At 70.0% G+C, this 57671-nt stretch carries 48 protein-coding genes, 1 tRNA gene and 1 pseudogene (1 of these 50 running past the window's edge); 26 read left to right on the forward strand and 24 right to left on the reverse strand.

All coding sequences use genetic code 11. From position 1 onward, the window contains the following. Positions 1–17 precede the first annotated feature (17 nt). From AB0M39_RS02095 to mscL, 5 genes are all read left to right on the forward strand, one after another. Positions 18–1286: an MFS transporter gene (locus AB0M39_RS02095; RefSeq protein WP_365359107.1), complete on the forward strand. Its 1269-nt coding sequence runs from the start codon at positions 18–20 to the stop codon at positions 1284–1286. A gap of 69 nt (positions 1287–1355) precedes the next feature. Next, entirely contained in the window at positions 1356–1709 is a 354-nt protein-coding gene (locus tag AB0M39_RS02100) for an FmdB family zinc ribbon protein (RefSeq protein WP_365359109.1), read from the forward strand. Between the two features lie 90 nt (positions 1710–1799). Continuing rightward, positions 1800–2642: an S-methyl-5'-thioadenosine phosphorylase gene (locus AB0M39_RS02105; RefSeq protein WP_365359111.1), complete on the forward strand. Its 843-nt coding sequence runs from the start codon at positions 1800–1802 to the stop codon at positions 2640–2642. 475 nt (positions 2643–3117) lie between these two features. Continuing rightward, complete coding sequence (locus AB0M39_RS02110; RefSeq protein ID WP_365359113.1) at positions 3118–3717, forward strand: RcpC/CpaB family pilus assembly protein; 600 nt, start codon at positions 3118–3120, stop codon at positions 3715–3717. Between the two features lie 150 nt (positions 3718–3867). Further along, complete coding sequence (gene mscL, locus AB0M39_RS02115) at positions 3868–4335, forward strand: large conductance mechanosensitive channel protein MscL (protein ID WP_365359115.1); 468 nt, start codon at positions 3868–3870, stop codon at positions 4333–4335. A gap of 160 nt (positions 4336–4495) precedes the next feature. Here mscL and AB0M39_RS02120 read toward each other — a convergent pair whose 3' ends face one another. After that, positions 4496–4702 (reverse strand): hypothetical protein, encoded by a 207-nt coding sequence (locus AB0M39_RS02120; RefSeq protein ID WP_365359117.1) that lies wholly within the window; start codon positions 4700–4702, stop codon positions 4496–4498. A 378-nt stretch (positions 4703–5080) separates the two neighbouring features. Between AB0M39_RS02120 and AB0M39_RS02125 the strand changes: the two genes are divergently transcribed. The 3 genes from AB0M39_RS02125 to AB0M39_RS02135 all read left to right on the forward strand — a co-directional run bounded on the left by AB0M39_RS02125 (position 5081) and on the right by AB0M39_RS02135 (position 8362). Next, positions 5081–6259 (forward strand): low temperature requirement protein A, encoded by a 1179-nt coding sequence (locus AB0M39_RS02125; RefSeq protein ID WP_365359119.1) that lies wholly within the window; start codon positions 5081–5083, stop codon positions 6257–6259. A gap of 91 nt (positions 6260–6350) precedes the next feature. Beyond that, positions 6351–7415 carry a P1 family peptidase gene (locus AB0M39_RS02130; protein WP_365359121.1) on the forward strand — a complete coding sequence of 355 codons (1065 nt, stop codon included), beginning with the start codon at positions 6351–6353 and terminating at the stop codon, positions 7413–7415. A gap of 143 nt (positions 7416–7558) precedes the next feature. After that, complete coding sequence (locus tag AB0M39_RS02135) at positions 7559–8362, forward strand: DUF6227 family protein (protein WP_365359123.1); 804 nt, start codon at positions 7559–7561, stop codon at positions 8360–8362. A gap of 179 nt (positions 8363–8541) precedes the next feature. Here AB0M39_RS02135 and AB0M39_RS02140 read toward each other — a convergent pair whose 3' ends face one another. Then, positions 8542–9150 (reverse strand): HXXEE domain-containing protein, encoded by a 609-nt coding sequence (locus tag AB0M39_RS02140; protein WP_365359125.1) that lies wholly within the window; start codon positions 9148–9150, stop codon positions 8542–8544. Between the two features lie 107 nt (positions 9151–9257). Then, positions 9258–10799 carry an MFS transporter gene (locus tag AB0M39_RS02145; protein ID WP_365359309.1) on the reverse strand — a complete coding sequence of 514 codons (1542 nt, stop codon included), beginning with the start codon at positions 10797–10799 and terminating at the stop codon, positions 9258–9260. A 215-nt stretch (positions 10800–11014) separates the two neighbouring features. Here AB0M39_RS02145 and AB0M39_RS02150 point away from each other — a divergent pair, with 215 nt between their 5' ends. Next, a complete protein-coding gene (locus AB0M39_RS02150) occupies positions 11015–11974 on the forward strand; it encodes a YafY family protein (protein WP_365359127.1) in 960 nt (319 codons plus the stop codon). A gap of 169 nt (positions 11975–12143) precedes the next feature. Here AB0M39_RS02150 and AB0M39_RS02155 read toward each other — a convergent pair whose 3' ends face one another. After that, positions 12144–13148, reverse strand: a complete 1005-nt coding sequence (locus tag AB0M39_RS02155) for a sigma-70 family RNA polymerase sigma factor (RefSeq protein WP_365359129.1) — start codon at positions 13146–13148, stop codon at positions 12144–12146. A gap of 662 nt (positions 13149–13810) precedes the next feature. Between AB0M39_RS02155 and AB0M39_RS02160 the strand changes: the two genes are divergently transcribed. Further along, the gene (locus AB0M39_RS02160) at positions 13811–14857 is read left to right on the forward strand and encodes a questin oxidase family protein (protein ID WP_365359131.1); all 1047 of its coding nucleotides are present in this window, start codon (positions 13811–13813) and stop codon (positions 14855–14857) included. A 96-nt stretch (positions 14858–14953) separates the two neighbouring features. Here AB0M39_RS02160 and AB0M39_RS02165 read toward each other — a convergent pair whose 3' ends face one another. Continuing rightward, the gene (locus AB0M39_RS02165) at positions 14954–15736 is read right to left on the reverse strand and encodes a class III extradiol ring-cleavage dioxygenase (RefSeq protein ID WP_365359133.1); all 783 of its coding nucleotides are present in this window, start codon (positions 15734–15736) and stop codon (positions 14954–14956) included. Positions 15737–15844: 108 nt separating this feature from the next. Here AB0M39_RS02165 and AB0M39_RS02170 point away from each other — a divergent pair, with 108 nt between their 5' ends. Next, positions 15845–16360 (forward strand): MarR family transcriptional regulator, encoded by a 516-nt coding sequence (locus AB0M39_RS02170; RefSeq protein ID WP_365359135.1) that lies wholly within the window; start codon positions 15845–15847, stop codon positions 16358–16360. A 291-nt stretch (positions 16361–16651) separates the two neighbouring features. On the opposite strand, the gene AB0M39_RS02175 is transcribed toward AB0M39_RS02170, so the two are convergent. Both AB0M39_RS02175 and AB0M39_RS02180 read right to left on the reverse strand, forming a co-directional pair. After that, entirely contained in the window at positions 16652–18172 is a 1521-nt protein-coding gene (locus AB0M39_RS02175; RefSeq protein WP_365359137.1) for an MFS transporter, read from the reverse strand. A 213-nt stretch (positions 18173–18385) separates the two neighbouring features. Beyond that, positions 18386–19030: a helix-turn-helix domain-containing protein gene (locus tag AB0M39_RS02180; RefSeq protein WP_365359139.1), complete on the reverse strand. Its 645-nt coding sequence runs from the start codon at positions 19028–19030 to the stop codon at positions 18386–18388. Positions 19031–19362: 332 nt separating this feature from the next. Here AB0M39_RS02180 and AB0M39_RS02185 point away from each other — a divergent pair, with 332 nt between their 5' ends. Continuing rightward, positions 19363–20739, forward strand: coding sequence for a M6 family metalloprotease domain-containing protein (locus AB0M39_RS02185; protein WP_365359141.1), 1377 nt, complete (start codon positions 19363–19365; stop codon positions 20737–20739). Between the two features lie 138 nt (positions 20740–20877). On the opposite strand, the gene AB0M39_RS02190 is transcribed toward AB0M39_RS02185, so the two are convergent. Continuing rightward, entirely contained in the window at positions 20878–22587 is a 1710-nt protein-coding gene (locus AB0M39_RS02190) for a class I adenylate-forming enzyme family protein (protein WP_365359143.1), read from the reverse strand. 77 nt (positions 22588–22664) lie between these two features. Next, complete coding sequence (locus AB0M39_RS02195; RefSeq protein ID WP_365359145.1) at positions 22665–23813, reverse strand: CapA family protein; 1149 nt, start codon at positions 23811–23813, stop codon at positions 22665–22667. A gap of 149 nt (positions 23814–23962) precedes the next feature. Here AB0M39_RS02195 and AB0M39_RS02200 point away from each other — a divergent pair. Both AB0M39_RS02200 and AB0M39_RS02205 read left to right on the forward strand, forming a co-directional pair. Further along, positions 23963–24035: transfer RNA gene (locus tag AB0M39_RS02200), tRNA-Arg, on the forward strand. Positions 24036–24122: 87 nt separating this feature from the next. Further along, the gene (locus AB0M39_RS02205; protein ID WP_365359147.1) at positions 24123–24332 is read left to right on the forward strand and encodes a hypothetical protein; all 210 of its coding nucleotides are present in this window, start codon (positions 24123–24125) and stop codon (positions 24330–24332) included. A gap of 153 nt (positions 24333–24485) precedes the next feature. Here AB0M39_RS02205 and AB0M39_RS02210 read toward each other — a convergent pair whose 3' ends face one another. The 3 genes from AB0M39_RS02210 to AB0M39_RS02220 all read right to left on the reverse strand — a co-directional run bounded on the left by AB0M39_RS02210 (position 24486) and on the right by AB0M39_RS02220 (position 26305). Further along, positions 24486–25061 (reverse strand): AAA family ATPase, encoded by a 576-nt coding sequence (locus tag AB0M39_RS02210; protein ID WP_365359149.1) that lies wholly within the window; start codon positions 25059–25061, stop codon positions 24486–24488. 33 nt (positions 25062–25094) lie between these two features. Continuing rightward, entirely contained in the window at positions 25095–25250 is a 156-nt protein-coding gene (locus AB0M39_RS02215) for a hypothetical protein (RefSeq protein WP_365359151.1), read from the reverse strand. Between the two features lie 671 nt (positions 25251–25921). After that, the gene (locus tag AB0M39_RS02220; RefSeq protein WP_365359153.1) at positions 25922–26305 is read right to left on the reverse strand and encodes a hypothetical protein; all 384 of its coding nucleotides are present in this window, start codon (positions 26303–26305) and stop codon (positions 25922–25924) included. A 165-nt stretch (positions 26306–26470) separates the two neighbouring features. Here AB0M39_RS02220 and AB0M39_RS02225 point away from each other — a divergent pair, with 165 nt between their 5' ends. Beyond that, a complete protein-coding gene (locus AB0M39_RS02225) occupies positions 26471–27394 on the forward strand; it encodes a helix-turn-helix transcriptional regulator (protein WP_365359155.1) in 924 nt (307 codons plus the stop codon). Further along, the gene (locus tag AB0M39_RS02230) at positions 27391–28497 is read left to right on the forward strand and encodes a tyrosine-type recombinase/integrase (protein WP_365359157.1); all 1107 of its coding nucleotides are present in this window, start codon (positions 27391–27393) and stop codon (positions 28495–28497) included. Before AB0M39_RS02225 ends, AB0M39_RS02230 begins: the two co-directional genes overlap by 4 nt. 718 nt (positions 28498–29215) lie before the next feature. Here AB0M39_RS02230 and AB0M39_RS02235 read toward each other — a convergent pair. From AB0M39_RS02235 to AB0M39_RS02245, 3 genes are all read right to left on the reverse strand, one after another. Continuing rightward, positions 29216–29647, reverse strand: a complete 432-nt coding sequence (locus AB0M39_RS02235; RefSeq protein WP_365359159.1) for a tyrosine-type recombinase/integrase — start codon at positions 29645–29647, stop codon at positions 29216–29218. Between the two features lie 203 nt (positions 29648–29850). Beyond that, entirely contained in the window at positions 29851–30072 is a 222-nt protein-coding gene (locus AB0M39_RS02240) for a hypothetical protein (RefSeq protein WP_365359161.1), read from the reverse strand. Next, positions 30069–30515 carry an ATP-binding protein gene (locus AB0M39_RS02245; RefSeq protein WP_365359162.1) on the reverse strand — a complete coding sequence of 149 codons (447 nt, stop codon included), beginning with the start codon at positions 30513–30515 and terminating at the stop codon, positions 30069–30071. The genes AB0M39_RS02240 and AB0M39_RS02245 overlap by 4 nt, the downstream gene beginning before the upstream one ends. Before the next feature lie 241 nt (positions 30516–30756). Here AB0M39_RS02245 and AB0M39_RS02250 point away from each other — a divergent pair, with 241 nt between their 5' ends. The 3 genes and pseudogenes from AB0M39_RS02250 (at position 30757) to AB0M39_RS02260 (ending at position 36543) form a co-directional block, all read left to right on the forward strand. Continuing rightward, entirely contained in the window at positions 30757–32043 is a 1287-nt protein-coding gene (locus AB0M39_RS02250; protein ID WP_365359164.1) for an XRE family transcriptional regulator, read from the forward strand. Further along, a pseudogene (locus tag AB0M39_RS02255) lies at positions 32040–32580 on the forward strand (GNAT family N-acetyltransferase). Before AB0M39_RS02250 ends, AB0M39_RS02255 begins: the two are co-directional and overlap by 4 nt. 813 nt (positions 32581–33393) lie before the next feature. Next, the gene (locus AB0M39_RS02260) at positions 33394–36543 is read left to right on the forward strand and encodes a tetratricopeptide repeat protein (RefSeq protein WP_365359166.1); all 3150 of its coding nucleotides are present in this window, start codon (positions 33394–33396) and stop codon (positions 36541–36543) included. Between the two features lie 104 nt (positions 36544–36647). Here the strand turns inward: AB0M39_RS02260 and AB0M39_RS02265 are convergent, their stop codons facing one another. Beyond that, complete coding sequence (locus AB0M39_RS02265; RefSeq protein WP_365359168.1) at positions 36648–36797, reverse strand: hypothetical protein; 150 nt, start codon at positions 36795–36797, stop codon at positions 36648–36650. A 210-nt stretch (positions 36798–37007) separates the two neighbouring features. Here AB0M39_RS02265 and AB0M39_RS02270 point away from each other — a divergent pair, with 210 nt between their 5' ends. After that, a complete protein-coding gene (locus tag AB0M39_RS02270; RefSeq protein WP_365359170.1) occupies positions 37008–38669 on the forward strand; it encodes a hypothetical protein in 1662 nt (553 codons plus the stop codon). 818 nt (positions 38670–39487) lie between these two features. Here AB0M39_RS02270 and AB0M39_RS02275 read toward each other — a convergent pair. After that, on the reverse strand, positions 39488–39970 hold the full coding sequence (locus AB0M39_RS02275; RefSeq protein ID WP_365359172.1) for a hypothetical protein: 483 nt from the start codon (positions 39968–39970) through the stop codon (positions 39488–39490). Between the two features lie 390 nt (positions 39971–40360). Between AB0M39_RS02275 and AB0M39_RS02280 the strand changes: the two genes are divergently transcribed. Further along, positions 40361–40864, forward strand: coding sequence for a DinB family protein (locus AB0M39_RS02280; RefSeq protein ID WP_365359174.1), 504 nt, complete (start codon positions 40361–40363; stop codon positions 40862–40864). 118 nt (positions 40865–40982) lie between these two features. Here AB0M39_RS02280 and AB0M39_RS02285 read toward each other — a convergent pair whose 3' ends face one another. Further along, positions 40983–42707: a BBE domain-containing protein gene (locus AB0M39_RS02285; RefSeq protein ID WP_365359176.1), complete on the reverse strand. Its 1725-nt coding sequence runs from the start codon at positions 42705–42707 to the stop codon at positions 40983–40985. Between the two features lie 267 nt (positions 42708–42974). On the opposite strand from AB0M39_RS02285, the gene AB0M39_RS02290 reads away from it, so the two are divergent. Then, positions 42975–43268, forward strand: coding sequence for a hypothetical protein (locus tag AB0M39_RS02290; RefSeq protein WP_365359178.1), 294 nt, complete (start codon positions 42975–42977; stop codon positions 43266–43268). 35 nt (positions 43269–43303) lie between these two features. Here the strand turns inward: AB0M39_RS02290 and AB0M39_RS02295 are convergent, their stop codons facing one another. From AB0M39_RS02295 to AB0M39_RS02305, 3 genes are all read right to left on the reverse strand, one after another. After that, positions 43304–44200 (reverse strand): adhesin, encoded by an 897-nt coding sequence (locus AB0M39_RS02295; RefSeq protein ID WP_365359180.1) that lies wholly within the window; start codon positions 44198–44200, stop codon positions 43304–43306. 384 nt (positions 44201–44584) lie between these two features. Further along, positions 44585–46414 carry an MFS transporter gene (locus AB0M39_RS02300; protein WP_365359182.1) on the reverse strand — a complete coding sequence of 610 codons (1830 nt, stop codon included), beginning with the start codon at positions 46412–46414 and terminating at the stop codon, positions 44585–44587. Positions 46415–46592: 178 nt separating this feature from the next. Next, positions 46593–49022, reverse strand: a complete 2430-nt coding sequence (locus AB0M39_RS02305) for a serine hydrolase (RefSeq protein WP_365359184.1) — start codon at positions 49020–49022, stop codon at positions 46593–46595. 475 nt (positions 49023–49497) lie between these two features. Here AB0M39_RS02305 and AB0M39_RS02310 point away from each other — a divergent pair, with 475 nt between their 5' ends. The 3 genes from AB0M39_RS02310 to AB0M39_RS02320 all read left to right on the forward strand — a co-directional run bounded on the left by AB0M39_RS02310 (position 49498) and on the right by AB0M39_RS02320 (position 51905). Then, positions 49498–50229, forward strand: a complete 732-nt coding sequence (locus tag AB0M39_RS02310; protein ID WP_365359186.1) for a GPP34 family phosphoprotein — start codon at positions 49498–49500, stop codon at positions 50227–50229. Between the two features lie 423 nt (positions 50230–50652). Continuing rightward, entirely contained in the window at positions 50653–51510 is an 858-nt protein-coding gene (locus AB0M39_RS02315; protein WP_365359188.1) for a helix-turn-helix transcriptional regulator, read from the forward strand. Positions 51511–51701: 191 nt separating this feature from the next. Continuing rightward, the gene (locus AB0M39_RS02320) at positions 51702–51905 is read left to right on the forward strand and encodes a DUF397 domain-containing protein (RefSeq protein WP_365359190.1); all 204 of its coding nucleotides are present in this window, start codon (positions 51702–51704) and stop codon (positions 51903–51905) included. Between the two features lie 205 nt (positions 51906–52110). On the opposite strand, the gene AB0M39_RS02325 is transcribed toward AB0M39_RS02320, so the two are convergent. Next, the gene (locus AB0M39_RS02325) at positions 52111–52965 is read right to left on the reverse strand and encodes a hypothetical protein (protein ID WP_365359192.1); all 855 of its coding nucleotides are present in this window, start codon (positions 52963–52965) and stop codon (positions 52111–52113) included. A gap of 80 nt (positions 52966–53045) precedes the next feature. Here AB0M39_RS02325 and AB0M39_RS02330 point away from each other — a divergent pair, with 80 nt between their 5' ends. Beyond that, positions 53046–53828 (forward strand): SDR family oxidoreductase, encoded by a 783-nt coding sequence (locus AB0M39_RS02330; protein ID WP_365359194.1) that lies wholly within the window; start codon positions 53046–53048, stop codon positions 53826–53828. Between the two features lie 98 nt (positions 53829–53926). Here the strand turns inward: AB0M39_RS02330 and AB0M39_RS02335 are convergent, their stop codons facing one another. Together AB0M39_RS02335 and AB0M39_RS02340 are read right to left on the reverse strand one after the other, a co-directional pair. Further along, a complete protein-coding gene (locus AB0M39_RS02335) occupies positions 53927–55042 on the reverse strand; it encodes an ADP-ribosylglycohydrolase family protein (protein ID WP_365359196.1) in 1116 nt (371 codons plus the stop codon). A 290-nt stretch (positions 55043–55332) separates the two neighbouring features. Next, a protein-coding gene (locus AB0M39_RS02340) for a tetratricopeptide repeat protein (RefSeq protein ID WP_365359198.1) crosses the window boundary here: on the reverse strand, positions 55333–57671 show its 3' portion. The gene runs 553 nt beyond the window's last position; only the last 2339 of its 2892 coding nucleotides appear in the window; its start codon lies beyond the right edge, outside the window; it ends in the stop codon at positions 55333–55335.

The raw sequence follows: 57671 nt of genomic DNA on the forward strand, positions 1-57671 counted from the left end.
GTAGAAAGGCACGGACCGTGGCATCCACGGTCGCTACCGACAACCGCCCGGGCTACGGGCAGCTGCTCCGCACCCCCGGCGTCTGGACGTTTCTTCTCCCGGGCTTCGCCGCGCGCCAGCCCTTCGCGATGCTGACCATAGGCATCGTCCTGCTCGTCCAGCACACCACCGGCTCCTATGGCAGCGCCGGCGCCGTCGCCGCCTTCACCGGCGTCTCGATGGCGCTCTTCGCCCCGCAGAGCGGCAAGCTCGCGGACCGCTTCGGCCAGCGCGCCGTGCTGTTGCCGGGCGTCCTGGTGCACACCGCCTCCGTCGCTGCCCTGACGGCGCTCGCGCTGGCGGACGCACCGCTATGGGCGCTGTTCGCGGCGGCCGTCCCGACCGGCGCCTCCGTGCCGCAGGTCGGCCCCATGGTCCGCGCCCGCTGGGCGGCCAAGCTCGACGGATCGCCCCTGATGTCGACCGCGGCGGCCTTCGAGTCCGTCACGGACGAGTTCACCTTCGTCGTCGGGCCGGTCCTGGCGACCGCCCTGTGCACCGGCGTGCACCCGGCCGCCGGACTGATCGCGGAGGCGGCGCTGACGCTCGCCGGCGGTCTGCTCTTCGCCGCCCAGCGCGCCACCCAGCCGGCCGTACGCGCCGCCGCGAGCGCTTCCCAGCCGCATGTGTCCGCGCTCAGCGTGCCGGGTGTGCGGGTGCTCGCGATCGCCTTCCTCGGCATCGGCTCGGTCTTCGGCGGAATGCAGGTCTCGCTGACCGCCTTCACCGAGGAGATCGGCAACCCCGGCGCCAACGGCCTCCTGTACGGCGTCTTCGCCGCCGGCAACATGCTCGCCGGCATCGCGTGCGGCGCCATCGCCTGGAAGACCGGGCCCCGGCGCCGGCTGATCCTCGGCTACGCGGCACTGACCCTCGCGGCCTCCACTCTGTGGGCGGTTAACTCCGTGGCGCTGCTCGCCGTCCTCGGCCTGCTGGTCGGCCTGTGCATCGCGCCCGCCCTGATCACCGGCTACACGCTCGTCGAATCGCTGGTGCCGGCCACGGCCCGCACCGAGGCCTTCACCTGGCTGACCGGCGCCGTGGCGCTGGGCCAGGCGGCGGCCGTGACGGTCGCCGGAAGGCTGGCCGACGGACACGGCGCGAGCGCCGGATTCGTGGTGCCGCTCGTCGGCACGGCACTGGCCCTGACGACCATGGTGGCGCTGCGCTCGCGGCTCTCGCCGAAGCCCGCGGGCCGGATCGCGGCGCGTGGCGTGGGTCACCGAGTGCCGGTCACGGTGGACTGATCCCGCGGAATACGTCACTATGGACCGTCGTTAGCACTCATTAAGTAAGAGTGCCAGGAGGAAGACACAGTGCCGACCTACCAGTACCAGTGCACCGAATGCGGCGAGGGCCTCGAGGCGGTGCAGAAGTTCACCGATGACGCTCTGACCGTATGCCCCAGCTGCGATGGACGCCTGAAGAAGGTGTTCTCGGCGGTCGGCATCGTCTTCAAGGGATCCGGCTTCTACCGGAACGACAGCCGCGGCTCGTCGTCGAGCAGCTCGCCTGCCTCGTCGTCGAGCTCGTCCTCGTCGAACGGCTCGGACACGAAGTCCTCGGACTCGAAGCCCGCCGCCTCCTCGACGTCGTCGTCTTCTTCCTCGTCGTCGAGCTCCTCCTCGTCGAGCTCCTCCAGCTCCAGCGGCAGCAGCTCGGCCGCCTGACCTGGCGCTTTTCTGAGACCTTCGCAAGGACCCCGCCGTAGTGCACGGCGGGGTCCTTCGCGTTTTCGGGGTGCGGCTACTGTGATCGCCATGGCGACTGATGCGAACGCAGAGATCGGTGTGATCGGCGGCTCGGGCCTCTACTCCTTCATGAAGGACGTCACCGAGATCCAGGTAGACACCCCCTACGGCAGCCCCAGCGACTCCCTGTTCCTCGGCCAGATCGCCGGGCGACGGGTCGCCTTCCTGCCCCGGCACGGACGCGGCCACCATCTGCCGCCGCACCGCATCAACTACCGCGCCAACCTCTGGGCGCTGCGCTCGGTGGGCGTACGGCAGGTGCTCGGGCCGTGCGCGGTGGGCGGGCTGCGGCCGGAGTACGGCCCGGGGACGCTGCTGGTGCCGGATCAGTTCGTGGACCGCACGAAGTCGCGCGTCCAGACCTTCTACGACGGTCTGCCGCTGCCGGACGGCACACTGCCGAACGTCGTGCACGTCTCGCCGGCGGACCCGTACTGCCCCGCCGGGCGCAAGACGGCGCTCGCGGCAGCGCGCGGACAGGGGTGGGAGCCGGTGGACGGCGGAACCCTGGTGGTCGTCGAGGGACCGCGGTTCTCGACCCGCGCGGAGTCCCGGATGCACGCGGCGCTGGGCTGGTCGGTGGTCGGCATGACCGGGCACCCGGAGGCCGTGCTCGCCCGCGAGCTGGAGCTCTGCTACACGACGATGACCCTCGTCACCGACTTGGACGCAGGGGCCGAGAGCGGTGAGGGCGTCTCCCACGAGGAGGTGCTGAAGGTCTTCGCCTCCAATGTCGACCGGCTGCGCACGGTGCTCTTCGACGCGGTGGCGGAGCTGCCGGCGAACGAGGACCGCGACTGCCTGTGCACGCGGGCGCTGGGCGGCATCGACCCGGGGATTCAGCTGCCGTAGCCGGCGACGTCCTGCAGTCTGCTGTCTGCCGCCCGCTGTCTGGTGTCGGCTGTCTGCTGTCTGCTGTCTATGGATCGCTTGCGGTCTGTAGATCTCTTGGCGTCTATAGATCCCTGGATCTCGTGTCGTCTATGGATCCCTCGCCCCGCGCGGATCCCTCTGCGGGGTGAGGGAGTTATCCACAACGCGAAGGTCGTCCACAGGCCTCGGCGAGATCTTCGCCGAGCGTGGATCGTGAGGAGCGGTCAGTCCAGCTCCACTCCTCTCCTCACGACAGGCGGTGTGCGTCATGTCCCTGCCCTCTTCCTCCCTGCCCTCTTCGCCTGGGCCCTCTTCGTCCGGGCCCCCTTCGTCCCTGCCCCTTTCCGGGTTTCTACTGCCTCCACGCTCGTATTCCGTGCCGCCGCCTCTGTCGCCTCCTCCGGCTTCCTTTCCGTTCGCGTTTCCGGCTTCCCAGGTGCCGGAGCCTGTCGGTGTGCCGGAGTTCGCCCCGCTGCGGGTGCGCGGCGGGGCACACCGGCTGCGTCGGGCGATGCGCCGAAGGCGGCGCGCGCTGGCAGCCGGTCTCGCCATGACCGCGGCTGCCTTGGCGGCGTCCGGCGCGCACGGCGACGACGGCGTACGGGCCGGTGCGCCGGCCACCGACCCGCAACGGGAGCGACCGACGGCTGCCGAGATGGTGTCCGCTCCAGTGCGCATCGCGGACGCGGCGACGGTCAGGCTGCTGCGCCCGGGAGACCGAGTGGATGTGATCGCGACTCCCAACTCCCCTGCGGGGGAGGGTGCGTCGGCGCGCGTGGTGGCGTCTGGCGTCCGCGTGAGCAATGTTCCGCGGAACGTCCCCCGTGCTGACGCGGGAGACGTTCCGCGCGAAGACCCACATAAAGACCCGAGTGAAGGTCCGAGTGACGATCCGCGTGAAGTCCCTTATGAGGTAGCGGAGATGAACGGGGCGTCGCGTGAGGCGTCGGATCCGGAGGGCGGCGCGCTGGTCGTGCTCTCCGTTCCGCGCTCCACGGCCGCGGCGCTTGCCGGCGCTGGAGCGACGTCGCGGCTGGCGGTGACGGTGTGCTGACCACCCCTGTACGCACGGCTCGTGCGGCTCGCACCGACATGCCCTCAAGCCACCTGATCGCGTGTGCGGATTGGACAGTGCGGTTAAGCGCTGACGTAGGTTTCGGAGCGTTTGGCTCCGTGTCCCGCCCCAGCGAAGAGAGGCTCAGTGGTGAGCGAGAAGAAGGTCAGCGTCCTGGAGGGCTTCAAGGCTTTCCTGATGCGCGGCAATGTGATCGACCTGGCCGTGGCCGTAGTGATCGGCGCAGCGTTCACCCAGATCGTGAACTCCGTGGTGAAGGGCGTCATCAACCCGGTCGTCGGCGCCTTCGGGACGAAGGAGCTCGACTCCTACAGCTCCTGTCTGAAGGGCAGCTGCAAGGTGGTGAACGGCGAGGTCGAAGGCATCCAGATCCTCTGGGGCACGGTGCTCAGCGCCACACTCACCTTCCTGATCACCGCTGCGGTCGTCTACTTCCTGATGGTGCTGCCGATGTCGAAGTACCTGGCGCGGAAGGCCGACCGGGAGGCCGCCAAGGAAGGCGCGAAGGAAGTGGTCGAGCTCTCCGAGCTGGAGGTGCTGAAGGAGATCCGCGACGCACTCGTCGCGCAGCGTGGCTCAGGGCGCGACGACCAGTAAGAACGGCTCAGCGCGCGAGCGACAGGCCGACGGCGCCTCGGCGGCGGGCTGACACCCCGCCCGCTGCCGCTCAGCCGTGGTGGGACGCTCAGCCCTGGTGGAGCACTCAGCCGAGGTGCGGCGCTCAGCCGCGGCGCGGCACTCAGGCGTGGTGGGGCACTCAGGCGTGGTGGGGCGGCTTCTCGTCGAGGAAGCGCGCGAGATCCGCCGCACTGTCGCCGCTCGGGGTGGGCCGCTCGCCCCACCCACGGTCCGTATCGTCCGCGGACTGCTGGTCCAGCGGATCGTCGAAGTCGAGCTTCGGTCGTGGCGACTGCTGCCGGGGCTGCTCCGCATCACGCGGTCCGGGGGCGGGGGCGGTGCTCATGCCTCCAGGGTACGGCGACCGGCTGGGGCGCCAGACGTTGCCTGCTCGGGGACGGACTCCGAAGTCGGCTCGGCGGGCCCGGGCGGCGGCCGGACCACCGCTCCCCGGAGACCGCACGCACCCTATGGACGGCATGCACCCTCTGCTCCCCTTACTCCCCCTTCTCCGGGGTGGGTGGGTGATCGCCGCGTCCAGACGGCCCGCTCGGGCGGCCGACGGCGGAAGGCGTCCTCCGGACGGCGGGATGCCTACGCCAGACAGCGTGAGACGGCCGCCCGCATGGTTCCCACCGCCGCTCCCCCGCCCAAGGAAGCCCGCCCCCGTCGCCGCAGTGCGCGTCGCCATGGGCGGGGCAGCGCCCTCTGGTGTCCTGTCCCCATGACGCCCACACCCACAGGGCGGCCCCTGCGCCGCATGACCTCCCGCAGCAGGGACGAAGCACACCGGGCCGTTACACCGCTCGAGCTGTTCTTCGACCTCTGCTTCGTCGTCGCCGTCGCCCAGGCCGGCGTGCAGCTGGTGCACGCCGTCGCCGAGGACCACGCCGCCAGCGGTGTCCTCGACTACGCCATGGTCTTTTTTGCCATCTGGTGGGCCTGGATGAATTTCACCTGGTTCGCCTCGGCGTACGACACCGACGACGTGCCCTACCGCGTCGTGACGCTCGTACAGATCGCGGGTGTGCTGATCCTCGCCGCCGGGGTCGCGCGCGCCTTCCAGGACCATGACTACTTCTACGTATGGCTCGGCTATGTCGTCATGCGCGTCGCACTCATCACCCAGTGGCTGCGCGCCGCCGCGTCGACCGAGGGGCCCGAGCGCGCCACCGCCCTGAGGTACGCCGCCGGGGTAGCGCTGTGCCAGGTCGGCTGGCTGGGGCTGGTGGTCCTGCCCGAGGACCTACGCCCCTGGGTCTTCCTGGTCATGGTGTTCGCCGAGCTGGCCGTCCCACCGCTCGCCGAGCGCTCCATGGCCACCAGCTGGCACGCACACCACATCGCCGAGCGGTACGGCCTGTTCACCATCATCGTGCTCGGCGAGACGATCTTCGCCGCCACCGTCGCCATGCAGTCCGCGCTCGACGAGTCCGACGAGCTCAGGAAGCTGCTGCCCATCGCCGGAGGGGGCCTGCTGATCGTCTTCTCCGCCTGGTGGGTCTACTTCGCCGTCCCCGCCCACGACCGGCTGGTCTCCAACAAGGAGGCCTTCCTCTGGGGTTACGGCCACTACCTGATCTTCGCCTCCGGTGCGGCGATCGGCGCGGGCCTCGAAGTCGCCGTCGAGCAGGCTGCTCACAAGGCCCATATCTCTACGACGGCCGCCTCGGCCGCCGTCACCATCCCCACCGCGCTCTTCCTGCTGACCGTATGGCTGCTGCACGCCCGGCACTTCAAGCACGGCCTTGCCCAGCAGCTCGCGCTCCCCGTGGCGGCCCTCGCGATCCTCGCGTGCACCTTCGCGGGCGCCTGGGCCGTGCTCGCCGCCGGGTGCGTGGCCGCGGCGACGGTGGCGGTCGGAGTGACGCTTGCCAGCCGTTCGCCGGAGACGGCGCGATGAGCAGGTCAACTGCCGTGATACGCATGGCACAGCCACCCCAGCTACCCCAGGCAGCACAGACACCACAGGTGCCACGGACAGGAGAGACACAGTGACGGGCGGTCTTACGGATGTCCCCGGCCTCCGCGTCGGCCATGCGCGCGTGCCGGGCGAGGGCGCGCTGAGCGGCGCCACCGTCGTCCTCGCGCCCGTGGGCGGGGCGGTAGCCGGCGTGGACGTACGGGGAGGCGGCCCGGGCACCCGGGAGACCGACGCGCTCGATCCCCGCAACCTCGTCGAGCGCGTCGAGGCCGTCGTGCTCACCGGCGGCAGCGCGTACGGCCTCGAGTCGGCCGCCGGGGTGATGGCGTGGCTGGAGGAGCAGGGCCGGGGCGTACGGGTCGGCCCCGACCCGTCCCAGGTGGTGCCGGTCGTCCCGGCCGCCTGCGTCTTCGACCTGGGCCGCGGCGGCGACTGGAGGGCCAGGCCGGACGCCTCGACCGGACGCGCCGCGGTCGAGGCCGCGGCCGCCACCGCCGAGGGCGCACCCGTCGAGGAGGGCTCGGTCGGCGCGGGCACGGGCGCGGTCGTGGGACAGCTCAAGGGCGGCGTCGGCACCGCCAGCACGGTCCTGGAGTCCGGGATCACCGTCGCCGCGCTGGTCGTCGCGAACGCGGTGGGCGCTGCGGTCGATCCGCTGACGGGCGTGCTGTACGGGCAGTACATCGAGGGCCGCGTCGCCTACCCCTCCCCCGAGGTCCACGCCGCCGCCGAGCGTCGGCTGGCCGCGGCGCGCGAGAGGAACGGCCCTCCCCCGCTGAACACGACCCTCGCCGTCGTCGCCACCGACGCCGAACTGACGCCCGCCCAGGCCCAGAAGCTCGCGGGCACCGCCCACGACGGCATCGCACGCGCCGTCCGCCCGGTCCATCTCCTCAACGACGGAGACACCGTCTTCGCCCTCGCCACCGGCGCGACCCCGCTCGCCGCCGACGACCGTCTCGCCCTCAACGAGGTGCTGGCCGCCGGCGCCGACACGGTGACCCGCGCGATCGTGCGCGCCCTACTGGCCGCTCAGAGCGTCGAGGGTCCAGGAGGCACGTTCCCTTCGTACCGGGATCTCTACGGCTCGCACCCGGATCCCCACGGTGCCGGACCCGACCGCGACGGCGACTGACCCATGGGCCGGCCGAACCAGCGGGGGCGCGGGAACTTACCGCGCACTCCCTTCGTTTTGCCGAACCCCGGACGCATTGTCAGACCCAAGCGCTACGTTTAGCAATCACCAAGTGACTTGCGGCGACGGCCTGGAGACCCACCTTGAACGATCCGTACGAGACAACCGAGGCGCACCTCGAGCGACTCCTCGGTCGGGCGCTCAACTCCTTCGACCTGCCCGACGCGACGATCGAACGGCTCGACTCGGCGCTGGCTCACGCCAGTTCGCTGCACTCCTCGCACCACACGGCGACGCTGCACCTGGCGACGTACCGGCACGCCTACCTGCTCAGCGACGGCGGCTCGCTGGTGCTGTGGGAGCTGGTGCACAACACCGGGCGGGACAGCGCGGAGCAGCACGAGCTGTACACCGAGGAGTCGGAGGCGCGCCTCGCGGCGTCGCGGCTGCCGGCCGGCTTCCCGGGCTTCGACGGCGCCGACGGCGCCGACGGCGCACCGTGCGGCCTGGTGGGCGGTCTCAACGGCAGACTGGGCAGCGGACCGGACTGCGGCCTGGACACCGGGCTCGAGCTGCTCGCCTCGCTGATGTCCGCTCCCCCGACCCCGCTCCCGCGGATGTACGTCCCAGAGGACTCGGCCGACCACGCCCGCCGTGTGCTGCGCCGCGCCGAGAACGCCGACCGGCCGGGCGAGGGCACCGCGCGCCGGCTGAAGGCGGCCTTCGCGCACCACATCACCCAGGTGTTCGGCCGCCAGTGCCGGGTGGAGGGCAAGGACGCGGGCTTCACGCTCTACGAGCACGCGTTTCTGCTGCTCGACGGCACCGAGACGAGTCTGTGGGAGGTCGAGCACACGGCGACGCCCGACGGCCGCCATATGTGCGAGGTGTACGGCGCGGAGCGCACCGCGCGCGAGGCCATGGAGCACCGCGCACGGGTGCGCTGATCCGCTGCCGCCGGATTGCAGGCGCGCTCCCGTTCGACTCACTCCGGAACGACGGAACGCCGGACGGGAGGCAGACGGGAGGCAGCGGATCGCGGTCACGTGCTGGACGCCGTCCGCGACTCCGCCTGACGATCACGGTCACATACGGGACGTCGCCCCACTCCACCTAACGGTCACGGTCACGTAGTGGACGTCGTCCGACTCCGCCTGAGCAGCCGTCGTGCCACCATGTGCGACCCGACCGTGGCCGCTGCGGCGAGGCCCAGGCCCTGCGCGATGTCGCGCGGTCGTGCGGGGCGCAGCACCCCGGCTCGCCGCAGCCGGCCGCGGGCCCAGAGCGTGAAGGGAACGACCACCAGCGGAGAGGTGGCCGAGCCCGGCGTGTAGCCGCGGACGGCAGCCGCCTGCGCGAGGTGGACCAGGCCGTGCAGCCCGAATCCGTTGAGCGCTCCCTGGTAGAAGGAAGAGCGCCCGCCGGTGCGGTGCCCGTCGGCCGCCGCGGCAGCGACGATCACCGCCATCGCGGCGACGGCCGTGCTGAACTCCCGCCCGTCGATGGACTCCAACCGCCGCCATATCGCCTCCGGCGCCTGCGGAAAACGCTCCCGCAGCTCCCCTACCCGGGTACGCGTCCAGCGCGGCACCGTCACTACTTCCTCGGCGTCGTGCACCGCCCACGCCGCCAGCAGCCCGAAGGTGACGCCGACGCCAACACCGCCGACACCGTCTCCGCCGACACCGCTGCCTCCAGTGCCGGCGCCGTCCTGATCGATCTTGTTTCCGTTCATGAACAGGCAGTCTGTCAGGGCCCGTTGACTGCTCCAGCAGGGGTTGCGCACACAGAAAGGCCCGGCCCGGGGTCGTATCCCCAGGCCGGGCCTCGCGCCCCACAGGATCAGTGGGCGAGTGCGGGCTCCACCTGACCGGTGTCGGTCTGACCCGGGTTCGCCTGCCCCGGCACCTTCACGGAGTCGGGGCTCGCGGCGCCCGGCCCCTCGGAGTCGTCCGAGCCGTCGGAGTCCGCAGAGTCCTCAGCGTTCTCCGCGCCCTCCACGTGCTGCTTGGACCGTGCCGGCAGCGCGAACATCAGCGCGAAGATCGCGACCAGCACCGCGGCCACCCACCACAGCGAGTTCTGGAACGCCTCCGCGAAGGCCGTCCCGACCTCGGTCGGGGTCGTGGTCTGACGGTCGTCGATCGTTCCGAAGAAGACGACCGAGACCAGTCCGAGCCCGAGCGCGTTGCCCATCTGTCCGGTCGTGTTGATCAGCCCGGACGCCGAGCCGGCGTGCTCACGCGGCACCTCCGACAGCACCGCGTCCGTCAGCGGCGCGACGATCAGGCCCATGCCGGCGCCCATGATCACGAGCGGCGGGATCATCTGCCAGGAGTTGATCTCCAGGCCGTACCGTCCGGCCTCCCAGATGTAGAGCAGCAGACCGGCCGCCATCGTCGCAGCGCCCGCCTGCAGCACCTTGCGGCCGAACCGCGGCACCAGCGTCTGCACGGACATCCCGGCCGCCGTCGACACCGCGATCGAGAACGGCACGCCCGTCAGCCCCGCCCGCAGCGGGGTCCAGCCGAGGCCGGTCTGCATGTACATCGTCCACACCAGGAAGAAGATGCCCATCACGATGCCGAAGGTCAGCTGCACAGCGATGCCGGCCGCGAAGCTCTTCACCTTGAACAGCGACAGTTCCACCAGCGGCGAGCCGTCGCGCCGCGTCTTGTACTTCTCGTACGCCAGGAAGAGAGCGAAGACGACCAGGCTGCCGACCATGCACAGGTGACCCCAGAGCGGCCAGCCCAGCTCGCGGCCGCGCGTCAGCGGGTAGATCAGCATGAGCAGGCCGAGCGTGACGAGCGCGACGCCGACCAGGTCGAGGCGGAGCGCCTTCGGGGCGCGGGACTCGGTGATGAACTTCCGGCCCAGGATCAGTCCGGCGATGCCCACCGGGAGGTTGATCAGGAAGATCGGCCGCCACTCGAGGCCGAAGAGGTTCCACTGGGTCAGCAGCGCGCCGAGCAGCGGGCCGGAGACCGCGCCGAGGCCGATGATCGCGCCGAACAGGCCGAAGACCTTGCCACGCTCATGAGCCGGGAACGTGACGTGGATGATCGACAGCACCTGCGGAACCATCAGGGCCGCGGTCGCACCCTGGAGGAGGCGGGAGGCGACCAGCATCTCCTCGTTCGCGGCGAAGCCGCAGAGCGCGGAGGCGAGCGTGAAGCCGGTAATGCCGATCAGGAAGAGGCGCTTGCGCCCATATATGTCACCGAGGCGGCCGCCCGTGATCAGTCCGGCGGCGAAGGCGAGCGCGTATCCGGCGGTGATCCACTGGATCGCGCCGAAGGAGGCTCCGAGGTCCCGTTCGATGCTCGGGATCGCGATGTTGACGATGGTGACGTCGACCAGGTCCATGAACGCGGCCGTCATGACGATGGCGAGCGCGATCCAGCGTCGGCGATCGGCGGCCGCGCCGGCTGCCGTGTCCGCGTTGCCGACGGCGCCCTCACCCGCCCCATCCGTACCCGAACTGGCCTTTTCCGTTACCGCGACCCGTGAAGTCTCTGCACTCGGTGAACTCATAGGAAGAATGTAATCTGGATGTAGGTCAGCTCATGTCCTAGATGACGGGCATCCTGAGAAACATGACGGACACTCCGGCACGACTCCTGAATCTGCTCTCCCTCCTCCAGACTCCGCGCGAGTGGCCGGGCAGCGAGCTCGCCGAGCGCCTCGAAGTGAGCCCGCGCACCATCCGGCGCGACATCGACCGGCTGCGCGACCTCGGCTATCCGGTCGAGGCGACTATGGGCGCGGTGGGCGGGTACCGCCTGGTCGCGGGCGCCGCGATGCCGCCGCTCCTCCTCGACGACGAGGAGGCCGTCGCCATCGCGGTCGGGCTGCGCGCGGGCGCCGGCCACGCGATCGAGGGCATCGAGGAGGCTTCCGTACGAGCCCTGGCCAAGCTGGAGCAGGTACTGCCGTCCCGGCTGCGGCATCGGGTCACCACCCTGCAGGCGGCGACGATCCCGCTCACGCGCGGCGACGGCGCGACGATCGACCCGCAGACCCTCACGGTCATCGCCGCGACGGTCACCGGCCGGGAGCGGCTGCGCTTCGGCTACCGGGCGGGCGACGGCACCGAGACCAAGCGGCAGGTGGAGCCGTACCGGCTGGTCTCGACGGGCCGGCGGTGGTACCTGGTGGCGTACGACGTCGGGCGCGAGGACTGGCGGACGTTCCGGGTCGACCGGGTGTCGGAGCCCTTCGCGACCGGGGCGCGGTTCACGCCGCAGGAACTGCCGGAGGGCGCGGACGGGGCGGAGCTGCTGAGCCGCACGATGTCCCGCCAGCAGGCCGAGCACGACGTCGACGTGACCTTCGCGGCCCCGGCGTCCTTCGTGGCAGCCCGCCTCCCCGACACGCTGGGCGCGCCCACGCCGACGGGCGAGGAGGAGTGCCGGCTCCGCGTGCGCACAGGGGACTCGGTGGAATGGCTGGCGCTGCGACTGGCCCTGGTCGACTGCGAGTTCACGGTGGCGGGTCCGCGGGAGCTCGTGGAGTACGTGACGGACCTGGGCGCGCGCCTGACGCGCTCGGTCTAGCGCCTGAGCGGCGTCGAGCCCCTGCACTCCGTCCCGCGACTGGTCCCGCGACTGAACGAACGCACGACCGCATAGAAGAAGGACCCCGGCGCCAGGGGGGGTGGGCGCCGGGGTCCGCTTATGGGGAGTAAGAAGGGCTAAGGGATAAGAGCGGGGGAGAGCGACCGGCTTACGCCGCCGCGTCGAACCCCGTGTCCCTCGCCATCTTCTTCAGCTCCAGCAGCGCGTGCTTCTCGATCTGACGAATCCGCTCCCTCGTCAGGCCATGCTCCTTGCCGACCTCGGTCAGCGTCCGCTCGCGGCCGTCCTCGATGCCGTACCGCATACGGATGATCGAAGCCGTCCGGTGGTCCAGCTTGCCTATCAGACCGTCCAGCTCCTCACTGCGCAGCAGCGTCATGACCGACTGCTCCGGCGAGACCGCCGAGGTGTCCTCCAGCAGGTCGCCGAACTGCGTCTCGCCCGCGTCGTCCACCGCCATGTTCAGCGAGACCGGGTCGCGAGCCCAGTCCAGCACGTCCGTCACACGCTCAGGCGTCGAGCCCAGCTCGACCGCGATCTCCGCGGCCTCCGGGTCCCGCCCGTTCTCGCGGTTGAACTCGCGCTGGACACGGCGGATCCGGCCGAGCTCCTCCACCAGGTGGACGGGGAGCCGGATCGTGCGGGACTGGTCGGCTATAGAGCGCGTGATCGCCTGGCGGATCCACCACGTGGCGTACGTCGAGAACTTGAAGCCCTTGGCGTAGTCGAACTTCTCGACCGCGCGCACCAGGCCCGCATTGCCCTCCTGGATCAGGTCCAGCAGGGGCAGGCCGCTGCGCGGGTAGCGCCGGGCGACGGCGACCACAAGGCGGAGGTTGGAGCGGATGAAGACGTCCTTGGCGCGCTCGCCCTCGGCAGCCAGCGCTTCGAGCTCCTCGCGCGTCGCGCCGCCGGCGTCGCTCTCCACCTCTTTGTCGAGGACCTGCCGGGCATAGACGCCCGCTTCGATCGTCTGGGACAGCTCGACTTCCTTTGCGGCGTCGAGCAGGGGCGTACGCGCGATCTCATCGAGGTACATGCCGACCAGGTCGCGGTCGGCGATCTCCCCGCCCACGGCGCGAACGCTGCTTGCCCGGACGGTCCCAGTCCCAGTGGAATCGGACTGACGACGGGCGACGGCACGGGTTGCCATGCGAGCTCCCTTGCTGAGTAGGTCGCGACACCCTTCCGGGTGCCCTGCATCCGATGGAAACAACGACTGGAATCCGGACAGAATTCCCATGCCGCCCATCGATTTTCGTGATCATGCAGTACCCTGTCGGCCCCCACCGGTGGGCGAATCCGGTAGAAACAGACAGAGGTGCAGGTCAGGGCGGACACGACGGCCGGTCTCGAAGACTCCGCGCAGCCCCGACATCGCTGCGCACGCGTGACGGCCGTCACACTCGACGCGCCCCCTTGCCCGTCGCCGCACTCCCCACCTGAAGACGGCGTGCGCCGCCTTTAGGTTGCTCGGGATGTCCGTTCTGCCCTGCTTCCCCGTCGGGGGTCAGATATCCCAGTCGTCGTACGCCGACCTCGTAGCCCTGCCGAAGCGCCTCGCAGCCCTGCCGACGTCCTGACCGACGCCCTGGAGGGAGTCCCGGTCGACGTCGTGACTCCCACTCCCGTACGCCTCCCCCGAAATCCCGGCCTCAGACCTCCGACGTCAGGCCGACGTCAGGCCCCGATCTCAGACCCGCCCAAGCCGGTGCTCAGGCCCGCCCTCAGACCCCGGTCCCAGCCCCATAGAGGCTTCAGGACTAGGGCCACAGCCCGTTACGGTGCGCTGGGGCCCCGCCTAGGGTCCAGATCATGGACACCCAAGGCGGCAAGACGACCGGCGCCAGCGGCGCGACCGACACCACCGGCACCCTCGACGAAGCACTGGAGCGACTCCACGCCTCCGGCCCCGAGCGGAACGGCTGGCTGAGCAATCACGCCCCTATGGCGGTCGAGGCCCTCGTACGCCGCGGCCAGGCCCCGACCGTCCACCGCTGGCTCGACTACTACCGCGCCAAGCTCGAAGACATGCCGGACCTCAACACCCCGGTGACGTACGGCAATTGGCGCGAGGCACTCGGCGACCCGAGCCGCATCGCCGACTGGACCGCCTACTTCGCGCGCGAGACCGTCGACCGCCCCTGGCGCGAGGTGCTCGCCGAGTGGTGGCCGCGGCTGGCCCCCGGTATAGCGGCGGGCGCGACGCACCCGGTGATCCGCGTGGGCCATGCCGTACGCACCCTGCTCACCACCGAGGAGACCGCGCCCCGCATCGCCGAGCTCGCGCACGGCCTCGGCTACTGGGCCGCTCGCCATCAGCTGCTGCCGTCGATCCAAACCCTCGATCCGGCGCCGAACGCCGCGGCCGCGCTGGCCGGCGTACCGGCCATCCCCGTGCAGGGCGGCGGTATTCGGGCCCGGTTCGGCCAGCTCAGCGCGTTCCCGCTCTGGGGCGAGGCCCCGGACCCGGACACCGCGCGCGCTCGCCTCACGGAGCTCGTCGCGGCGGCGACCCACCGCTATGCCACGCACGGCCACGGCGAGCCGACCATGCTGGTGCACGCGGCGACCGCGCCCAACGCCGTACTGCGTACGCTGCCGGCGCTCCCGCGCCAGCTATGGGCGCCGAGTCTCTCCGCGGCCTGGGCGGCCAGCGCGGCCGTCACCGCCGCGTACACCCCGGCCGAGCCCACGGCGTACGCGCCGGCGACGGCGAGCGCCGAGGAGATCTTCGAGCGGGCGGCGGCGCACGGCGACGACCACACGATCAAGTTCGCGGACACCGCCTTGGACGTCGGCGACGCGACGGCCCTCGCCGCCGCCGTGCGCTCTATAGAGCTCAACCCCCCGGCGCTCTGACCTCTGCGCCGCCCCTCGCGCTCCCCTTATTAGCTGTGCGCTATCAGCTGTGCGCTGCCCTTGGCTGTTGCGCTGCGCCCAGCCCTTGGGCGGCCTCTAGCCGAACTGCACGGAACGCTTCGCCAGGCCCATCCAGAAGCCGTCGATCACGCTCCGCCCGCTCTCGAGCTCGCCCTGAGACGCTCCCAGGGCGACGAACAGCGGTGCGAAGTGCTCAGTCCGCGGATGAGCCAGGCGCCCCGCCGGCGCCTTGTTCTCGAAGTCCAGCAGCGCGTCCACATCTGCTGCCGCGAGCGCCCGCTGCCCCCAGTCGTCGAACTCTGCCGACCATCCGGGAGTGCCCTGGTGCCGCAGCGCCGCCAGGTTGTGGGTGAAGAACCCGCTGCCGACGATCAGCACACCTTCGTCCCGCAGCGGCGCGAGCCTGCGCCCGATGTCCATCAGCTTCCGCGGGTCGAGGGTGGGCATGGAGATCTGGAGTACGGGAATGTCGGCGGCCGGGTACATCTCGACCAGGGGAACGTACGCACCGTGGTCCAGGCCCCGGTCGGGGATGTCCTGAACCGGGGTCCCGGCCCGGCGGAGCAGTTTCCGTACGGAGTCGGCGAGCTCAGGCGCTCCCGGCGCTCCATAGCGCACGCGGTAGTAGTGCTCGGGGAAGCCCCAGAAGTCGTAGACCAGCGGCGCCGTCTCGATCGCGCCCAGGGCGAGCGGCGCCTCTTCCCAGTGGGCCGAGACCACCAGGACCGCCTTGGGGCGCGGCAGGGACGCGGACCACGCGGCCAGCTCGCCGGGCCAGACGGGGTCGTCGGCGAGCGGCGGCGCGCCATGGGAGAGATACAGGGCGGGCATCCGCTCCGCGGTGGGGGTGGCGTTCATGACGTTGACTCCCGAATCCGACTCCAGGGTACTACTTGAAGTCTCAAGCTACAGGGACCGTAACTCCATATAGTTCAACTTTCAAGGACAGGTCGTAGAGTGGGATGCATGAACACGGCATCCAACGGCGACGGCGCCGCTCCGCCGCGCTGGCTCGACGACGACGAACAGCGGGTCTGGCGCGCGTATCTGCACGCCACCACCCTTTTCGAGGACCATCTCGACCGCCAGCTCCAGCGCGACGCGGGCATGCCGCACATCTACTACGGCCTGCTGGTCCAGCTGTCCCAGGCGCCCCGACGTCGCAAGCGGATGACCGAGCTCGCTATAGATGCCAAGATCACCCGCTCCCGCCTCTCGCACGCCGTCGCGCGGCTGGAGAAGAACGGCTGGGTGCGCCGCGAGGACTGCCCCTCCGACAAGCGCGGACAGAACGCCGTGCTGACGGACGAGGGCTTCAAGGTTCTGGAACGGACCGCTCCCGGCCATGTCGACGCGGTACGCCAGGCGATGTTCGACCGGCTCACCCCGGAGCAGGTCAAGCAGCTCGGCGAGATCATGCAGGTGGTGGCGGAGGGGCTCCAGCCACAGGACTCGGGCGCGGACCTGCCCTGGCTCCGCTGACCCTGCCCTGGCTCCGCTGACCCTGCCCTGGCTGCACTGACCCTGCCCTGGCTGCACTGACCTGCCCTGGCTGCACTGGTCTGCTCTTCTGTGCCGTGCCGGCCTGCTCTTGCTGCGCGGACCTGCCCTGGCTGCGCTGACCTGCCCCTGCGGTGCTGGCCTGCCCTGGCTCCGCCGACCCGTTCGGCTGAGCGTGCGAGAGCCCCGCCCGGTTCGACCGGGCGGGGCTCTGTGCTCACTGACCTCTCAGCGCGTGGCTGGCGCTGTGCGCCGAGGGCGCCTCAGTGCGACTCAGTGCGCCACGACGGGGATCTTCACCTCGTCCTCGACGCCCTCGCCCGAGCCGGCCATAGCGGTCGAATCGGCACCCGGACGCCCGGTGTTGATGAAGGTGAAGGCGATGGCCGCGGCGGCGGCGAGGATGCCGACCGCCCACCAGATGGCGCTCGTGTAGCCGTGCACCATGGCGTCCAGCTGGAGCGCCTTCGGGCTGCTGGCGCCCGCCGCGTTGGAGGCGACGTACGCCGTGGTGGCCGAGGCCGCGATCGTGTTCAGCAGCGCCGTGCCGATCGCGCCGCCGACCTGCTGCGAGGTGTTGACCATCGCGGAGGCGACGCCCGCGTCCTCGGGACGCACGCCGTGCGTGGACAGCGACATGGCCGGCATGAAGGCCGTTCCCATGCCCAGGCCCAGCAGCAGCTGCGCGGGCAGGATCAGACCGACGTACGACGAGCCGACCTCCAGCTGCGTCAGCAGCAGCATGCCGAGCCCGGCGACCAGGAAGCCGGGGCCCATCAGCAGCCGCGGCGGCACGCGGGTCATCAGCCGGGCGCCGATCTGGGTGGAGCCGGTGATCATGCCCACAATCATCGGGAGGAAGGCGAAGCCCGTCTCCACGGGCTTGTAGCCCTTGACGATCTGCAGGTAGTACGTGAGGAAGAGGAAGAGCCCGAACATCGCGATGATGGCGAGGCCCAGCGAGAGGTAGACACCGCCGCGGTTGCGCTCGGTCAGCACGCGCAGGGGCAGCAGGGGCGACTTGACCTTGGCCTCGGTGACGACGAACGCGGCGAGCAGCACCGCGGAGGCGACGAACATGCCCACGGTCAGGCTGTCGGACCAGCCCGCCGACTCGGCGCGCGTGAAGCCGTACACCAGCGCCACCAGGCCCAGGGTGGACAGGATCACGCCGGGGATGTCGAGCGTGGAGCGGTTGCGCGAGCCGGCCGGCTCGCGGATGACGAAGTACGCGCCGACGGCGGCGATGACCGCGAACGGGATGTTGACGAAGAACGTCCAGCGCCAGTTCAGGTACTCGGTGAGGAAGCCGCCGAGGATCAGGCCGACCGCGCCGCCGCCGCCGGCGATCGCGCCATAGATGCCGAAGGCCTTGGCGCGCTCCTTGGCGTCGGTGAACATCACGGCCAGCAGCGAGAGCGCGGCGGGCGCGAGCAGCGCGCCGAAGACGCCCTGGAGGGCGCGCGAGCCGAACATCATCGCCTCGCCGGTGGCCGCTCCGCCGAGGGCGGACGCGGCGGCGAAGCCGAGGAGGCCGACGACGAAGGTGCGCTTACGGCCCCACAGGTCGGCGATGCGGCCTCCGAAGAGCAGCAGACCGCCGAAGGCGAGTGCGTACGCCGTGATGACCCACTGCTTGTTGCCCTCGGAGATACCCAGGTCCAGCTGGGCGGAGGGGAGGGCGATGTTCACGATGGTCGCGTCGAGCACGACCATCAGCTGGGCCAGGGCGATGAAGACCAGCGCTTTCCAGCGACTGGGGTCAGGGAGGGATATGTCGGCTGTTTTCGACATGGGGGTAGCCACCTAAGGGGTGCGGAGAGGTCAAATCGGGCGTGGTGAGCAAGAGTCGTAGGGAAGACCGGCGACGCGCCGGTTCAGCTCAGCGGTGCTGTCGTCGCGGTCGGCGCTGCTGAGAAACGCCGCCGAGAAGTGCCGCTGAGGAATGCCGTTGAGGGATGCCGTTGAGGACGCTGTGCGCGTCGATCGCTTACGGTGTTTCGCGTTTCATGGGTTCCGCAGGTCCTCCATGGTCGCGGCCGCGCCGGGCAGTTCGGAGCGCGCGGGCGCTTCGAGGCCGTCCAGGAACAGCTGCAGATGACGGTGCACGAAGCGGTCGATGTTCGGGCACGCGGTGCCCGGCAGCGGCCGGGTGAGCTGGGAGAGGGCGACGAGCAGGTCTCCGACGGCGACGTCGGCGCGGAGACGGCCCGTTTCCTGGGCGCGTACGAAGAGGTCCTCTACGGCTGCCTCAAGGCGTACGCGCTCCTCGTTCATATCGGGGTAGTCCTTGTCGAACGCGCCGGAGAGCAGCGGGCACAGGGCCCCGATCCGCTCGTCGGCGGCCGCGTGGGTGAAGCGCCGCAGCGCCTCGAAGCCGTCCGCCTCCTCGGCGATGGCCTCGTACGCCCGCTCGGTGGTGCGGGCGAGGACGGAGAGGACGACCTCGTGGATGAGGGCGTCGCGGTCCGGGAAGTGGCGGTAGAGCGTCGCGTTGCCGATGCCGGCGCGGCGGGCGATCTCGTCGAGCGGGACGTCGGGCCCGAACTCCACGAACATCTCCCGCGCGGCCGTGACGATCCGCTCCCGGTTACGCAGGGCGTCTGCCCGCGGCCGCGGGGTGCGGCGCGCGGCGGTGTCGGCGGGGCTCACGGCTCCACTCCCTTTCTTTCTCTCCGGTCCAGGCCCAGGTGCAGGTGGTCCAGGTCTAGGTGGCCTAGGTCTGGCTATAGGCCTAAGTCCAGTCTGTGCCCGTATCCGAATCACAACCGGGGACGGGGTCCCCGTTTCGCGGGGACACGAGTTCAAACGGGGAAAGGATCCCCGGTTATTTCCCGGATCGATTGTGACCTGCATCACATAGTCGGCCGGCGGAATACCCACGGACGGCTCACCCGGCGAGCGTCCGGCCACCGCCCGTCACAGGCTGATCGCATTGAGCGCAGCCAGGGTCCGGCCTGCTGCCGCGGACTCGAAGGCGTCGTATGCAGCAGCCCCATCACCGGATACGCGCGCATAGCGACCACAGCAGCCCTAGCAGTCACAGCAGCCGCGGCAGGCACAGCAGATCCGGGAGAAGCAGCAAGACCAGCAGAAACAGCAGATCCGGCAGGCACCGTCGACTCAGCGGACTCGCCGCCTTCGCCGCCCTCACCCTCGCTGCGCTCAACACCGCGAGCGGCACCCTTCCGGTCCCCAGCAAAGCCTCCGCCGGCCCGGTGGCCGCGCCCGACGAGTCGGGCCTCGGCCCCTGCCGCATCGCCTCCGCGGTCGGAGTGCAGATGTCGGAGGGCATGCCCACTCCGTCCGGCTACTCGCCCTCTATAGGCGAGATACGCGCGCTCAATCTCATGATCGACTTCCCCGACGCGGTCGGCGAGGGGGAGGCGGCGGACCGGCTGGCGGAGTTCTTCCCGCAGACCTCCGACTGGTTCAAGACCAGCTCGTACGGACGGCTCACCTACCACCCCCATTCGCCGGTGACCGACTGGCTGCGGATGCCGCTGCCGTTCGAGGCGTACGAAATAGAGCGCGGCTCTCCCTATGAGCCCGCGTATCGCAAGCTGGTCGAGGACATCGTGACGGTGGCCGACCCGAAGGTGGACTTCAGCGCCTACGACCTGGTCAACATCCTGGTCACGCCGAACGCCGGCCCCTCAGCGCTGGACACCGTGCTGTCGGTGACGTTCTCCGGCAACAGCGAGGCCCCTCTCGCCGACGGCGTCCCCCTGTCGAACACGTCCTTCGTCTACAGCCGTCAGGACGACGGATCGGGGTCGTACGCCGAGACCGGCTACCGCGTCCTGCCGCACGAGAACGGCCATGTCTTCGGCCTTCCCGACCTCTATACCTCCGACGGCGGCGGCGCGGTCGGCCACTGGGACATCATGTCCGAGGACTGGGGGGCCAACAACGACCTGCTGGGCTGGCACAAGTGGAAGCTCGGCTGGCTGGACGGCGCCCAGGTGGGCTGCGCGTCGACGCGCGGGACCACGGAGTACGCGCTGACCCCGCTGGCCACCACGGGCGGCGCCAAGATGGCGATCGTGCCGCTGACCCGTGAGTCGGGCTACGCGGTCGAGGTGCGGACGCGGGCGGGCAACGACGAGGCCGTGTGCGAGCCGGGCGTGCTGATCTACCGCGTGAAGTCCGACGTGGACACCGGACAGGGACCGGTGACGGTCTCGGACAGCGACCGGGACAGCGGGGGCTGCACCCGACGGCCCAATGTGCACGCGGAGCTCTCGGACGCTCCCTACGGGCCGGGCGAGTCGTTCACCGACCGGGCCAACGGCATACGGATCTCGGTGATCGGCGAGACGGACGACGGCGGTTACAAGGTGCGGGTCACCCGCTCCTGAGCGAGTCGCGAGCGAGTAAGCCCGCGCACGTCGTGAGCGCGGGGCATCTGTGTCTCCCGAGCACCGCCCGGGCCTCACCCGATCTTGGCCACCTTCTGGGCCCTTCAGTCGCTCCCGAGCACCGCCCGCCGGGTGCCTTCATGCGCTCCCCAGCACCGCCCGTTCGACGCTCCCGCGCAGCTCGCGCTTGAGGATCTTCCCCGTCGCGTTGCGGGGCATGGGCTCGTCCCGGAGCAGCACATGCGCGGGCACCTTGAAGGCGGCGAGCGCCTTGCCGACATGGGCGCGCAGCTCGTCGACGCAGAGCGCGGCCCCCGGCCGCGGCTGCACCACCGCGGCGACCTCCTCGCCGAGCACTGGATGCGAGACGCCCAGCACGGCGGCGTCCGCGACATCCGGATGGTCGTGCAGCACGGCCTCCACCTCGACGCAGTACACGTTCTCGCCGCCGCGCAGGACCATGTCCTTCAGCCGGTCGACGACGCTGACCCGCCCCTCGCGCACGGTCGCCAGATCGCCGGTCCTGAACCAGCCGTCGCGGAACGCGGCCTCGGTCGCCTCCTCGTCCCGCCAGTACCCGCGCACGACGGCCTGTCCGCGCAGCCATAGCTCGCCGACCTCGCCCTCGGGCAGCTCCTCGCCGCCGGGCCCGGCGATCCGCACCTCGGTGGCGGGGGTGGGCCGGCCCACGCTGTGCGGGTGCGCGCGGTAGGACTCGCCATAGTTCGCCAGGACTCCCCCGCTGGTCTCGGTGAGCCCATAGCCGTTGCGCGGCTCGATCCGCCGCCCATGGCGGGCGGTGAGCCGGCCGACGAGATCGGGCGGGGCGGGGGCGCCGCCGGTGTTGAGATGGGTGAGGGTCTCCAGCCCGGCCCCCGCCCGCTCGGCCTCGTCCAGCAGCTGAAGGGCGGTGGTGGGCACGCCGGAGTAGTGCGTGACGCGATGCTGCTCGATGAGCCCGAGGGCTTGCTGGGCATCCCACTTCCGCATCAGCACGAGTGTGCCGCCGGCCGCCATAGTGGAGTACAGCGTGGTGAACGCCGCCACATGGAAGAACGGGAAGGTCATCAGGCAGACGGGCGAGGACCCCTGGCCCGGGATCGCGCCGCGTTCGAGCGCGGCGGCGGCGACGTAATAGCGCGGATTGACCGCGGCGCCGGCCTGGGCGAGCTGGGTGGCGACGGCGCCCTTGGGGCGGCCGGTGGTCCCGGAGGTATAGATGATCGTGGCGTCGTCCTCGGCCCGGACCTCTATAGCGGGCGGGGCGGCGTACGGGTCGGGCTCGTCGAAGTCCTCGTACCGCTCGACGCCTTCGCCCCACTCGCCCCCGTGCGCGCTCTCGCCCGCGCCCTCGGGGTGGAAGACGACCGTGCGCACGCCGGCCCGCCTCCGCCACGCGTCGACGCGCGGCAGCCGCTCCCCGTCCACGAGGAGCACGCTCGGGGCGCAGTCGTCGAGGGCGTACACGAACTCCTCCTCGGTCCACCACGCGTTGAGCGGCACGGCGACCAGCCCGGCCAACTGGGTGGCCCAGAAGGCGATCTGCCACTCGGGGTGGTTGCGCATGGCGACGACGGCGCGGTCGCCGGGCCGCAGGCCGTACGTCTCGACGAAGCGGCAGGCGAGCGCGGACGCGGCGGCGAAGAACTCGCCATAGCTGTACGAGCGGCTCTCGGCGACGAGGAACGGCCGGTCTCCGAAGGCCCAGACGGCCTCGACGAACTCCCGCAGCGTGCGGGGTCCGTCGGCGTACAGCAGGCCCCCGTCCTCCCCGCGCACAACGGCGAACGGCGCGCCCGGTGCGGTCAGCAGGGCGTCGTGGCGTGCGGACGAGTCGGGCTGAGGCACGGTCGCCCCTCTCTAAGCGCTTGCTCAGTACGTCGGCGACGCTATGCGGGCGCCCGCCGGCGGTCAAGATCCATGCATTACCCACCGACCGCGCTGCGGACCGCGAGGCCGCCGGGCTCCAGACTGACACGCAGCCCGGGGCTGACCCGCTCCAGGGTCTCCCGCAGCCAGGCGCGATCCTTGTCCGAGGCGTGCCATAGCCGCATCCGCCGGGCCTGCATGGGAACGATCCGCACCGCCGCCGGCTCGCCCACGCCCGCGCCCGAATCCCCGTCCGCATCCCTGTCCGCGTCCGGCCGGACGGACACGAAGTAGAGGAGCCGAAGGTCGTCCCGGTACTCCTCATGGCCTGAGATGCCTTCATAGTCGTCGATGAAGTCGCCGCATCCATAGACGATCGGCCGGCCGCGGTAGATCTCCAGGGGCCGGGGGTGGTGCGAGGAGTGCCCGTGCACGACGTCGACCCCGCCGTCGACGAGCGCACGCGCGAACCGGACCTGCCCACGGGAGACGCCGTAGCCCCAGTTGGACCCCCAGTGCACGGAGACGACCACGACGTCCCCGGGCCGCCTCGCCCGCCGCACCCGGCGTACGACGTCGGCGGCCGCGGCATCCGACAACTCCGGCACGAGCCACACCCCGGCCTGACCCCGGCCGGCGGCCCAGCGATGCGGAATCCCGCTGGAAGGCGCCCCAAAGGAGAAGACGAGCACCCGCCGCCCCCCGCCGACGTCCACTTCGGCGGGCCGCCGCGCCTCCTCCCCATCCCGCCCGGCCCCCACGGCACACAGCCCCGCACCGGCGAGGGAGTCGAGGGTCTCCTCGAGCCCGCGGCGGCCGAAGTCGAGCACATGGTTGTTGGCAAGCACACACACGTCGGGCCGGGCGGCGACCAGACAGGGCAGATTGCCCGGGTTCATCCGGTAGCAGACCTCTTTATCCTCGGCGACGTCGCCGCTGCGCGTCACACTGGTCTCCAGATTCACCACCCGCACATCGGGCGCGACCTCCTCCAGCACCTCCAGCGCATCCCCCCACGGCCAGGCGTACCCGACGGGCCACGGAATGGCGCCGTTCGCGGCCTCCGCCAACCCGACGTAGGAGCGGGCGTCCGAGATATACGACTCCCAGAGAAGGGGATCACCGGGACAGGGCAGGATCTGATCGACGCCGCGACCGAGCATCACATCGCCGCAGAGGAAGAGCGTGACCATGTCCCCACGCATGCTTCCACGCTAGGCCGCCCCTCACCTGACCGAAAGTCACCCGAGCCGCGCCACGCCCCTTCGGTCCAGCCTGACCTGCAAAAACGTAAGTCTTGCCAGCCGGGAGCCACGATCCGCTAGGCTAGTCGCCGGATCTCGCCGAGATCCTCGCCTCCGTAGCTCAGGGGATAGAGCACCGCTCTCCTAAAGCGGGTGTCGCAGGTTCGAATCCTGCCGGGGGCACAGTGTCTGACCAGCGCGTTTACCTCCCCGAGGTAGGCGCGCTGTTCGTCGTAGCCATGGCATTAGCCATGAATAGGTTCCAGAACCATGGCGACCACGACATCGAAGCGACGTCAGCGCGGCAGCATCCGCCCCAACGGGGCTGGTTTCCAGGTCCGGGTTTACGCGGGCCGCGACCCCCTGACGAAGAAGGATCTCTACCTCCACGAGCAGGCCGAGACGGAGCCCGAGGCGGAGAAGACACGCACTCGGCTCCTCCAGCAAGTCGACGACAAGCGCCACCCCAAGCGCCAGTGACCAGTCGTTCCTCCTCGACCGCTGGCTCGGCGTCGCCGAGCTCGACGAGGACACCTCGTACGAGCGGGCCGAAGGCATCATCCGGAACTACCTCAAGCCGACGTTCGGCGACCTGAAGGCGGGCAACCTCACCGCCGAGATGCTCGAGCTCTTCTACTCACGGCTGCGTAAATGCCGAGAGCAGTGCGAGGGCCAGCGCAACGGCAAGTCCGACCCGAAGACGAAGCAGAAGCACGTCTGCGTGCCGCTTAAGGCGAACTCCGTTCGCTCGTCCCAGACTGTGAGGATCTGCGCGCGTGCCTCGTCGGCGGTCTCGGTGGGGTGGACCCGGTCGCCCGCCGCGAGCATCCGCAGCGCGAGTTCGTGATCGCCTGTGCGCCAGACGTCCAGGGCGGCGCGTTCGGCGGCGTCCTCCTGGCGGCGGTTCTCGGTGAGCGTGAGCCCCTGGACCAGGCGGTGGCTCTCGCGGAACGAGCCGCCAGGACCGATCGCCTGCAGCTGCAGGTGGTCGCCGATCGCGACGACCTTCGTGCCGGTACGCGCGGCCTCGGTCAGCAGCGTGCCGCGGCCCGGTCGTCCAACTGCCTTCTGGAACCGTTCGATCGCGTACGAGGCCCGTTCGTCGGTGAGCTTCGCCGAGCCGCCGTCGAAGCGGTCCAGAACCTGACGACGGACAACGCCCTCGGCGTCCAGGATGTCCTGGGTCGTGTAGCGGTCGATGGACGACATGACGGTGGAACCGCACGACGGCACCCGCACCGCCTAGCCCTCGACCGCGAGAACTTGGTCGGCGAGTTGCTCCAGGCGGTCCGGGTCGGCGTCGATCCCGTGCTCAAGCGCGTTCGCGACAGCCGCCAGGAGCTGCGCGCGGCTGAATATCTTCTTGTGCGCGGTCAGGCCGTTTGTGGGGGCGAACACCACGGCTGCCAGTTCGTCCGGCGGCGGGATGCGCGGCCCGCATGCGCGGCGCCGCCGATACCCGCTCCGCCATCCGAACCGGGCGGTCCGGGAGCGGCTTCCGCCACCATCGCTTCCACGTCAACGCCCATGGCATCAGCGTGTCGGCGCCAGCAGGCCCGCATCGTGCTCACATCGACGTCGAGCTTGTCACGCTTGGTCGCCATGGAGACCGAAGCCTTCTCTTGGCGGCTCGCGCCGGACGCCGAACCGTTCGTATGTCAGCGCCCGGGCCCTCCAAGAGGAAGGCGGGTTCAACGGCCTTCTCCTCAGCGGCCTCCACCAGCGCGGCGACCGCACGGGCCGTGGTCAGCTGCGCCTTCGGATGGGCGCGGGCTGAATTGCGCGAGCAGAGCAGTCGGGCCCCGGTCGCCGGGTGACATGCGTTCAATCTGCTCGGCGCGGTTTTGCGTCTGGCGGACGGTGTGAACGCACAGGATAATTACGGTTATCCTGTACCTATGCTGATGCCAAGTCAACTTGTGCAGCGATCGGACATTTCATCCGATATGCCAGTCTTGGTGCTGGCATATCGGCAGCACCCGGGTTGGGCCGGATTGGCCCGGACATGCGCGTGCTGGACGGAGCATCAGCTCCGTCCAGCACGTGGGACTTCTCCGGGGAGGGGGGCGTCAGGCGACGACCATCTCCACCACTGCGATGACGGCCATGGTCGCGGAGAAGGCGATGCCGGTCTTCCTCCATCGGGGGCCGCGCGCCTCGCCCCTATGCACGACGTACGCAACGAGGGCGGCGAAGACGGCGCACATCACGCCGATGCCGACCCACCCGGCACGGGCACCGCTCGGCAGGCCCTGCCCCAGGTCCAGCGACTGGAAAAGCAGCCCCAGGTTGACCACGGTGGCGAAGGCCGCCCCGGCCGCCCAGTTCCACCTGCTCTTGACCGGCACGAGGCCGGTGGCGGTGTCTGCCGGAGCCAGCTGGGATCCCACGACGGCGAGGATCGCTGCGGCAATCAACCCGAAGCCGAGGAACAGGATCTGCGTGTCCGTCACGTCTCCCCCTCGATGAGGACGCACCCGCCGGGACCGTGGATCGGCTCCCGCACACCGGTGTCCCTGCATAATAGGGACACCGGTGGATAATGGACAAACAAGGAGGTCAGCGTGGCAGGACGAGGACGACCCGAGGGGCCCATCGCCCCGGAAGCTCCGGAGCCCTTGCGGGAGTTGGTCCTGCGGCTCCGAGAGCACCGCCGCGCTGCCGGTCTGACCCTCGCAGAGCTCGGCGTCGCAACGATGTACAGCAGGGCGCACATTTCCGAGGCTCTTTCCGGCCGCAGAGTCCCCAGCTGGGACCTCGTCGAGCGCATGGCCCGCGCCACCAGCCCTACCCGCCCCACCAGCGACCAGCTGGAAAAGCTGCGGGAGCTGTGGACGAGCGCCCGACAAGCCACGGGGTACCGTCCAGACTCCGCTCCTGCGCGCGCGATGACGAACGTTCTACCCCCCGGTGCCCACCAGGTGATGGACGCTGCCGCGCGGGAGGCGAGGCAGCGCACCGTCCTCCACGACCTGTACGCGCTGACGGGCTTCCCGAGCGTGCGCGAACTCGCGGAGGCGATCAGGCTGTCCCGGTCCGCCGTACACCGCGCCGTCACGGGTCAGTCCTTGGCCGGCGCGAGGGAGGTAGCCGACGGCCTCGTGGCCCGCCTGGTGCCCGAGGAACGAGACGAATGGGCCGCAAGGGTCAGCAGCGTGTTCGACGAGGCGTCGGCACCAGCCGAGGACACGCCGCGGTTCCGCGCCCTGAATGCTGGAGAGGGGCAGGCGGTTGAGATTGCGGGGACGATCAGCGACTTCGAGAGCAGCCTTCGACGCATGAGGAACATGATCGCCCACGGGATGGTGCAGACCTCTCCGGAGATCGCTGCCCAAGTCCTCCTCTTGGCGGCCACCTTGGAGCAGGCCCCCAACCGGCCCGCCAACGCCGCCGTACCCGAGGGGCACCTCACGTGGAACGGCACCGAGTGGGTCAAGTTCGCGGAGGACCAGATGTCGGACACGGTCCTCTTCAAGAGCGACAACGCCGAGGGTGAGGCTGCGGACCTTGTCCGGCCGACCAGCGACAAGGACCAGACATGACCGCGACCGAGCCGGAGGCCGCCCACGGACTGGAGCGGGCGCCCCGGTCGACGCTGAGCACACTGCACCGCAATCCACGAGACCTCTGGCCGGAGCACGCCCGGCGGCTGTACGACTACCTCGTCGACCTGTACAGAGCCGACGACATGCTGCCGACCCTCGCGGCTTCCTGGATCGCCCACCAGCGCTCGACCAACACGCAAAAGTCGTACGCCCGCGGCTTCCGCGTGTTCGACGAGTTTGCCCGCGACCACGGCACGCACCCCATGGCCGTGAAGTTCGTCCTCGCCGACTCCTTCCGCCTATACCTGGAGACCACCCCGACGTGGGTGCGGGTCAAGGGCGGCCGGCGCGGCGAGATGAGCCGGACCGGCAAGCCGTATTCGGACGCCTCGCGGAAGAACGCCCTGTCGGCGGCCTCCAGCTTCTTCACCTACCTGAACAAGGTCAGCGACGACGGGGTGAAGAACCCCTTCGACGGGGTCCAGCGGCCCTACGTCGACCCGACCTACTCCCCCACGCCCGGATACACCGAAGCCGAGTGGGCCCGCTTCGTGGCCGTCGCCCGCGACGAGCACCGCGTCGCGGCGTACCGCAAGCGCGCGTACGCCCTGCTGCTCGTCCTCTACACCTGCTGCCTGCGCATCGACTCCCTGCTCAACGCCCGTGTCGAGGACCTCGGATACGACAAGGGGCACCGTGTGCTGCACCTGGAGAAGGTGAAGGGGGGAGGCCGGATGAAGCCGATCCCGCCGGTAGCCTGGGATGCCCTGCAGGACTACCTCAACGGCCGGACCGAGGGCTGGCTGTTCTGCACGGCCAGCGGCGGCCAGCTTGACGAACCGGCCCTGTGGAGGCTGCTCCAATCCCTGGCCAAGCGCGCCGGGCTCCCGCTGCGCGGCCCACACGGCACCAAAGTTGATGCCATCACCCACGCCCTGGCGAAGAACGACGCACGCCCCGACAAGGTGCAGCGCTGGGCCGACCACAAGGACTCCCGCACCACTCAGCGCTACAACCAGCGCAAGGAACTACTGGACGACAGCCCCGGTTACGGCATCGCGGCCGACATCGCCGGCGTCCTGGAGCACAGCGAGGCCTGACGTGCCCGGCGGCAGCATCGGCAGGAGTCTTTGGCGAGGCCGCAGTCGCCATCAGCGCCATCGAGTATCTGGTCGTCCCGGGGTGGGCCGAAAAGGGCGCAGGCTGAGTAGCGCATTGGGTAGTGCAATTTCCCCAATTCCTGACGATGTTGGGCAGACGGCGGCCATCATGACCGCAGGGCTGTGACGCGACCCCGGAACTCGTTCTGGCTGTGGGGTGGCGATGGCGCGAAGTGCGAACCGAGAGGGGCACGCACATGGCTGACTCGATTGAGGATTGGTACGCCCAGTACGACCTGCCCGGGGGCGACCTTACGAGGGCACCGAACTACTACTACAGCGAAGATGACGACCCCGTCCGCACCTCAGCAGGAGGCTCGTTCGTCTACGGGGCGCCCGAGCCGTACCGGGAAGACACCCTCGACTGCGCTGGTTGTGGGCATACGCATCCCGAGAACCTTGACGAGCGAGGTCGCTGCCCCTACTGCCGCTGACGACGCGACAGGGAATCAGGGGGCGTCCCTAGCCGTGCTCTTAGCCGTGAAGCACCGATGAAACCTGCACACCCAGGCACTCAAGATGCCACCCTAAAGAGAGAAGATGCAGGTAGGAGCCACTGGCTACAGACCCTGTTGCTCTCCTACAGCGGGTGTCGCAGGTTCGAATCCTGCCGGGGGCACAACGCGTTACCGCTCTGACCTGGGATTTATCCCCCAGGTCAGCGCCCTAGTCGGCCTCGGACTCCTCGTCCGGGGCCGTTTGCGTGAGCGGACGGGGAGTTGATCTCCCGAATATCGCCCAACGGATCAGCGTCATCCGGCACGCACTCCGCGTCGGGCTTCTCCGCCTCGTCGGGCTCTGGCTCCGCTTCGGGAGCGGCGTTCTCGCCTGTGGCGCGGGCACGCGGTACGAGCTGGGCCGCGACCCCGGCGATCGCCAGGTCTGCCTCGGGAAGCAGGCTCGTGTACGTGTCGGCCGTGATGGCGATCGAGGAGTGGCCGAGCATCTCCTGGACGTCCTTCAAGTCGGCCCCGGCGGCGTGAGCGAGGGTCGCGGCACCGTGGCGGAGGTCGTGGAGCCGGACCGGTGAGAGGTCGATCTCCTCGTACAGCTCGATGAACCGCCTTGTGACGTCGGCGGGATGGAGCATCTCGCCGTTCTCTTGGTGGATCGTTCTCCTCGGTGGTGTAGCCGTCGTGCGGATCGACGTCGGCGAGCTTCGGCGGTAGGTCCGGTGGTGTGCCGCCGTCTTCGCGGATGAGGGCGCGGGCGATACGGAGCCGGCACCGAGGACGTCGGCGTCCAGGTCGAACCGTGCCGCTCAGCTCCGCACGGCCGGAGGCGGGACTCTCGTCAGCTCTCGACTCCGGTCCGCAGCCCGGGTGTGGGCGAACGACAGGCAGGCCCGCAGATCCAGAGCCGGAACAGCAGGCCCTGATGACGCACATCGCACAGCACCTCGCCGTTCGGCCCCAGGTACCGGGCGCAGCGCGCGCACTCCATGGCCATCTGCTGGCGGGGGCGGAGGCGGGCGATGTCTGGGAGGGACGGGGTCGCCGCGATCGGGGCGCTCACTCGTCACCCTCAATGCGAAGTTCGACCCAGACCTCTTTGCCCCATGGACGTCTGACCGGGCCGCGCAGGTCATAGCCCCAGCGGTCGGCGATGCCGTCGATCAGGAGCAGGCCACGGCCTGACTCGTCGTCCTCACCCGCCTGGCCGAGAACCGGCAGGTGCGAGGGCTTCCGGTCCACCACCCCGACCCGTACCCGCGTCGCGCTCGGCCGCCCGACGATCAGGCGGATCGAGCGGCACGGGGTGTGCCTGACAGCGTTCGCGACCAGCTCCGAGATGATCAGAGCAGCGACGTCGACGAGGTTGTCGAGATGCCATGCGCCGAGGGCGTCACGGACGAGCTTGCGGCCGATCTCGGCCGTGGACGGCTCGCAAGGGAAGGTCTGGCTGTACGTGGGCGGGCCGACGGCAGCGGCCTCAACTGTTGTTCTCAGACTCGTCATTGAGGTGGAGCCTTCGTGTTGTCTCGGCGCCCGGCCACCGCCCTCGGAACACTGCAGAGGTGGGCCAGGCCGTCTAACAGCCGCTCGTACGGCGGAGGCGACGGGCGACCAGCACCCAGACAACTCCTGTTCCTCACAGGTTGGTTAGGACGTTCAAGCGCTCATCTGGCGGAAGAACCTAGGTCGTTTTGACCAGCCCTTTACCTGGCGGGGCGGGGATCGCGAGGGCTACCGTGCCTGCATGGACACCACCCGCAACACCGTTCTTGAGGCGTGGATGGCCGAGCACGGCTACAGCTCCAACAGCTTCGCCGAGGCCGTGAACAGGGCCCTCGAGCGGTTGACCGGGCGCTCTGGAGGGCTCGACGGTTCGTCGGTCCGTGCGTGGAAAGCGGGCCGGGTCACGTGGCCGAAGTCAGCGGCCCGCAAGGCACTCGAGGATGTCACCGGACTACCCGCCATCGCTTTAGGGTTCGTGCCACGGGGCCGGCCTTCGTCCACCCCGGCCTCACCGCAGCAGGAGGACCCCGACATGAAGCGTCGTACCCTCGTCGGCGGCATCGCGGCGGCTGCTGCCGCAGCAGCAGCCGCGCCCGGCACCGCATCGCCGCGCCGTATCGGCATGAGCGACGTCAACCGCCTGAACAAGCGCTTCGCCGAGATCATCGCCAGCGACCACCGCCACGGCGGACAGCTCGGGATCGAGCAGCACGCCGCCGCCCTCGCCGACGAGGCGCTGAACCTCCAGAACGCGGGCACCGCAACCCAGCGCGTACGCAGCACCCTCTATGCCTCCGCAGCAGCCTTCCGCTCCTCCGCGATGTGGGCCGCCATCGACGGCCGACGCTACGACGTCGCCAAGGGACACATGCGCGAGGCCCAGTCCCTCGCGGAGATGTCCGGCGACCAGGCGATCAAGTTCCGCATCTGGAGTCACGCGGGCACCATGTATCGCCACATGGGCCGACCCGCAGACGCGCTCGCCGCCAACGACGTCGCCCGCAACCTGCACCTCACACGCCGTGACCCCCTGTTCGCCTGCCTGGGACACGCCCGCCAGGCCGCCACCCTCGGCCTCACCGGCGACACCGCAGCCGTACGGCATGCCCTCGGCTGTGCTCAGGACGCACTCGAACACGCCGATCCGGATCTCGGTCGCCCGGTGTGGATGGCTGCTGCCCGCGACGGAGCAGAGCTTGAGACACTCGCTCTGTCCGCGCACCTCCGCCTTGGCAACTTCGACCAGGCCGAATCGCATGCCCACCGAAGCCTGACCCTGCTCCGCCCTCAGATGCAGCGCGACCGCGCCATCAACACTGCCCGGCTCGCACACGCCCAGCTCGGACAGCGCGAAGCGGACGCGGCGACGGCCACCGCGATGACGGTCCCCGCTGACGTCGCCACGCAACACGCCCGGGTCACGCGCATGCTGCAAGAGTTCGGGGCCGCGCTCCGCGCCACCGCGCCCGGCAGCGCCACCGTCCAGACCTGGACCGAGCACACCGCCACCTGGAGGATGGCCGCATGAGAACGGCGCTCGCCATCGAACTGCGCACGTTCACCACCTTCGACCCCGTCCGCGGCGATCTTCTCGACGTGTACGCCGACGTGCGCGCCCTCCTGGCTCCACCTGCCCAACTACGCGGTCACCGCGCTCGGCGAGGGCATCGACCGGCACAGCACCGAGCCAGGGTTCACGGCTGTCCTCGCATACGCGGACGGACATCCGGTCGGCTACGCCTACGGCAACACCATCGAGCACGGCGACCGCTACTGGCAGCGCACAAGCCCGACGCCGGCGATCAAGTACACCGAGCACCCGACAGTGGCCCTGAAGGAGATCGGCGTCCGGCCGACCTGGCGCAAGACCGGCACCGCCCGCCGCATCCACGACGCTCTCCTCGCCGCACGCGACGAGCCCTTCATCACACTCATGGTCAACCCTGCCGCTGGCGACGGAAAAGTCTACGCGCTCTACAAGTCGTGGGGATACGAGGACATCGGACAGAGTCAGCCGTCACCGGCCTCGCCGGTCCTCACCGTGATGATCCGCGCCACCCTCTAACTTGCTCAGAAGTCCGTACTCCACCGCGGGGGTCAAGGACGTACGTCTCGGACGCTGACGTTGGCGCTCGCCTGTACCGATTCGAGTATCGGCCTCGATCTGTACCTCTTGGCGGACCGTGATGCGGGTCTGGCCGGCCTGGTGCAGGTGCTGGAGGCGTGCGGCGCGCTGCTGGTCGACATGGTGCGTACCACGCCACCCCGGGTCCGCGCCCGCCACGCCACCGGGGTGTCGGACCCCGCTCTCTGCTCTCTGCTGCTCGCCCGTCTGTTTCCAGAGGCCGGGCGGCGCGGATCCCTGGCTCACCGTGTTGTGGGCCACCGGCGCGCCGAACTACCGGGGCACCCTCGTCTCACCACGTGACGCTCGGACAGCACACCGCGGTCATAGGAGCGGATCGGTCTCAGCTGCGTCAGTCTGATGATCGTGTCCGTACCGAGGCGAGAGCTCACCGGGCCACCCACCACAACTTGCAACCCGGCGACCTATGCGGTCACGGCACTAGCTGGTCCACCACCCCCACAAAAGGGCGGCCAGTGTCCGCAGCGCGGCACCGACAATCCAACGCACAACGAGCACGGCGATCCGCCGCCGCAGCCTTGGCGTTCGCCACACGTACCGCGCTTTACGACAAAGTTTGCGCATTGTCTGTCCCATCCGTGGACTTGACCAACCAAGCGATCGGTCACACATCACCTGACCTGTTCGGATCGGGGTTCGGCGAGAAGTAACTCCCGCCGGACTACAGGTATGTGGTGGTCAGACAGGCAAGGAATAAGGTTCGGAGAAGGTTCGGAACGAACGGGGAATGGCATGGTGGACATCCCGGCGGCAGCCTCACGTCTGGCCGAGGAGCTGAGGGCAAGTCGGCAAGCATCTGGGCTCACGTTCGGTCAGATCATCCAGCTGGGCGAGCGACAGTCTCCTCCCGTCGCCCTGACCAAGAGCAGTCTCAGCGAGTGGTTCAAAGCTCAGAGTGTTCCGCGGGCAGGGCCATCCTTCGCTTTCCTGACCGAACTTCTCGATAGCCGCGCTGGTTCCAGGCCCGGGCGACAGTCCCGTGCTCGGTGGGAGGATCTACGCCGAGCAGCCGAGCAGAGCAAGACCACGGCCCGCCGCGACATTGCGGCGTCCGGGACCCGCACGCAGAAGCAGCCTGGCGATAAGCCCCGCAGCGCAAAGCCGCTGCGCATAGGTCTGGTCCCCGAACCAGCCGATGTGCTCGTCGAGCGGGGACATCGCGATGCCCTGGCACGCGCTCTGTATGGCCCCGAGGACAGTGGCATCGAGGACGCAGCCAGCACAGCTGTTACGGGGCGCGTGATCACAGGAGCCGGAGGCGTCGGCAAGACCAGCCTGGCCGCCGACTACTGCCGCCGTGCCGCTGACGAGGCAGGCGGTGGAGTGGACATGCTGATGTGGGTGACGGCGAACAACACGCCTGCCGTGACCGGTGCCTATGCTCAGGCAGCCCGCGATCTTGAGCTGGTACCCAGCGGCGAGACCACCATGTATGCCGCTGAGCAATTCCTCAACTGGCTCCGTGTCACCGAACTCAGCTGGCTCATCGTCCTCGATGACGTGCACTCCCCCGGTGCACTTGAGGGACTGTGGGTGCCTCGCCGCACCGCCGGTCGTGGGAGGGTCATCGTCACCACGCGCAGCCGCGAAAAAGATCTCGTAACGGCAAGTGGACATCCATTCCTACCGGTTGGCGTCTTCAGCGCCGCAGAATCCCTCACCCACCTGCGCAACACGCTGCAACGGGCCGTGCCCGCCGATGCCGACGCGGATCTGGCGGGGCTCGCCGATGACCTTGGTCATCTTCCCCTGGCGCTGTCGCGGGCCGGCGCATACCTCGACTACAACGCCTCGTGCAGCATCCCTCGTTACCGAAGCCTGCTCGCGGACCGCCGGCTCACCCTTGAACGACTGATCCCTGCTGTGCGCGGCAGTGCTACGACAAGCTCACTGGCAGCGCTGTGGGACATCTCCGTGGACCAGGCCGACCAGCACACCGGCATGCTGGCCCGGCCCATGCTCGAACTGGCCGCCGTCCTCGACGGGACAACCGGCATTCCCGCCCCGCTGTTCACCAGCGGCGCCGCACGCGCTTGGCTGACCGAGCGCAGCAGAACAGGCCGAGCCGTCGACGAGGTTGAGGCCGAGCACACCTTGGCAACGCTGGACCGACTCCATCTCGTCGATCACACCCCGGGCGAGGGTTGTGACGACGCATGGCTGGTCCGCGTGCACCAGCTCATCCAGCGTGCCGTGCGCGAGCAGCAACCTCCTGGTTCATCGCCCGACGTCCGGACACAGCGTAGGGACACCGTCCTGCCGACGGCGGCCCACGCCCTGCTTGACATCTGGCCCGACACCGAGGATGACCAGGACCACGCACTGCGGCTGCGGGCCAGCGCCCGCTCGCTGGCCACTCACGACCAGGACGGCGAAAACCACCCCCTGTGGGAGGACGACACCGCGTACACCGTTCTCTTCCGACTGGGCACCAGCGCGGGTGAATCCGGCGACATTTCCTGGGCACGCGACCATTTCGACGCGCTCGGCTCCCTCGCCCACCGGCACCTCGGAGCCGACCACCAGCACACCCTTGTCGCCCGAAGCGAGCTGTCCCGCTGGCAAAGCCAAGCCGGAGATCACGCCGGAGCGATCCAGACCCTGGAAAGTCTTGAGACGGACCAGATCCGGTTGCTCGGCTACGAGGCCCCCGAGACGCTCGTGACTCGTCACAACCTTGCAGTCGAGCGAGGTGCGGCCGGCGACACTAGCGGCACCATCGCGGCCCTCAATGAGATTCTCGCTGTCCGGCAGAGAAACGGAGCGAGCCGTGGGGCGATACTCGCTACTCTCCACAACCTTTCTTATTGGAAGGGCGTCGCGGGTGACGCAGTAGAGGCTGCTGCCGCTTACCACAGGCTGATCCCCCTCATGGAAGAAGAGTTCGGTCCCGATGCCGATGGCACCCTGACCGCCCGCCACAATCTGGCCCGCTGGCTGGGCGAAGCAGGCAACGCTGCCGAGGCCGTCAGCTTGCTCGAAGCGCTGCTACCCGACCAGACACGAGCGCTCGGGCCCCGGCACCTGCGCGCCCTGTCCACCAGGCAAAGCCTTGCCCGTTGGCAGGGAGAAGCAGGCGAGACGGATAAGGCCATCGACGGGTATCAGGCGCTGATCCCCGACATGGGTGAGATCCTGGGCCCAGACCATCCCGAGCTGCTCACCGCGCGCCACAACCTCGCCCGTTTGCAGGCAAGAACCGATCCGGCCACCGCATCTGAGAACCTCGCCGTCGTCGTCGCCGACAGAACCCGAGTCCTCGGCCCTCACCACCCCGACACATTCAGCTCCCGACACAGCCACGCCCTGTGCTTGGGCTGGGCAGGAGAGCCCCAGAAGGCTGTACAAGCACTGGAGGATGTCCTCCGTGATCAGCAGTGCCGCCTCGTGCCAGAAGGCGCAGGAATTCTCAGCACACGCCACAGCCTCGCCGTCATGCGTGGCCGTGCAGGAGCACCCCTGGCCGCCATCGCCGCACTGCAAGAGCTCCTCTCCGACCAGGAACGCGTCTTGGGCCCTGGCCACCTCCAAACCCTGACGACCCTCGACAGCCTTGGCCACTGGCAGGGCGAAACGGGCGACGCGCAGACGGCATGCGACACCTACCAGGCCCTGCTGACCCACATCGAACGCCACCTTGGCACTGATCACGTCGCCATATTGTCGGTACTGGACAAGCTCGCCATGTGGCGCGGACGCGCTGGCCACCCCAGGGAAGCCGTCGGCATTCTCACCCGGATGCTCACAGACACACGACGCCTCGTAGACCCTGCTCATCCCATCATCACCACCATCAGCAACAACATCGCCTACTGGCTGAATCAAGCCGACATTGAGGAACACCGCGACCGACGCGGAGACCCACCACCACAGGTTCCATGAAGCCGCAGATGTGCCCTGGGTTCGGTGGAGCCGTACGCAAGGGATCGACGCCAGATTGGGAGATCAGGTGGCCCATGGCTGCAAGCTTCTCCGCTCGGGCAGAGTCACTCGCGGCCCATGAGTTGGGCAAGTATTGCCACCACAGCAGTGGCTCCCACCAAAGCTGCGCCGACTTCGGGTGCATGTAGCGTCAGGGTGACGAAGAGGGCTCCGACCAGCAGGAGGACTACGAGGCGCACGCTGATCTGTTCCATGAGGATCTACCTTCCGTATGGCACCGACTGGGTTGTGCATCCAGCGTGGGTGCTTCCCGGACGGCCCTGACAGCTCAAGACGATTGCTGACAGCATCGGCCAAGAATCAGCCGCTGCATGACACGCATGACAGATCCTGACGCCCGTGAGTACAGGTGCCAACGCGCCTGATTTAGAAAAGATGCAGAAGCACCGGAGGGGGCAGAGACAGTGGTCGCTCAGTCGTGGAAGAGGCCCGATCTAGCTGATCAGCCTTACCTGAAGAAGCTGAACGACGAGCTCCACGATCTGAGGCTGGACGCGGGACTACCGTCAGCCCGCGCTATTCGCGACCGCGTCGGGAAGGACGCGCACGACTACTGGATCGTGAATCACCAAGCAGTGTTGGACACTTTCCAGAAGCCAGACTTACCGCTGTGGGGCCGCCTTGAGTTGATCGCCCGCGTCCTGGCCGAATTCGCTCGACACAGCGACGTAGACGCCCAAGTTGATCGTTTCAAGACTCTCTGGAAGCAGGTCGTCAGGGAAACGGTCGCCCAAGCATCAGTACACCCTCCGGCAAATACCACAGCATCCGCCGGAGACGGTGGCAACGCGACTGCCTCTTCCGAGGGCTTACCAAAGCAGGACGCCGGGGCCCCAAGTGGGCAGCCAGCAGAAGAGCCACCAGCTGACAAGAAGACACCGACCAACGCCAATCAAGACTCCGCGCAGTTCAACTACGCGCATGAGTCGTTGAAGGGGCTGATCCTCAACGCGGCGCAGGCTCTGTGGCACGACAAAGACGCGTTGAGAGTGTTCCTTGGTGTAGTTCGCCGTAGTGAAGGCTTCGTCAGGATGGCTGACGCCGCGGAGGAGCAAAGGCCGGCGAACGCGACGTTCTACGGAGTGAAGAGCAGAGAGTTCGATGTGGACCGCTCCCCGGCGCGGCTGGAGTTGGTCACGCTGCATCGCCGCCTTGACGAACATAGGCTGAAGCGCAAGTGGTCCTTCACTGATATGGAGGAGCAGACGGGGATCTCGTCAGATGCGTGGATCCGCTGGTACACCCACGATGAGCTGCCCGAGCGAGAGGCACTTGTCGCGTTCTCCCACATGGCGAGCCTGACGCACGAGGATCACGTCCTGTTGCTCGGTCTGTGGGACGCAGCTCATGACGCGCTGGAGGTGCAGCAACGCACTGCCTCATTGCCGTCCAGCATCAGCTTCGATGAAGCGTGGACCATGCGCGATCCGGCAGCACCGAGGTTGTGGGCACTTGCGGGTGTCGGGGGCGAGAACCTGGCCGCATATGGCCCTGATCTGGCCTCCGGCACGGCTCCCGCGTTCGTTGTGGCCGGGCCCGCAAAGTCAGGTCGCTCCACCGCACTGGTAAACATCGCACGCTCACTGCTCGCATCTGGTACCCAGCTCGCCTTAGCCACACCCAGGCCCTCGCCTCTACGGGAGTTGACCGATCGAGACGGCGTAGTTGCTTGCTTCGATCAAGACGACATCGGGCACGACGAACTCGAGGAGGCCCTGTCAGTGGCGTCCGCTGGGGAGCCGCTCGTTGTCGTGATGGACGACGCAGAGGTCTTGGGCGAGTGCGATGCCCAGCATGTGCTGCGGAACCTGTTGGAGCATGGCTTCGACGAGGGTACGGCGCTGGTCCTGGCCGGCGATGAAGGCAAGCTCGGGCCGAGCTACCCCTGGCTGGGCAAAGCGAAGAGAGCCCACCGCGGACTCCTTCTGTCTCCTCAGGAGCGGCACGCTGGTGATTGGATCGGCATCAAGACGGGAGACTCCGTTCTCGGCCGCCCTCTCGCTCTTGGCGGGGGCTGGCTCCACCTTGGGGACGGCAAACTTATGGCTGTGACCGTGCCGCGGTAAGGGCTGCCCCCTCATTGGGCGGCGACCCCCTCCCTCTCGTAGCCCACGTCGCCTCGTCGTTCGGTGGCGGGAGAATCTCGACCTGAATGGGTGCCTCACCTCAACGGGATAAGACTTCCATACTTCATCTTCAAGGCCCAGCGCACAGCGCGGGCCCGCGCCGCCTCTGCGACGCGCTGCGTGCATGCGGGCAGGAAGGAAAACCTGCTAAGGCGGTCTGGCGCGATCCTCCAAGATCATGGCCTCAACGTCGTGCTTTACCGGGCAGGTCACAGACCGCCCGACGCGTCGGAAGCCTACGGGGCCGTGATCACTCGCGCCAAAGCAGTTCCGAGCCAAAGTCGTTCGACCACCTAGCCGGTTACCTGTATGACGCAAGCTGGACAAGGCTAAGTGCTGACCTCGTCTTCCTCGCCGGAACGGCCAGCATCCGAGTCATCGATCACTACACCCTTGAAGCGAAGAACCTCAAGAGTGAGAGCTGGCAAGCCCATACGAATCGACATTTGCTGCATGAGCTCACGAGCATTGGGCCGCATCACCAATCGGGCTGTCGACTGAGCAAGCGGTATTGGCCGGAGCCCGACGAACCCGCGCCGACAACGAGCTGCGCAAGGGGTGCGGGACCAGGGAGCCGTAGGAGGCCGCGTGGTCGACGACCCCCCGGAGCGCTATCCACGTGAGGGGATCCCGCTCGGCCGTAGCGCGGACAGCATCTGGTTCGGCCACAGCTACTCCACCGAGACACCGCGCGCCCGCTGACGCCGCCGTCCCAGTGACGACCTCCAGGGTTCACCGGCGCACGGCCTTCGTCGGCCTCAATCCGTCTCCGTGAGCCGTGTGCTCAGGACGAGTGCCGTCGAGCAGTCCAATTCCACGCTGATCAGCTGCGGATGGTCCAGCAGCGCCTTTCTGATCTCGCTGGGCCGCTCCAGCTCGAATGCGTCGTCCCCCGCCGCCGGCTGTGTGTCGTCGACGAGGAGATGGCCCCGGGGGCGCAGTGCCGCGACGGTGAGGTCGAGGTGGTCGAACGTTCCGCCCGGGGCGTCGGCGAAGACCAGGTCGTACGGGCTGCCCTCATAGAGCGCCGTCGTCTCGTCGGCGGCGAAGGCGACATAGCTGGGCCAGACTCCGCGGTGGGCGGGGTCGGTCGTCGCGGGGTCCGGTCCTGCGCTCGTCACCTCGACGTCTTCGCGGTCCGCCAGGCCGGCCACGATCCACGCCGTGCCCGTGCCCGCGGACGTGCCCAGCGCGAGGATACGGCCGTACGGGGGGACTGCGGCGGCTAGGGCGGCCAGCATGCGCCCGGCTCCGGAGGGCGGGAGGCCGCGTGACGGTCCCGGCCTGCCGCAGGCACTCCTCGTGCTGTGAGCCGCCATGCCGTTCTGCTCCTTGGGTGGGGGCAGGGCCGTGCCGAGGCGCCGCCTGGACACCACTGTGGGCCCCGATCTGAGAAGGCGCATGCCCGGCCGTCGGCCATACCGCCGGATGGGTGGTCGATCAGGGGAAGCGGCGCGGGGCCTACGCACGGGCACGGCGCCTGGGAGCGGTGTGAAGTGGAGCCGCTTTATCGAGTTATCGAGAGTTCGGCAGGGGAGCGCTAATTTGGAGTCGGCAATTCCCCTTGCCTGCAACCGAGTTCGGGGTGGGCAGCCGGTCCGTTGTCAGTGGCGGATGACAGGATTGGATCCATGAACACTCTCGACGGGCGGCCCGTCCCGCCCTTTCAGGCAGACGAGCGCACCATGCTCGAGAGCTGGCTCGCGTTCCACCGCGCGACGCTGGCCGTCAAGTGCGAGGGGCTGGACGCGGCCGGGCTGCGGAAGGCCTCCGTAGAGCCCTCGGGCATGACGCTGCTCGGGCTGTTGCAGCACATGACCGTGGTCGAGCGGAACTGGTTCCAGCGGGTGTTCGCCGGTCGGGACGTGCCGCGGGTGTACGAGGGGAACAAGGACGGGTTCACGCTGTACCCGGAGAAGGAGAAGGACCTCGACGAGGCCCTGGCGGCATGGCGGGCCGAGATCGCCGTCGGCGAGGAGATATGCGCCGGCCGGTCCCTCGACGACACCGGTGTGTTCAGGGGCGAGGCGGTCAGTCTCCGCTGGATCCTGGTGCACATGATCGAGGAGTACGCGCGGCACAACGGGCACGCCGATCTGATCCGGGAGCGAGTCGACGGCACGACGGGGATCTGACACGGGGATCTGACAGACGGCGGGGGCGGGCTACGGGTCGGGCGGGCCCCCGGCCAGTCGCGGCCGAGAGCCCGTCTGGCACGGGGGCTCCCCCCGCCCTCGCCGCCTTCCCGCGTCGTCAGTCGTCCGCCAGGCGGATCGACTGCGCGTGGCGGAAGACATCCCGCGGGTCCCAGCGCCTCTTGACCTCCTGCAGACGCTCGTAGTTGTCGCCGAAGTAGAGGCGGTACCAGGGCTGGCCCGAGCGGTTCCAGTACGGATCGTTCAGGTCGGTGTCGGGGTAGTTGATGTAGCAGCCGTCGGTCACCGACTCGCCGTGCGGCACGCCGTCCTCGCCCGTCGCCGAGTCCTCCGCCGCGCCCGCCGCACCCGTCGCAGCCGTCGCGCCCGCCGGGACTTCAGGCCGTTCTAGGATCGGCACGCCCCCGGTGTCCTCGTACATGTCGCGGTAGAACTCCCGGATCCAGCGCAGGTGCGGCGCCTCGATCGACGCGTCGGCCTCGGCGTCGTGGTGGTCGGCGACGCCGTCGTCGTTCACGTCCGTCTTCCAGCTCCAGTACGTCTGGTACTGCAGCTTCATCACGGAGCTGCGCTGGTAGACAGCGGTGTCGCCGCTCTCGGGGAGGTTCACCGCGGCACCGTACGAGTCGACTTGGAGCAGCGCCTGCGGGTTGTCGTAGTCGTCCCGGGTGAGGTGGCTGAAGATCACGTCGAGCTGGCGCTCGGTGAACCCGCGGTTCATGTACGCCGACTTGTACTTGCCGCACTGGTTGTCGCCGGAGCCGTTCAGCGTCTGGGTCGCCGTCAGCCAGGGCAGTCGGGTCGGCACGTCCAGGCCGCCCATAGGCGCGTGCTCGCCCATGCGCCGGTCCAGCGGCGTGGGTTCGACGCCCAAGTCGCGGGTGATCCAGTCGAGGAACGCCTCCAGCCGTGCCACGCTGTCCGGCCGGGTGGCGTCGAGCTGGGTGATGAGCCCGACCTTGCCGTTGCTGTGGTGCGTCAGCTTCAGCAGCGTGAACATGTCGCTGTAGTCGCCGCGCAGCCCCTCGGGAAGCCGCTGGGTGTTCTCGTACTCGAAGAACAGCCCGTAGTTCCGCACGAGCGACTTGAAGCCCTCCGGGTTCTCCTTCAGCCTCTCCCACGGCCAGGCCACGGCGCTGAGCAGGACCTGCGACGGGGGCTTGGGCAGACCCTTGAACCAGTACCGCGTGACGACGCCGAAGTTCCCGCCGCCTCCCCCGGTGTGCGCCCACCACAGGGCCTGGAGCTCCGGCTCGGGCGAGTCGCGGCGGGCGATCACTACCTCGGCGTGCTGTTCGTCGCGGACGACCACGACCTCCACCGCGTACAGATAGTCCACCGTCAGCCCGTGCTGCCGGGACAGCAGTCCGTACCCGCCGCCGACGATATGGCCGCCGGCGCCCACGGAGTAGCAGGATCCTCCCGGCAGGGCCACTCCGAAGGGGCCGTAGAGGTGGGTGGCGACATGCCAGTTGGTCGCCCCCGCCTCGACGCAGTAGGCCCCCATCTCCTGGTCCAGGTACGCCCGGTCCATCTGGCCGAGGTCGAGGATCACGCTGACGTCGTCGCCGCAGACGAAGTTCTCGTAGCAGTGGCCGCCGGATCGCACGGTGATCCTGGGGAGCTCGTCCACCGGACCGTGACCCGCCAGGAACTTGTTCAGCGCGGCGACGACCTCGTCGGTCGAGCCGACCACGGTCACATAGTCCGGCGTCGCGATCCACCGCTGGTTGAACCCTCTGCGCAGGGCTTCGTACCGCGCGTCACCCGGACCGACCTCGGTCCCGTAGTCGGCTCCGGTCCTGACCTCGTTCACCGTCATACGGTCTCCCCCACCCCTGATCGACGACCTTGTGTAGTCATACGCCTACCATCCGTGATGTCCGCTGATAAGGGATTACCCGGCGGCGACTACTCGAAGGGCGTCAATCGCGGCGAACGGGGTTTGAACCGGGCCTGGAAAGGTCTGGAAAGGCCCGGAGCGGGCTGGGTACGGGTCTCTAGCGGGACGTCGGCCGGCGGCGCCCACGCGCAGGAAGACAGACGTTCGGGCCTCATGGCGGCCCTTTCCGGCCTAGGGTCGGTGCGCATGAGTCAGTACGCGACTGCGATACAGGACCAGGCACAGGAACAAGAACACTTCGGCCCCAGCGGCCATGACATCCGCCAGCCCGTCCGCGTGCACGCGGTTCGGTGGCCCGACCCCGGCGGCATCGGGTGGGCCGAGGCGCGGACGATGTGCGGCCGTCCGGCGGCCGGCATGGAGAAGGCAGTCCACACGGCGCCCGACCCCGCCACCTGGCACGCTCCCCGGTGGGACGGCCTGCACTGCGACGCCTGCGACACAGCCGTACGGGAACGCGAACAGCAACGGGCGGGGTAAGGGAAGAAGGAGGGGCAGGGCGCGGGCGACCCGCCTCAGGAACGGCACTCCGCCCGCATCGGCGCCGCCGCGTGATGCGCCCCCTCGCGGTCGGCGCCCGAGTCCACGCCCCTGTCCACGAGCCGTACCGTGAGCTGCTGTTCGCTGACCGGGACCTTCGCGATGACCTGGCCGCGGCCGCGCAGCTCGGTCTGGTCGATCGTGAAGGACTTGATCGCGCTGTCCGGGTTGGCGGGGTCCGCCAGGACGAGGTACGTGGTGGGCTGCCCCGCCACATCGCTGTCCCGCTCGCTCTGCGGGATCGTGACGGCGATCGAGCAGGTCTGGTACCCGCTGCCGACGTACCAGGACCACGTCGCCGCGCTCTCGCCGTCCTCGCCCTTGTTGCCCGACATGGGGATCGCGGAGAAGCTCCCGTCGCAGCCGTCGCCGCTGCGTCCGCCGGAATCCACGGTGTACCAGCCCTCGTCGCCGTCCTCGAAGCGGCCGACTTCGCTATAGCGGCCACCGCCGGTGCAGCCGGGGCCCGCCCAGGCGGAGTAGGAGGGGCCCTGCGCGTTCTGCGGAGGCTCCGGCTCCTTCGGCTTCCTCGGGTCGACCTTGCTCGGGGTCGGCAGCGGCGAGCGCGAGGGCGTCACCCGGTCGGTGGGCGCGATCCGCTGGGGAGGCCCGCCGATGTCGCCCGGGCCCAGGCCGCCGCCGCCCGGGCGGTCGGAGTCGCCGCCGGACGCCTCGGCCCCGCCCGCCGGTTCGGCGCCGCCGCCGGACAGCGCCATCGCCGACACCGCCAGGGCGAGCGCCGTCAGCATGACGCCCCCGGCCAGCACGATCTTCCCCGTGCGCGAGAGCAGGGAGACGCGTCCCGCCAGGGTCTCCCCGGCGACCCAGCGCGATCTAGGCCTGCCTTCCGCACCGCACTTCGGGCATCTCACCCCAAGCGCACCGTCACCCTTGCCGTCGCATCGTTCGCAACTCATGTCGCACCTGAACCACTAGACCAACTGCGCGGTATGCCAGAGCAGTCCACTATGCAGCAGCGTGCGGGGCGCAGATAGTGTTAACGCAGGTAACAAGGCCAATCGCGCCGCTGCGGACGTCGCCGCGCCGCCACGAAGGCCGACGCGCCGCCGATCATCGCGCCCCTCACGGCGCCCCGATCACAGATCACCGCGCCGCCACGAAGGCCGCCACGCCGCCGCGGACGTCGCCGCGCCCCCACGAAGGCCGCCACGCCGCCACGAAGTCATCGCGCCTCCGCGGAGATCACCCCGCGCCAGCAGAGAAGTCACCCGCCTCAGCAGCAAGCTCACCCCGCGTCAGCGGAGCTCGTCCGGGCAGGGCGTGCCGCGCGGAATGTCGTACGGCGCGGCCAGCCGGTAGACCCCCGGCTCGGGCGCGAGCAGCTCGGTCCACTCGTCGCCCTCCGCGTTCTTCTCCGTCTTCAGCAGACAGCCGTGCAGATTGACGTACTCCTTGGGCCCGTCCTCGCGCGCCCTCGACTCCGCGGTCTCCTGCGGCGGCGTCACCTTCGTTCCGTCCTCGTCGACGATGCTCAGCCACGGCGAGTGCGGGACCCGGATCAGCACCCGGCCCGCCTCGCGCACATGGAGCCGCATCTCGCCAGCGCCGGCGCGCTCCACCGTGGCCGGCGCGTCCGCCAGCGGGACGGGGTCCTTGACCGCGAACAGCTGCCAGTTGTCGTCGCCCCAGACACGCGTCAGATACGGCTGGCCGCGGCGTACGAGCTCCGCCTCCTGGGCCGCGCCGGTGGAGTCCGGCGACCCGGCCGGCAGAACGACGTAGTGGACGGCCCAGCGGTCCAGCCAGGCCCGGTAGCCGGCGGCGGTGAGGACCTTGTCCTCGTCGTAGAAGAGAGGGTTCCGCTTCATGTCCGCCTGCCGGTTCCAGCCGCGAGCCAGATTGACGTACGGAGCGAGGGCGGAGGCCTCGCGGTGGCTGCTGGCGGGGACGACCTCGACCCGGCCGCGCTCGGCGCCCACCTCCTGGAGGCGGTTGACCAGCGGCGCGAGCTCGCGGTTCCAGGACGCGGTCGGCGCCGTGCGGATGATGTCGTCGACGCCCTTGAAGCCGATCCAGAAGTTCAGGCCCACGAAGGCGAGCACGAGCGCGTACCACTGACGGGACTTCGGCGCGGTGTACGGCAGCGCGGCCAGCAGCACCACGCCCGCGAAGAGCATGGGCAGACGGGAGACGTTCGAGCCGATCTGGGAGTCGATCACCCAGGTGAGCAGGGTGCCGAAGGAGTAGACGGCGGCGGCGGTGCGGACCGTGCGCCACGGGCTCGGCACGAGGACGAGGACGAGGATCCCGAAGAGGAAGGGCAGCGAGGTCGACCAGAACGACATCGGCTGCGTGCCCGAGAACGGGAACAGCCACGCCGAAAGACCGACGACGGCGACCGGCGCGAGGCCGAGGGCGTACGCGCCGGGGCGGCGCTTGTTCAGGAACAGCGCGGCGGCCACCACGCCGAGGAACAGCCCGGCGACCGGGCTCGCGGCGGTGGCCAGACCGGCGAGCGGGGCGGCCACGGCGGCCTTCGCCCAGCGCTTGTACCGCCAGCGGTAGGGCCAGCAGAAGACGGCGGCGACCGCGCCGAGCGCGAACATCATGCCGAGGCCGAAGGTCACCCGGCCCGAGAGCGCGTTGCACAGGAAGGCGAAGACCCCGGCGAAGGAGCAGGCCACGGGGTTGCGGACGGCTCGGACGCGGACCAGGATCAGCGCGGTGAGGGCAGCGGAGACCGTGCCCGCGACGATCATCGTCGTCCGTACGCCGAGGATCGACATCAGATACGGCGAGACGACGCTGTACGAGACGGGGTGCATCCCCCCGTACCAGGCGAGGTTGTACGCCGAGTCGGGGTGGCGGCCCACGAACTCCGCCCAGGCGTCCTGAGCGGCGATGTCGCCGCCGCTGTTGGCGAAGAGGAAGAACCAGAGCAGATGGACGACGGCCGCGATCGCGGTCGTCAGCGCCACCGGGTGGCGCACCAGCCGGTCGCGGAGATCGGCGAGCGGGCCCGGGTCTGAAGGGCCGAACGACGGCAGCGGTATTCGCGGACCCGGGCGCGGGTCCGTCTGCGTGGTGCTGCTGCCGTCCGCCCGTGTCGGCTCAGCGGTGGTCACTGCGGCTCTCCCCGTCGTGTCCGGGCCCCGCACCTGGCAGCCTCCGACGCGCTCTGTTCAGACAACGCTTCATGCACAAGGACGTGTCCCGACGCCCGCGAGTTGCCCAGGGACGCTAGCACGCGGGCGTCCCGGTGCTTCCGGGACGCCCGCGCGGCCGTCGGGGCCGTCGGGGGCGCTAGCCGAGCCGGGTGAGCTTGTCGCCGAATCCAGGCTCCGCCAGGTCCCGCTGGAGCGCGACCGGAGCGGTGACCTTGCCGGTGCCCGTGCCGACGGTGAGCTCGCCGACGACCTCGCCCGTCTTGGCGGCGTGCGGGACGGCCTTGGCTCCGGGGGAGATCTCGATCTTGACTTCGAGGCCGGGCCAGCCGACCGCCTTCAGGTCCTTGGTGGCGACGACGGGGGTCTGGCCGCCGAGGCCGTCGTCGACGTAGCCGACGACGTCGCCCTTCTTGATCACGGTGGCGGAGGTGACCTCCTTCTGCGCCGCCTTGATCACCGCCAGGCTGTAGTCGATGGACAGCTCCAGCTTCTTCCAGAGCTGGTCGGTGTTCTGGGCGCCCATCACGATGCCGACGATGCGACGGTTCTCGCCGTCGACGACCGTGTTGGCGGACCAGAGCAGATTGCCGCCGGCCGGGGTGGACGAGCCGGTCTTGATGCCGCTGACGCCGGGCTCGAGCAGGGCGCGGTTGTTGTTGTTGACGATCAGCTTGTCGATGCCGGGGATCCTGATCTGCGGCGTGTCGACGATCGTCCGGAAGATGTCGTTCTGCAGGACCGCCTTGCCCAGCTTGATCTGGTCCTGCGGGGTGGAGACGGTGGAGGACTTCAGACCGCTGGGGTCGGTGTACGTGGTGTTCGTCATCCCGAGGTCCTTGGCGGCGTCGTTCATCTTCTTGACGAACGCCTCCTCGGTCTGCGCGTCCCAGCGGGCGAGCAGACGCGCCGCGTTGTTCCCGGAGGGGATCATCAGCAGCTGCAGCATCTGCTTCTGCGTGAACTCCTGACCCTCCTTGATGGGCGCCGTCGACTCGTCCTTGGAGTCGGTCTCCTCGGCCGCCTTCTTGTCGACGCGGATCTTCGGACCCTCCTGCTCCCCGGTGATGGGGTGCTCCTTGAGGATCACGTACGCCGTCATCGTCTTCGCGACGCTCGCGATGGGCGCGGGCTTCTGCGCGCCGTACGTGCCGAGGCTGCCGACGCCCTCGACCTCGGCGGCGCCTTGGCCCTCGTCGGGCCACGGCAGGTTGAGCTTGCCGCCCTTGAAGCTGTAGACGGGCTCGACGGAGAGGCTGAGCGCGGGGGCCGGGAGCGGGCGCACGGCCTGCACGATCGCAAAGACGACCAGGAGGAGCAGCGCCAGCGGGGTGTAGATCTTCACCCGGCGCACGACGGTGCGGACGGGGGTCTGCGGCGGCGGCGGGGTGTTCGTCAGCTCGGCCAGCAGATCGAGCGGCGGCAGCGGCGGCATGGGCTGCTGCTTGGTCCGCTCGGCCTCGGCGAGCGAGGGCGGCGGGGCGGGCGCCGCGGACGGCGCGGGGCTGGGGGTACGCGCCTCGGACGGCGCGGGGCTCGGCGTACGCGCCTCGGGGCCCCGGAGCGGTACGAACTTGCTGGTGCGCTCGGAGGGAGACTCGGCCGGAGGGGTGGGCTTGGGCTCGGCGGCCTTCGGCTCGGCCTGCTTGGGCTCGGCGGCGGGCTTGGGCTCGGCGGCGGGCTTCTGCTCGGGCTTGGAGGTCGGCTCGGCGGCCGGCTTGGCGTCCGGCTTGGCGTCCGGCTTGGCGGACGGGGGCAGCTTGAGCGCCGTGGTCGGGGAGTCGACAGGGGGGCGCCGCAGGGCCTTGAACACTGCGGTGGCCTGGTCGACGGGAGGCGCGGCGGGGGCGTTCGCAGTGTTTGCTGCGTTTGCTCCGCTTCCCTTGGCCGAGTCGTCGGCGGCGTCGGAGCCAGCGCCCTCGGCGTCGTCCGGCTTCTCCGACGCGGGCGCGGAGGCACGGTCCGAGGCCTGAGCGTCGCCCTGCGCCCGCTTGGCGCCCCAGGAGGTGCCCGGGGTCTCCTCGGAACCGGAACGGTCCGTACCGCGGCCCTGGGCGGGCTTCTGGGCCGTCGAGAGGGCCGTACCGCCCTCGGGTGCGGCCGACTTCGCCTCGTCCGGCACGGCGGCCTCGGCGGCCGGGGCGGCTTCGGCGTCCGTCGCCTCGTCGGCTTCCGCCGGCTTCGCGGACTCAGCCGCGGGCGCGGAAGCGGGCGCGGAGGCGGGTGCGGGCAGGGACGCCTGCTCGGACGCCTCGGAATCCGACTCGGCCTTCGGCTCGGATGCCGACTCCGACTCCGGCTCCGATGCCGGCTCCGGCTTCGGAGCGTCAGCCTCGGCGCGCGACTCGGTCTCGGCGTCCGCCTCGGCGTCGGCCTCGGCCTCGCCGTCGTCGGCGGAACCCTCCGCGGCCGAGTCGTCCGCAGGCGCGTCGTCGCCGGGGGCAGACCCCCCGTCCGCCGCGCCCGCGGCGCCCGCAGCGCCTTCCGAGTCGCGCTCCGCCGGCTTCTCGCCCTCGCCGTCGCCCGCGTCGTCCGTGTCCGCCACCCACGCGGCAACCGCGGCGCGCAAGCGTGCGTCATTCTCCGCAGAGCCGGACTCCGTGCCCGGCTCCGGGGACGCCGACGACGTGGGGGGTTCAGACGTGGGAGAATCGGCTGATTCGGGAGGCATCGTCTTGAAGACCGCCGTCGGCTGGTCCACTACGGGAGCCGTCGCTCCCGGGGATGCCTGACGGAACACGGCAAGCCGCGGGTCGCGTTCGCCGCCCGGAGTCGTCTCCCCCGACGACTTCCGCTGCTCCGACCTGTCGGGGGACTCGCCCGCCACCGTGCCTCCTCCATGCGCCATATGTACGTCGAACGGGCCGCGAAGCTCGACAGCCCGTGTTGTCCGAACCATCTACCAGTGTCCTGTGTGAGCGCTCGACCCCAGTGCCTAGACGAGAACGACATACCTAACGGTTCCCATACAAAGCACCCAGGCACTCTCGACAGATGAATGTGAGAGGGGTCACCCTGTCATTCATCCACGCGGGGAGGCATGGATGGGCAGGAGCCGCAGAACACTTCCGGAGGAGCTTCTGCTGCTCGCTCTGGACCCGGCAACGGGTACCACAGCGCAGCCGCAGTCGCTCGACCTCGGCCTGGCCGGGGCACAGCTAGTAGAGCTGGCTCTGGCAGGACGGATAGCCCCAGACGGGGATCGTATCGCCGTGGTGATGCCACGGCCGACCGGAGATCCGACTCTGGACTCCGCACTGGAACTGCTGCGCAGACGCGGCAGTCCGGTTCGGGCAGTCCACTGGATTGGCGGGCCCCGACTGGGGCTGCGCCAGATCTACCTCTCGCATCTGGAGCGGTGCGGCATGGTCCATGCCGTCGCGGGCCAGATGTGCGGGGTGCTGCCGACGACTCGCTACCAAGCGACGGACACGGCGATCAGCCGGGACATCAGGGCCCGGCTGGACAGTGCGATCCGCACCGGCGTACCGCCGGACCCGCGGACCGCGGCGCTCGCCGCGCTGGCCCACGCGGTCGGACTCGGCAAGCACCTGTACCCCGGGAACGAAGGGCGTTCCTCGAGGTCCCGGCTGCGGGATCTCATCAGGCACGACCCGATGGGCGGCCTCGTGGCGCACGCCGTGATGGACGTCCAGAACGGTGTGGCCGCTCAGCCGCGCCGTAGCAGTCCCGCTCCGGCCGGCGCGCGCCAGCCGGCCGCCGCCGTGGCGATGCAGCCGCGTCGCGGAAGCATGGCCCGCGTCGCCGCACACTGAGCGGCGCCGGGGCAGGCGGAAGCGACACGGAGGCGGAAGCCGCAGCACCGGCAGGGCGAGCAGCACGCCCAGCCGACACCAGCACGACCGGCTGCACCAGCTTCACGAGCACGACCGGCAGCACCAGCTGCATCAGCACCACCGGCACGACCGGCAGCACCAGCCGTACCGGCCGTACTAGCACGACATTCGCACCAGCACGACTCGCCGCGCAGCGTCGGCCGCGCAGCGAGAGCAACGCCGTAATTCCGCCGCACCGACGTCCCCACGACCCGGTTCGGGAGCCGCACATGACGCGCGGGGCAGCCCTGAGCTGCTCCGCGCGTTCGCGCGTGTAGCCATTTCGCAGCGCAGCGACGACCATTGGTGGCAGTCTGCTGAGCAGTAGATACGCACAGCTACGCAGCCGGAGGTGCAGTTTCCGTGGCGTCCAACGTCAACCCCACCGTCAGGCGACGCCGATTGGGCCAGGAGCTGCGCCGGCTCCGAGAGCTCAAGGGCATGACGGCCGAAGAGGTGGCGGAGCGCCTGCTCGTCTCCCAGTCGAAGATCAGCCGCCTCGAGAACGGCCGCCGCTCCATCAGCCAGCGCGACGTCCGGGACCTGTGCGGGGTCTACGAGGTCGAGGACCACCGGATCGTCGACTCGCTCATGCAGATGGCCAAGGACTCCCGCCAGCAGGGCTGGTGGCACGCCTTCGGGGACATCCCGTACAGCGTCTACATCGGCCTGGAGACCGACGCGGCCAGCCTGCGAGTCTACGAACCGCAGGTCGTCCCCGGTCTGCTGCAGACCCGTCCGTACGCCGAGGCGCTCATCGCCGGCGCGCTGCCGGAGAGCGGTACGACCGACGTAGAGAAACGGGTCAGCGTCCGGCTGCGCCGCCAGGAGCGCATCAAGGACGCCGAGCACCCGCTGCGGCTGTGGGTGGTGATCGACGAGGCGGCGCTGCACCGGCTCGTCGGCGACAAGCAGTTGATGCGCGAGCAGCTCGAGCATCTCGTGGAGCTGTCCCAGCTGCCGCATGTCACGGTGCAGGTGCTGCCGTTCGAGATGGGCGCGCACCCGGGCATCAACGGGCAGTACGCGATTCTGGAGTTCCCGGACGCCTCCGACTCGAGCGTCGTGTACATCGAGGGCGTGACCAGCGACCTGTATCTGGAGAAGGCGCACGACGTACAGAAATACAGCGTGATGTACGAGCATCTTCGGGCTCAGGCTCTGAACGTGGACCAGACGCGGGCCTTCATCGCCGACACCGCCAAGGAATACGCCAGATAGCGGACGTAGCGGGCCGGGGCGGCGCGGGGGGCCGTACGGTACACCCCCGCCACCTCGCGGCGGAAGACGCACATGGAATATGCCATCCGGTCGAGTGAATGCCCATCTCGCACAGCGAAGCAAGCGAGTAGCGTCGATCACGCCAGCATGAACGTTGGCGCGAATCACATCACTTGTTGAGCGGAGCGAACATGGCAATCATTCAGGGCGCGACAGAGACCTGGACGAAGTCCTCGTACTCCACGGGAAACGGCGCATGCGTCGAGGTCAAGTCCCCTGTTGTGCAGACGATCGCCGTCCGGGACTCCAAAGTCACCGCCGGCCCGTCGATCAGCTTCGTCCCCGGCGCGTGGAACGCGTTCGTGAACGAAGTGGGCCAGGGCACGTTCGGCTGAGAACCACGCCGGCCGACAGAGCGCCCGCCAGCGCGGAACCCAACAGCACAGCGCAGCAACTGAAAGAGCCCTCTCGACTGGTCCGCCGTCCCGGCCGAGGGGGCTCGGCCATGCCCCGGCGGCCGTCGCTCCCAGTCCGCGACCGTCCCGGCCGTCCCCGACCTCAGCCGGCTCCGCCGAGGGATCAGCGGTCTCCGCCGAGAACTCAGCGCAGTTGGTCGACGTAGCGGTCGGTGCCCGGGACCGTCGGGATGAAGGGAGCCACCAGCTCCACCCTGCCGAGCCCTGACTCGACGACCGCTGCGTCGAGAGCGGCGAAGTGAGAGTCCCAACGCTCCCTCGGGTCCTCCTCAAGGAACCACAGCAGCGTCAGACGGTTGTCCACGCCCTCCACCTGCTTCACGTACGTCATCCGGTCGCCCGGCAGGGGCGTCGGCCGGAAGACGGCGACCATAGCCGCAGGCGCCGCGACGCCGCCCCTCGGCGCCAGCTGCCGGGGCAGATGCCTCGCGCGCAGCCACTCCAGCAGCTCCGCCCGCTGCTCGGGCCCGTCGGCGTCGACGACCTCCACCACCAGACCGGCGTACGGATGGTCCAGCGCGTGATAGTCGCGCGGACCGGCCGCGCCGTCGCGGTAGACGGTCGCCTCGTGGTCCTGGAAGGCGGTGAAGACGTGGGTACGGTCCTGGTAGACGCGGCCGTCGCGATTGAGCCGCTTGTTGATTCCGACGGTCCACTTCATATGCTCGCTATAGCGGCCGTCGGTGATCCAGTACGTGGAGATGTAGCAGCCCGCCGTCACCGGCTGGGCGACCTGGGACTTCTCCGGGTAGCGCAGGAGCTGGAGATCCCTGGTGGCCACCCAGCGCCGGCCCGCGTAGATCCAGGGCATCGCCATAGCGCCCGCGTAGTAGTGGTCGTCCTCGTACCAGCGGTTGTACGCGTACTCGTGGCCCGGATGCGGCTCGACCATGGTGATCAGGGCGTGGCCCGGGCGCACTCCGTACGGGCCGACGGCCGCCAGCTCCGCGTACACCTCGCCGCGTGTGTCGTCAGGCACTCCGATCCCCTTCCTTCCGACGCAGGAGGGACCTACTCTGACGCTCCGTCAGAAGATGTGCCATAGCCGGGAGGACGCGGATGTCGCTCAATGGGAAGACCGTGATCGTGTCCGGCGTCGGCGCGGGACTCGGCCATCAGATCGTCGCGACGGTCGTACGGGACGGGGGCAACGCGGTCCTCGGGGCGCGCACCGAGGCCAACCTCGCGAAGTCGGCCGGCGAGATCGATCCGGGCGGCGAGCGGACCGCGTACCGGGTCACGGACATCGCCGACGAGGCGCAGTGCGAGGCGCTGGCCGCCCTGGCGCTGGAGCGCTTCGGCCGGATCGACGCGGTGGTCCACGTCGCCGCGTGGGACAGCTACTTCGGGGGCCTGGAGGACGCGGACTTCGCGACCTGGCAGCAGGTCCTCGACGTCAATCTGCTCGGCACGCTCCGGATGACCCGCGCCTGCCTGCCCGCGCTCAAGGAGCGCGGCGGCTCGGTCGTCATCATCGGGACGCAGTCGGCCGTGGCCGCGCCCTCGCAGGTGTGGCAGGCGGCGTACGCGGCGTCCAAGGGCGCGCTCACCTCGGCGATGTACTCGATGGCGCGCGAGCTGGGCCCGCACCGGATCCGGGTCAACACCGTACTGCCCGGCTGGATGTGGGGGCCGCCGGTACAGGCGTACGTCCAGTTCACCGCGCACACGGAGGGGGTGCCGGAGCCGGAGGTGCTGGAGCGGCTCACCGAGCGGATGGCGCTGCCCGAGCTGGCGACGGACGGCGATGTGGCGGAGGCGGCGGCCTTCCTGGCCTCCGACCGGGCGCGGGCGATCACGGGCCAGTCGCTGCTGGTCAACGCGGGCGAGCTGATGCGGTAGCGCTCCTTCTGCCTATGGGGCGTACGGGGTACGCGGGCGCCGGGTGCGTCCCGTGTGCGGTCGGCGTCGGGCGCGTCTGTTGCCCGGCCGGCGTCGGGCTAGGTGCGCGGGTAGCGGGCCAGCCAGCCGGGGGTCGTCACCGTCGGGCCGTGCAGCGCGGGCCCCTGCGTCATCTCCATAGCGAAGTCGTCCGCGATCTCCAGCAGCGTGGGCCGGCCCTCGAGCTCCGAGAGCCAGGCCGGCGGCAGCGCGGTCTCGCCGTGCAGGGCGCCCAGCAGCGCGCCGGTCAGCGCGCCGGTGGTCTCCGAGGGGCCGTCGTGGTTGACGGACAGGCGCAGGCCATGGCGGACGTCCTCGCCGACGAGGGCGCAGTAGACGGCGATGGCGAGAGCGTCCTCGGCGTTGTGGCCCTCGCCGAGGGAGGCGACGCGGGACGGGCTCGGTATGCCCTGCCGTACGGCGCCGAGCGCCTGCTTGAGGGCGTCCGTGACCGGCTGGTGCCCGGGGCGCGCGGCCAGCTGGGCGAGGGCGCGCTGCACCGAGCTGTCGACGGTCTCGCCCCTGGCCAGCCCGTGCACGATCACGGCGAGCGCCCCGGCCGAGAGATACGCGGTGGGGTGGCCGTGGGTCTGGGCCGCGCACTCCACCGCCAGCTGGCACACCAGCTGCGGCTCCCAGCCGACGAGCAGCCCGAACGGCGCGGAGCGCACCAGCGCGCCGGCGTCGCGCGCGGTGGGGTTCTTGGGCGCCGCGAGGGTGCCCAGGCTCTCGTCGGCGAGGCCGAGCAGGGTGACCTTGGCGGGCTCGCGACAGCTATAGAGCCACTCTTCGCGGGCGAGCCAGCCGTTGTCCTTGCGGCGCTCGTCGGGCCCCCAGTCGCGCTGGGTGGCGGCCCATCTCAGATACGCGCGGTGCACGTCGGTGGGCGGATGCCAGGCGCCCGTGTCACGGCGGACCTGGGCGCGGATCAGCCCGTCGACCGTGAAGAGGGTCAGCTGGGTGGCGGAGGTGACGGCGCCGCGCCGGCCATGGGCGGGCACGAAGTCGGCGACGCCCTCCGGTCCATGGGCGGCTCGTATCTCCTCCAGCGTGAGCGCGCGGACTCCCGCGCCGAGCGCGTCGCCGATGGCGCCGCCGAGCAGGGCGCCGCGCACACGGGCGCGGAAGTCCTGCTGCTCGGCACGGCCCCAGACGGCTGTGGCTGTTGCGCTCACGGCGCCCCTCCCCGCACGTCGAACGTATGCCCCGGCGCAGCACTGTAATCGACGGAAGGCGATCGGTTCAGGGCTGCGATGCGCAGTTGCGCGGAATGTGAGCGGACGCCCGTAGGTCACCCATCAGGACCGATATGAGCAGTGCGGGCGGGGTGCTGGAGGGGTGCGGGCGGGGTGCGGGCAGGGCCCAGACAGGGCGCGGTCTGGGCTGCGGACGGCAGTCTGGGGTGCGGTCTGGGGGATCCGCGGGCGGCAGTAAGGGCTGGCGGTCCGGGGGATCCGCGGGCGGCTCACCGGCCGTCGGCGCGGGCCGGTTCGGCACCGGCCGGTTCGGTCCGGGCCTGGGTGCCGGCCGGTTCGGTCCGGGCCTGGGTGCCGGCCGGTTCGGTCCGGGCCTCGGCGGCCAGGGCGAGGAGCTCCTCGCCCCGCTCCGGGCTGAGCGCGGCCGCCCGGTCGTAGTCCTCGGCGGCCTGCCTGCGGCGGCCGGCGCGGCTATGGGCCTCGGCCCGCGCGATGAGGTGGGGCGCGTTCTCCGGGGCGAGGTCCACCGCGCGGTCCAGATCCGCCAGCTCGCCGTCGAGGTCCCCGAGCGCCCGCCGCACCGCGGCCCGCGCCACATGGGCGAAGGCTCGCCCCGGGTCCAGCTCCAGCGCGCGGTCCAGGTCCGCCAGCGCCTCCTCGTACCGGTGCAGCCGCTCGTAGGCGCGGGCCCGGGAGACATGCGCGTAGGCGTACCGCGGATCGTGCACGAGCGCCAGGCCGTAGTCGGCGACGGCCTCTTCGTACCGTCCCGCCAGCTGGTGCGCGTAGCCGCGCTGGGACAGCGCCCACTGCTTGGACGGCGACAGCTCCACCACCCGGTCGAGGTCGACGAACTCCCGCAGGCTGTCGCCGCGCTCGCGGTGGATCTCTACGCGCCGCAGGAGCGCCCACACATAGCCGGGGTTCAGCTCCAGCGCGGCCTCCAGGTCGGCGAGCGCGTCGTCGGTCCTGCCCAGGGCGTTCTTCGCCATGGCCCGGCTGCCGAGCGCCCACGCGTACGCCGGGTCGATGGCCAGGGCCCGGTCGAAGAGGGCGACGGCCTCCTCGTAGCGGCCGGCGTGGCGGAGGATCCAGCCGTTCTCGCCCACGATCCAGGCGTTGTCCGGGTCGAGCTCCCGGGCGCGGCCGATGTCCGCGAGGGCGCCGTCGACGTCCCGTAGTGCGTTGCGGACCTGGGCCCTGCGGACCAGCGCCCAGACATGGGCGGGCCGAGCGACGAGCGCCCGGTCCAGGTCGGCGAGCGCCTCCTCGCTGCGTCCCAGCGCGTGCTTGGTCTGGGCGAGGCTGGACAGGGCCCAGGCGTCCGCCGGGTCGAGTCGCAGGGCCCGCTCGAACTGGGCGGACGCCTCCTCGTACCGTCCGGTGTGCCTATAGGTCTCGCCCAGCCCGAACAGCGCGCGCAGGCAGTCCGGGTCGAGGTCGAGCGCCCGCTGGTAGTCCGCGACCGCGTCCTCGTAGGCGGCGGCCTTGCGATGGTCCCGGCCGCGGACGACGAGCGCGGCGACGCGGGTCTGGTCGTCGAGGTCGGGGCGGGCGAGGATCAAGCCCAGCACGCCGAGGCTCTGGCGCTGTTCGTCCTCCAGGGCGGCCAGGCAGTCGGCCCCGAGCGTGCGCAGCGTCTCGCTGTCGCCGTCGGCGCCCGCTTCGGCGACGGTCCGGGCCCAGCGCCGGGCCGCGACCGCGCCCGCGTCGCAGGCATCGACGCCGTCGCGCAGAGCGGCGGCCAGCGCGGCGCGAGGGCGGGCGCAGAGCGAGTGGTACGTCTCCTCCAGCCGCGGCTCCCGCCACGCGTCCTGCGCCCAGAGCTCGTCGGCGGCCAGCCCCTCCCCGGCGGCGGCGCGCCACCGGGCGAACGCCTCCGCCAGCCGGGTGTGCGCGGTCCGCCAGCGCTCGGGCGAGCTGTTGCGCTGGAGGCGCAGCATCGGCTCTCGTACGACGTCGTGGTACTGGGCCCTGCCTCCCCGGTCGCTCACGAACGGCAGCGCGCGCAGCCAGCCGAAGAGCTCCTCGCCGCCCTCCGCCCCTTCGTGCGGGGCGGGGTCGACGGCCGCGGCGAACACGTCCTCGTTCAGCCGCCGCGGCAGCGCGCCCGCGAGGGCGGCGGCGCGGCGGATGGGGTCCTGCTCCCATTTCAGGAAGCGCTCGACGGCGGTGGCGCTGGGATCGTCGACCGCGCCCGGGTTCGCGGCGAGGGTGGACACGAGGACGGGAAGCCGGCCGGAGAGGGCGATCACCTCCCGTACGACGTCCTCCCCCACGACGTTCTTGGCGGCGAGGAGCTGGCGGACCTCCGCCTCGGTGAAGGGCCCGAGCGGCAGCGCGGTCACGAAGTCGTCGGCGTCGGCCCAGCAGTGGGGGTCCAGGGGCCGCTGCCCGGAGAGGGTGACGACGACCTGGGCGGGCAGGTCGCCGTGCCGGCGGGTGGTGATCAGATCGCGCAGCCAGACGTCGAGGAAGGGGGCGGTGCGCTCATAGGTGTCGAAGAAGAGGGCGATCCAGGGGACGTGGGCCGCGACCCGCGCCAGCTCCGCCGCGAGGACGGGCGTCAGCGCCTGGACGGGGTGGAGGACCAGCTGTACGTCCTCCT

Source organism: Streptomyces sp. NPDC051907 (assembly GCF_040681075.1).
In the GTDB taxonomy this organism is placed as follows: domain Bacteria; phylum Actinomycetota; class Actinomycetes; order Streptomycetales; family Streptomycetaceae; genus Streptomyces.

Coding starts and splice junctions, on each gene's coding strand:
- AB0M39_RS02165 (WP_365359133.1), bottom strand. CDS start 15,736: ATGAACGCCACCCCCACCGCGGAGCGGATGCCCGCCCTGTATCTCTCC.
- AB0M39_RS02170 (WP_365359135.1), top strand. CDS start 15,845: ATGAACACGGCATCCAACGGCGACGGCGCCGCTCCGCCGCGCTGGCTC.
- AB0M39_RS02125 (WP_365359119.1), top strand. CDS start 5,081: ATGACGCCCACACCCACAGGGCGGCCCCTGCGCCGCATGACCTCCCGC.
- AB0M39_RS02155 (WP_365359129.1), bottom strand. CDS start 13,148: ATGGCAACCCGTGCCGTCGCCCGTCGTCAGTCCGATTCCACTGGGACT.
- AB0M39_RS02310 (WP_365359186.1), top strand. CDS start 49,498: ATGGGCAGGAGCCGCAGAACACTTCCGGAGGAGCTTCTGCTGCTCGCT.
- AB0M39_RS02160 (WP_365359131.1), top strand. CDS start 13,811: ATGGACACCCAAGGCGGCAAGACGACCGGCGCCAGCGGCGCGACCGAC.
- AB0M39_RS02205 (WP_365359147.1), top strand. CDS start 24,123: ATGGCGACCACGACATCGAAGCGACGTCAGCGCGGCAGCATCCGCCCC.
- AB0M39_RS02250 (WP_365359164.1), top strand. CDS start 30,757: ATGGACACCACCCGCAACACCGTTCTTGAGGCGTGGATGGCCGAGCAC.
- AB0M39_RS02230 (WP_365359157.1), top strand. CDS start 27,391: ATGACCGCGACCGAGCCGGAGGCCGCCCACGGACTGGAGCGGGCGCCC.
- AB0M39_RS02275 (WP_365359172.1), bottom strand. CDS start 39,970: ATGCTGGCCGCCCTAGCCGCCGCAGTCCCCCCGTACGGCCGTATCCTC.
- AB0M39_RS02195 (WP_365359145.1), bottom strand. CDS start 23,813: ATGCGTGGGGACATGGTCACGCTCTTCCTCTGCGGCGATGTGATGCTC.
- AB0M39_RS02330 (WP_365359194.1), top strand. CDS start 53,046: ATGTCGCTCAATGGGAAGACCGTGATCGTGTCCGGCGTCGGCGCGGGA.
- AB0M39_RS02260 (WP_365359166.1), top strand. CDS start 33,394: ATGGTGGACATCCCGGCGGCAGCCTCACGTCTGGCCGAGGAGCTGAGG.
- AB0M39_RS02245 (WP_365359162.1), bottom strand. CDS start 30,515: ATGACGAGTCTGAGAACAACAGTTGAGGCCGCTGCCGTCGGCCCGCCC.
- AB0M39_RS02145 (WP_365359309.1), bottom strand. CDS start 10,799: ATGACGGCCGCGTTCATGGACCTGGTCGACGTCACCATCGTCAACATC.
- AB0M39_RS02285 (WP_365359176.1), bottom strand. CDS start 42,707: ATGACGGTGAACGAGGTCAGGACCGGAGCCGACTACGGGACCGAGGTC.
- AB0M39_RS02280 (WP_365359174.1), top strand. CDS start 40,361: ATGAACACTCTCGACGGGCGGCCCGTCCCGCCCTTTCAGGCAGACGAG.
- AB0M39_RS02185 (WP_365359141.1), top strand. CDS start 19,363: ATGCAGCAGCCCCATCACCGGATACGCGCGCATAGCGACCACAGCAGC.
- AB0M39_RS02235 (WP_365359159.1), bottom strand. CDS start 29,647: ATGCTCCATCCCGCCGACGTCACAAGGCGGTTCATCGAGCTGTACGAG.
- AB0M39_RS02105 (WP_365359111.1), top strand. CDS start 1,800: ATGGCGACTGATGCGAACGCAGAGATCGGTGTGATCGGCGGCTCGGGC.
- AB0M39_RS02120 (WP_365359117.1), bottom strand. CDS start 4,702: ATGAGCACCGCCCCCGCCCCCGGACCGCGTGATGCGGAGCAGCCCCGG.
- AB0M39_RS02265 (WP_365359168.1), bottom strand. CDS start 36,797: ATGGAACAGATCAGCGTGCGCCTCGTAGTCCTCCTGCTGGTCGGAGCC.
- AB0M39_RS02320 (WP_365359190.1), top strand. CDS start 51,702: ATGGCAATCATTCAGGGCGCGACAGAGACCTGGACGAAGTCCTCGTAC.
- AB0M39_RS02175 (WP_365359137.1), bottom strand. CDS start 18,172: ATGTCGAAAACAGCCGACATATCCCTCCCTGACCCCAGTCGCTGGAAA.
- AB0M39_RS02140 (WP_365359125.1), bottom strand. CDS start 9,150: ATGAACGGAAACAAGATCGATCAGGACGGCGCCGGCACTGGAGGCAGC.
- AB0M39_RS02150 (WP_365359127.1), top strand. CDS start 11,015: ATGACGGACACTCCGGCACGACTCCTGAATCTGCTCTCCCTCCTCCAG.
- AB0M39_RS02290 (WP_365359178.1), top strand. CDS start 42,975: ATGAGTCAGTACGCGACTGCGATACAGGACCAGGCACAGGAACAAGAA.
- AB0M39_RS02210 (WP_365359149.1), bottom strand. CDS start 25,061: ATGTCGTCCATCGACCGCTACACGACCCAGGACATCCTGGACGCCGAG.